This window comes from Chitinophaga sp. OAE865 (genome assembly GCF_040546735.1).
GTDB classification, from domain to species: Bacteria; Bacteroidota; Bacteroidia; order Chitinophagales; family Chitinophagaceae; genus Chitinophaga; species Chitinophaga polysaccharea_A.
The window spans coordinates 1,341,442-1,399,112 of sequence record NZ_JBEPOF010000001.1; the positions used below are offsets into that span (position 1 = coordinate 1,341,442).

The 57,671-nt window shown below is 47.1% G+C and carries 37 protein-coding genes (2 of these 37 only partly in view); 18 read left to right on the forward strand and 19 right to left on the reverse strand.

Annotated elements, in window-relative coordinates; all coding sequences use genetic code 11:
- A protein-coding gene (locus tag ABIE50_RS05690; protein ID WP_142684057.1) for a beta-helix domain-containing protein crosses the window boundary here: on the forward strand, positions 1-248 show its 3' portion. The gene continues 1,177 nt to the left of window position 1, outside the view; only the last 248 of its 1,425 coding nucleotides appear in the window; its start codon lies beyond the left edge, outside the window; the stop codon is at positions 246-248.
- A gap of 66 nt (positions 249-314) precedes the next feature.
- Here ABIE50_RS05690 and ABIE50_RS05695 read toward each other — a convergent pair whose 3' ends face one another.
- Positions 315-593, reverse strand: coding sequence for a YHS domain-containing protein (locus ABIE50_RS05695; protein ID WP_209867139.1), 279 nt, complete (start codon positions 591-593; stop codon positions 315-317).
- 115 nt (positions 594-708) lie between these two features.
- Positions 709-2,769 (reverse strand): M13 family metallopeptidase, encoded by a 2,061-nt coding sequence (locus tag ABIE50_RS05700; RefSeq protein ID WP_209867137.1) that lies wholly within the window; start codon positions 2,767-2,769, stop codon positions 709-711.
- 158 nt (positions 2,770-2,927) lie between these two features.
- Between ABIE50_RS05700 and ABIE50_RS05705 the strand changes: the two genes are divergently transcribed.
- The 3 genes from ABIE50_RS05705 to ABIE50_RS05715 are packed head-to-tail and all read left to right on the forward strand — an operon-like array spanning position 2,928 to position 5,149.
- Positions 2,928-3,434, forward strand: a complete 507-nt coding sequence (locus ABIE50_RS05705; protein WP_209867136.1) for a hypothetical protein — start codon at positions 2,928-2,930, stop codon at positions 3,432-3,434.
- Positions 3,435-3,445: 11 nt separating this feature from the next.
- Positions 3,446-3,877 (forward strand): group III truncated hemoglobin, encoded by a 432-nt coding sequence (locus ABIE50_RS05710; protein WP_209867134.1) that lies wholly within the window; start codon positions 3,446-3,448, stop codon positions 3,875-3,877.
- Between the two features lie 15 nt (positions 3,878-3,892).
- Entirely contained in the window at positions 3,893-5,149 is a 1,257-nt protein-coding gene (locus ABIE50_RS05715; protein WP_209867132.1) for a replication-associated recombination protein A, read from the forward strand.
- A gap of 11 nt (positions 5,150-5,160) precedes the next feature.
- Here ABIE50_RS05715 and ABIE50_RS05720 read toward each other — a convergent pair whose 3' ends face one another.
- A complete protein-coding gene (locus ABIE50_RS05720) occupies positions 5,161-6,288 on the reverse strand; it encodes a FecR family protein (RefSeq protein WP_209867130.1) in 1,128 nt (375 codons plus the stop codon).
- An 11-nt stretch (positions 6,289-6,299) separates the two neighbouring features.
- On the reverse strand, positions 6,300-6,815 hold the full coding sequence (locus tag ABIE50_RS05725; RefSeq protein ID WP_209867129.1) for an RNA polymerase sigma factor: 516 nt from the start codon (positions 6,813-6,815) through the stop codon (positions 6,300-6,302).
- Between the two features lie 152 nt (positions 6,816-6,967).
- Here ABIE50_RS05725 and ABIE50_RS05730 point away from each other — a divergent pair, with 152 nt between their 5' ends.
- Genes ABIE50_RS05730 through ABIE50_RS05760 form a run of 7 tightly spaced genes read left to right on the forward strand, consistent with a single transcriptional unit; the run spans position 6,968 to position 21,017 of the window.
- The gene (locus tag ABIE50_RS05730; RefSeq protein WP_209867127.1) at positions 6,968-10,441 is read left to right on the forward strand and encodes a TonB-dependent receptor; all 3,474 of its coding nucleotides are present in this window, start codon (positions 6,968-6,970) and stop codon (positions 10,439-10,441) included.
- A gap of 6 nt (positions 10,442-10,447) precedes the next feature.
- Positions 10,448-12,151 (forward strand): RagB/SusD family nutrient uptake outer membrane protein, encoded by a 1,704-nt coding sequence (locus ABIE50_RS05735; protein WP_209867126.1) that lies wholly within the window; start codon positions 10,448-10,450, stop codon positions 12,149-12,151.
- Between the two features lies 1 nt (position 12,152).
- Positions 12,153-13,763 carry an FAD-dependent oxidoreductase gene (locus tag ABIE50_RS05740; protein WP_209867124.1) on the forward strand — a complete coding sequence of 537 codons (1,611 nt, stop codon included), beginning with the start codon at positions 12,153-12,155 and terminating at the stop codon, positions 13,761-13,763.
- 2 nt (positions 13,764-13,765) lie between these two features.
- Positions 13,766-15,457, forward strand: coding sequence for a GxGYxYP domain-containing protein (locus ABIE50_RS05745; protein WP_209867122.1), 1,692 nt, complete (start codon positions 13,766-13,768; stop codon positions 15,455-15,457).
- Between the two features lie 13 nt (positions 15,458-15,470).
- Complete coding sequence (locus ABIE50_RS05750) at positions 15,471-16,694, forward strand: MFS transporter (RefSeq protein WP_209867120.1); 1,224 nt, start codon at positions 15,471-15,473, stop codon at positions 16,692-16,694.
- Between the two features lie 26 nt (positions 16,695-16,720).
- The gene (locus tag ABIE50_RS05755; protein WP_354027886.1) at positions 16,721-18,727 is read left to right on the forward strand and encodes an FAD-dependent oxidoreductase; all 2,007 of its coding nucleotides are present in this window, start codon (positions 16,721-16,723) and stop codon (positions 18,725-18,727) included.
- A gap of 25 nt (positions 18,728-18,752) precedes the next feature.
- On the forward strand, positions 18,753-21,017 hold the full coding sequence (locus ABIE50_RS05760) for a GH92 family glycosyl hydrolase (RefSeq protein WP_209867118.1): 2,265 nt from the start codon (positions 18,753-18,755) through the stop codon (positions 21,015-21,017).
- Here the strand turns inward: ABIE50_RS05760 and pbpC are convergent, their stop codons facing one another.
- Positions 21,018-23,435 carry a penicillin-binding protein 1C gene (gene pbpC / locus ABIE50_RS05765; RefSeq protein WP_354027887.1) on the reverse strand — a complete coding sequence of 806 codons (2,418 nt, stop codon included), beginning with the start codon at positions 23,433-23,435 and terminating at the stop codon, positions 21,018-21,020.
- Positions 23,436-24,034: 599 nt separating this feature from the next.
- On the opposite strand from pbpC, the gene ABIE50_RS05770 reads away from it, so the two are divergent.
- Entirely contained in the window at positions 24,035-24,907 is an 873-nt protein-coding gene (locus tag ABIE50_RS05770) for an alpha/beta fold hydrolase (protein ID WP_209867116.1), read from the forward strand.
- A 112-nt stretch (positions 24,908-25,019) separates the two neighbouring features.
- Here ABIE50_RS05770 and ABIE50_RS05775 read toward each other — a convergent pair whose 3' ends face one another.
- Both ABIE50_RS05775 and ABIE50_RS05780 read right to left on the reverse strand, forming a co-directional pair.
- Positions 25,020-30,605, reverse strand: a complete 5,586-nt coding sequence (locus ABIE50_RS05775) for an alpha-2-macroglobulin family protein (RefSeq protein WP_209867114.1) — start codon at positions 30,603-30,605, stop codon at positions 25,020-25,022.
- A gap of 275 nt (positions 30,606-30,880) precedes the next feature.
- On the reverse strand, positions 30,881-32,371 hold the full coding sequence (locus ABIE50_RS05780; RefSeq protein ID WP_209867112.1) for an ATP-binding cassette domain-containing protein: 1,491 nt from the start codon (positions 32,369-32,371) through the stop codon (positions 30,881-30,883).
- Positions 32,372-32,465: 94 nt separating this feature from the next.
- Between ABIE50_RS05780 and ABIE50_RS05785 the strand changes: the two genes are divergently transcribed.
- Complete coding sequence (locus ABIE50_RS05785) at positions 32,466-32,909, forward strand: GNAT family N-acetyltransferase (protein ID WP_209867110.1); 444 nt, start codon at positions 32,466-32,468, stop codon at positions 32,907-32,909.
- 55 nt (positions 32,910-32,964) lie between these two features.
- Here ABIE50_RS05785 and ABIE50_RS05790 read toward each other — a convergent pair whose 3' ends face one another.
- The 5 genes from ABIE50_RS05790 to ABIE50_RS05810 form a co-directional block, all read right to left on the reverse strand.
- A complete protein-coding gene (locus tag ABIE50_RS05790) occupies positions 32,965-33,786 on the reverse strand; it encodes a DUF6048 family protein (RefSeq protein ID WP_209867109.1) in 822 nt (273 codons plus the stop codon).
- Complete coding sequence (locus ABIE50_RS05795; RefSeq protein ID WP_209867107.1) at positions 33,749-34,225, reverse strand: DUF6452 family protein; 477 nt, start codon at positions 34,223-34,225, stop codon at positions 33,749-33,751. The genes ABIE50_RS05790 and ABIE50_RS05795 overlap by 38 nt, the downstream gene beginning before the upstream one ends.
- 24 nt (positions 34,226-34,249) lie before the next feature.
- Positions 34,250-37,129, reverse strand: coding sequence for an excinuclease ABC subunit UvrA (uvrA, locus tag ABIE50_RS05800; RefSeq protein ID WP_209867105.1), 2,880 nt, complete (start codon positions 37,127-37,129; stop codon positions 34,250-34,252).
- A gap of 452 nt (positions 37,130-37,581) precedes the next feature.
- The gene (gene fabF / locus ABIE50_RS05805; protein WP_209867103.1) at positions 37,582-38,844 is read right to left on the reverse strand and encodes a beta-ketoacyl-ACP synthase II; all 1,263 of its coding nucleotides are present in this window, start codon (positions 38,842-38,844) and stop codon (positions 37,582-37,584) included.
- A 259-nt stretch (positions 38,845-39,103) separates the two neighbouring features.
- Positions 39,104-40,177 (reverse strand): fatty acid desaturase family protein, encoded by a 1,074-nt coding sequence (locus ABIE50_RS05810; RefSeq protein WP_209867101.1) that lies wholly within the window; start codon positions 40,175-40,177, stop codon positions 39,104-39,106.
- 273 nt (positions 40,178-40,450) lie between these two features.
- Here ABIE50_RS05810 and ABIE50_RS05815 point away from each other — a divergent pair, with 273 nt between their 5' ends.
- From ABIE50_RS05815 to ABIE50_RS05830, 4 genes are all read left to right on the forward strand, one after another.
- Positions 40,451-41,467 (forward strand): LacI family DNA-binding transcriptional regulator, encoded by a 1,017-nt coding sequence (locus ABIE50_RS05815; protein ID WP_209867100.1) that lies wholly within the window; start codon positions 40,451-40,453, stop codon positions 41,465-41,467.
- 223 nt (positions 41,468-41,690) lie between these two features.
- Positions 41,691-43,985, forward strand: a complete 2,295-nt coding sequence (locus ABIE50_RS05820; protein WP_209867098.1) for a GH92 family glycosyl hydrolase — start codon at positions 41,691-41,693, stop codon at positions 43,983-43,985.
- Positions 43,986-44,117: 132 nt separating this feature from the next.
- A complete protein-coding gene (locus ABIE50_RS05825) occupies positions 44,118-46,400 on the forward strand; it encodes a GH92 family glycosyl hydrolase (RefSeq protein ID WP_209867096.1) in 2,283 nt (760 codons plus the stop codon).
- A gap of 5 nt (positions 46,401-46,405) precedes the next feature.
- Positions 46,406-47,212: a GNAT family N-acetyltransferase gene (locus tag ABIE50_RS05830; protein WP_209867095.1), complete on the forward strand. Its 807-nt coding sequence runs from the start codon at positions 46,406-46,408 to the stop codon at positions 47,210-47,212.
- A 67-nt stretch (positions 47,213-47,279) separates the two neighbouring features.
- Here ABIE50_RS05830 and ABIE50_RS05835 read toward each other — a convergent pair whose 3' ends face one another.
- The 7 genes from ABIE50_RS05835 to ABIE50_RS05865 form a co-directional block, all read right to left on the reverse strand.
- Positions 47,280-50,690 carry a ThuA domain-containing protein gene (locus tag ABIE50_RS05835; protein WP_209867093.1) on the reverse strand — a complete coding sequence of 1,137 codons (3,411 nt, stop codon included), beginning with the start codon at positions 50,688-50,690 and terminating at the stop codon, positions 47,280-47,282.
- A 9-nt stretch (positions 50,691-50,699) separates the two neighbouring features.
- The gene (locus tag ABIE50_RS05840) at positions 50,700-51,443 is read right to left on the reverse strand and encodes a ThuA domain-containing protein (protein WP_209867091.1); all 744 of its coding nucleotides are present in this window, start codon (positions 51,441-51,443) and stop codon (positions 50,700-50,702) included.
- A 131-nt stretch (positions 51,444-51,574) separates the two neighbouring features.
- Entirely contained in the window at positions 51,575-52,297 is a 723-nt protein-coding gene (locus ABIE50_RS05845) for a 3-keto-disaccharide hydrolase (protein ID WP_142684027.1), read from the reverse strand.
- A gap of 30 nt (positions 52,298-52,327) precedes the next feature.
- Positions 52,328-52,744 (reverse strand): c-type cytochrome, encoded by a 417-nt coding sequence (locus ABIE50_RS05850; protein ID WP_142684026.1) that lies wholly within the window; start codon positions 52,742-52,744, stop codon positions 52,328-52,330.
- A 54-nt stretch (positions 52,745-52,798) separates the two neighbouring features.
- The gene (locus ABIE50_RS05855) at positions 52,799-53,854 is read right to left on the reverse strand and encodes a sugar phosphate isomerase/epimerase family protein (RefSeq protein ID WP_209867089.1); all 1,056 of its coding nucleotides are present in this window, start codon (positions 53,852-53,854) and stop codon (positions 52,799-52,801) included.
- A 22-nt stretch (positions 53,855-53,876) separates the two neighbouring features.
- A complete protein-coding gene (locus ABIE50_RS05860; protein WP_142684024.1) occupies positions 53,877-55,040 on the reverse strand; it encodes a Gfo/Idh/MocA family protein in 1,164 nt (387 codons plus the stop codon).
- A gap of 23 nt (positions 55,041-55,063) precedes the next feature.
- Positions 55,064-56,341 (reverse strand): MFS transporter, encoded by a 1,278-nt coding sequence (locus tag ABIE50_RS05865; protein ID WP_209867087.1) that lies wholly within the window; start codon positions 56,339-56,341, stop codon positions 55,064-55,066.
- A 1,202-nt stretch (positions 56,342-57,543) separates the two neighbouring features.
- On the opposite strand from ABIE50_RS05865, the gene secA reads away from it, so the two are divergent.
- A protein-coding gene (gene secA, locus ABIE50_RS05870) for a preprotein translocase subunit SecA (RefSeq protein WP_209867085.1) crosses the window boundary here: on the forward strand, positions 57,544-57,671 show its 5' portion. 3,196 nt of this gene lie beyond the right edge of the window; only the first 128 of its 3,324 coding nucleotides appear in the window; it begins with the start codon at positions 57,544-57,546; its stop codon lies off the right edge, out of view.

The following is a 57,671-nucleotide window of genomic DNA, read 5'->3' on the forward strand; positions in this document are numbered from 1 at the left end:
CACAGACCTGGTTCAGTACTGCAGCATTTGCCAATCAAACACTGGCTGCTATTGCCGATGTAAAACTGACCAATACAGGTTACACTACTTTTGATCCAACTCCTGCAACTGGTTCTCCGTTGCTGGCCGGTGCGGATTTCAGTAGCGCAAAATTAGGTGGTGGTGCCTTTACTACGACTACCTATGTTGGTGCAGCAGCTGCAGGTGATACCTGGTTTAAAGGCTGGACCAAATTTGTGAACAAGTAGTATTTATTTAAATTTCATAAACTGTAATCTTAGGCCGCCCGGGTTTTTACCCAGGGCGGCTATTTATTATCTTCCAAGTTTAGCCATATATTTTTCCGGCGCTTTCTCAAACACGTTCTTACAGGTAGCGGAGCAGAAATGGAGAGTATCTGTTTTATACACAGCCCATTCTTTATAACTGGTGTCGTAGGGCATTTCACAAACGGGATCCGGGAGCTTATTGCTTACTGCAGCAGTCACAGGCATTTCGGCGGCAGCAGGAGCAGTAGTATTTTCTGCGGGTTGCTGCTTTTGTGCGCAGGCAAACAGGACCAGGGTGCTACAGGCAAAGAATATGTATTTCATATGTAAGTTTTTAACGAAGGTATAGATAAAAAAGAATTACGGATTTGTTGGAAGATGAACAGGTTATTCATCTTTCAGCAAATCCGTAATTCAGTATAAGTTACTGTTAAAATTATTACCAGATCACTACACGCTCAGTTTCCGGCAATACCATTTTACTGCCCGGAGCACAGCCCCATGCCGCCTGGAATTCAGCCAGGTGAGGCAGCGGTCCGTTAATGCGGAATCTTGCAGGTGAGTGTGGGTCTGTCTGGATCTGGTTGCGCAAAGCGGCATCTGTGATGTTGCCATGCCATACCTGTGCCCAGCCCAGGAAGAAACGTTGCTGCCAGGTAAAGCCATCTATAGGTTTGGGCTCACCTTTACCTTCAAATGATTTTACCAGGGCATGATAGGCCAGTGTTAAACCACCGAGGTCGGCTACGTTTTCACCAATGGTTAATGCGCCATTGATTTTGAAACCAGGTAATGCTTCAAGGCCGCTGAAGTAGTCGATATAGCGTTTGGTGAGCTTGTCGAAATTTTTGCGGTCGGCTTCTGTCCACCAGTTTTTCAGGTTACCCTCTGCATCGAACTGGGAACCCTGGTCGTCGAAACCATGTGTAAATTCGTGACCGATAACTGCAATGATGCCGCCATAGTTAATGGCATCATCTGCGTTAGGGTTGTAGAAAGGCGGTTGCAGGATACCGGCAGGGAATACTACTTCGTTATTTAACGGGTTATAGTAGGCGTTCACGGTTTGAGGTGTCATGCCCCATTCGCTTTTATCTACCGGTTTACCTATCTTATCCACATTTTCTTTGTGCACGTATAAGCTGGCAGCTATTACGTTTTCCACCAGTTTTCCTTTTTCTATGTTAATGGAAGAATAGTCTTTCCATTTATCGGGGTAGCCGATTTTGTAGGTAAAGGAGGCGAGTTTTTTGTGTGCCATTTGTTTGGTAGAATCGCCCATCCAGGTGAGTTTGTCGATTCTTTCTCCATAAACTTTGCGCACATTTTCGATCATTTCAGATACTTTCTGTTTGCTGCTTTCCGGGAAGTATTTTTTGGCAAACAGTTTACCCAGCGGCATGCCCATTTTGCCGTCGGTAGAGCGGATAGCCCGTTCCGGCCGGGTTTTCTGGGATTTTTTACCTGTCATTACCGTACCGAAGAAGCGGAAGTCTTCATTATCGAAGCTGGCAGGCAGGTAACCGGCAAACTGGCTGAGCAGTTGCCATTTGGTGTATGTTTTCAGTGTTTCAAGCGGGGTCGCTTTCAGCAGCCCGTTGGCTTTAGTGAGATAAGCTTTGTTCTGGAGTACGAGGGTATCGGTTTTGATATCCTGTTTAGCGGCGAAGTTGTCCCAATCGAAATCAGGAGCCAGTGTTTTCAGTTCGGAAAAAGCAGCCCTGTTATAGGTTTTAACAGGGTCGCGAAGCTCTACATTACTGAGCTGGATTGCGGCGAGCCTGGTTTCAAAGCCGAGGATGGTTTCACCTGCATTGGTTTCAGGGAAACCAGCCAGTTTAAACATTTTGTCGACGTGACCAACAAATTCGCTGCGTACATTTTTAGTAGCGGAATCCTGTCTTTCATAATAGCTTTTTTCACCAAGACTCAGGCCGCCCTGTCCCTGGTAAAGCACATTCATTTTGCTGTTTTTGGCATCTGCATCAGCACCGAAACCGGTAAAGGTGGATACCCCGATCTTCTGGAGCTCACCGGTTACGCTGGCCCAGTCGGCCAGTGTTTTGATGCCTGCAATCTTATCCAGGTAAGGCTGCAGCGGGGTGATACCACGTTGCTCAATGGTAGCGGTATCCAGGAACGAAGTGTAGTAGTCGGCGATCTGTTGTTCTTCTGTGCCTTTTTTCAGGTCTGTTTTGCTGGTAATTTCGGCAATGATCCCTTTAAGACGCACTTCCTTGTTTTCTTTATCGAGTACGTTAAATGCGCCCCAGCGGCTTTCTGTAGAAGGAATAGGGTTGTTCTTTTTCCAGCTTCCGTTTACATAATTGTCAAAATCATCACAGGCTTTGTAGGAAGAGTCGATATCAGCCAGGTTGAAAGCGGGCACCTTCGTGGTGTCGGCCGTTTCCGCCTGCTGCGAGGAACTGTTGGAATTGCAGGCTGCAAATGTAACCATGGCAGCCAGCAACGGTAGTTTTACCGCATTGGATTTGTTCATATTTAAAACAGGTTTAGTAGCCTAAGTTATGGAAAACGGGTCAGGTTGCATGAAAGGAATTTTATGAACGGCAATCCCGGCCATGATGGCAGTTGCCGATCAAATCCCGGAATCTCTGAATAATTAGGTAGGTTTGTATTACGTAAATTAACATATAGATGGATTTCAGGTTTAAATTGTACAGGGTTACTACGGCAGTAGCATTAATGATATCCGGCATTTTCACGTTCATGCTCTTATCCAGCATACTTTTCCTGGGAACGAACTTTGGAAGTATTATTTCCCTGCTTTCGATGGGCGCCTGTTTTATCCATAGCGTTTTATCGTTATATCTTCAGCGGAGCCTGCTGTTGCCGGAAATACCGCTGAAAGAAAGTACGCCGGGTGGCATGAGATTTATGGGCACAATAGGCCTGGTATTTTCTATCCTGATCATTTTATCGGGGTTAACCATTTTACTGGTTTCCCCTGAACAGATGAAAACAGAGATCGGGAATTTACCAGCGGATCAACAGGAAACAATTAAACAAACCATGGTAGGGCCTATCGGCGTTTTCCTGCTGGTGATGGGAAGTTTATTTGTGCTGAATATTGTGCTGTCGTTCCGCTATCTCCGCCAGTGGCTTCAGTTGCATGGCGGCAGACAAAGGGACGATGAAGAATAAAAACAGCGATTATGGAAAAGAGGGATATATCCAACAGGGACGATATTGTAATACTGGTGAACAGCTTTTATGATAAAGTAAAGGAAGATGACCTGATTGGCTTTATTTTTAATGATATAGCGAAGGTCGATTGGACACGTCACCTTCCCACTATGTATAATTTCTGGGAAGGACTGCTGCTGGATGGAGGTAATTACAAGGGCAACGTAATGGACCCTCATTTTAAACTGAACAGGCTGATCCCGTTGGAGCCAGCCTATTTCGACCGGTGGCTGCAGCTGTTCGAAGCTACTGTGACGGAAAATTTTGCAGGTGAAAAGGCATCACTGGCGGTAACCCGGGCCAGGTCCATCAAGGGCATCATGCTGTTTAAAATGGACCAGGTAAATCGCCCCGGTGCCGATAATCAAATTCCGCTCGTTAACCCGGGCAATAAACAATAAACCAATAAGTGTAGTATGCAACCATTAGCGGAGCGGTTAAGGCCGGTAACGTTGGATGAACTGGTGGGGCAGGAACATCTTACCGGCAAAGACAGTATTTTAAGAAAAGCAATAGAGCAGGGAATGATCCCTTCCATGATCCTGTGGGGGCCCCCGGGAGTCGGAAAAACTACGATCGCCAACATCATTGCCCATACCTTACAGGTGCCTTTTTATACGCTCAGCGCCATATCGGCCGGTGTAAAGGAAGTAAGGGAGGTAATAGAGATGGCCCGGCGGCAGCAACACGCGGTATTATTCATCGACGAGATCCACCGGTTTAATAAATCACAGCAGGACGCATTGCTGGGCGCAGTGGAGAAAGGGATTATTACCCTGATAGGCGCTACTACCGAAAACCCTTCCTTTGAAGTAAATGCGGCGGTATTATCCCGCAGCCAGGTGTATGTATTGAAACCGCTTGGCAACGACCAGCTGATGCAGTTACTGCAACAGGCAATGGAGCGGGATGAGTGGTTGCGCAGTAAACATGTGGAAATAAAGGAAACCAGTGCGCTGTTTAATATTTCCGGCGGAGATGCCCGTAAACTGCTTAATCTTTTTGAACTGGTAGTAACCACTCTGCGGGAAGATCCCCTGGTGATCACGGATCAGAAAGTAATGGATATTGCCCAGCAACGGGTAGCCATATATGATAAGGCAGGGGAACAGCATTACGATATTATTTCAGCTTTTATTAAATCCATCCGGGGAAGTGATCCGAATGCAGCATTGTACTACCTCGCCAGAATGATTGATGGCGGGGAAGATGTGAAATTCATTGCACGCCGTTTGGTGATCCTGGCTTCAGAAGATATTGGCAACGCCAATCCCAATGCGTTGTTATTGGCCACCAGCTGCTTCCAGGCGGTAAACCTCATCGGCTTCCCGGAATCAAAGATCATCCTGTCGCAATGCGTTACCTACCTGGCTGCTTCTGCCAAAAGCAATGCAGCAGTGGCAGCTATCAGCGCGGCGCAGGCAGTGGTGGCTAAAACCGGCGACCTCCCGGTGCCGCTGCATATCAGGAACGCCCCTACGAAATTGATGAAGGAAATGAACTACGGCAAAGGGTATGCTTATGCGCACGATTATGAAAATAATTTTGTGTTACAGGAATTTTTGCCGGATGCTATTAAGGGCACAAAGTTCTATGAACCGGGAAATAATGCCCGTGAAAATGAGCTGAGGAATTACCTGAAAAATTTGTGGAAAGAGAAGTATAATTATTAAAGAGCACCTGTTTATTTGAAATGCAATACACTCCCTTTGAAGTAATAACTAACCTCGGCTGTTGAAGCGAGGCTCTCAAGGAAGTCCTGCAGTTTCTTTTGTTTGTTAATAACGCCGGTAAAACATTTTTCTCCTACTGCGGCGTTGTCCATTACTATTTCAACATCATACCAGCGCTGAAGGGTGAGCGCAATTTCATGAACAGGTGTATTGGAGAATATGTATTGGCCTTTCATCCAGGAGAGCACCTGCCGCTGATCGAAGGGAGCAACCTTTACAGGTGAGTTGCCGGACAAGCTGGCCTGGTATCCTGGTTTCAGGCTTATTGTTTGAGCTGAGGTGCGCATGTTTACGTTTCCTTCCACCAGGGCCACCTTTACTATAGCCGGATCATAGGAGTTGATGTTGAAGGAAGTGCCCAATACCTCTATGGCTGCGCCGCCGGGCAAATGCACGATAAATGGTCTTGAAGCGTCTTTGGCCACTTGCAGGTAGGCTTCTCCCCTGATATCTATTTCACGGATCTTACCGCTGAAGTTTACAGGGAAATGTGCGGTGGTAGCCGCGTTCAGCCAAAGAATGGAACTGTCTGACAACTTAACCTGGTAGTCCATCCCAGGGGGAACACTGATGGTGCTCCATTGGTTGCTGGCGCCGCCCTGCAGTGTCAATGTTTTACCATTGTTATGAAGGTGGGCATCTCCGGCCACAATGGCTTCATTGCCACCGGTGCTGAGATCAATTTCTTTTCCGTTATCTATCTTCAGAAGAATAGTTTTGGCAGGGGTAGTAGCCATGGTTTTTCCCGGAGCGGCCGCCTGGGGCAAACGGAGGTACACTACTGCCGCTATTACTGCGGCAGCAATACCGGCGGCAATGCCTGTATACCTGATGATCCTTTTCCTCCCTGCTTTTTTCAGCTCCCTGTTAAGGTTTTCCCATTCTTCGCCGGTATCCAGTTTTTCCATCAATTCCTTTCCTTTACCAACGGAGAAGAGTTGCTGCATTTCCTCCCACATCAGCTGCACATCTTCCTGTTCCGAAATCAGGCGCTGCAACAGCAGCTCGTCTTCCGGATCAATATGATTGTCCAGTTTATCTATCATCAGGCTCTTTATTTCTTCTGCAGTATGGTCCATATATTTTGAGATCAAAGCATTTTCTTTCTTAAAAATTGCAGTGCGCGCGATAATACCGTTTTAACGGTATTAATGCTTACACCTAATTCTGCGGCTACATCGGTGCGGCTCTTTTTTTCTATATAATACAACTGGAAGATCCTGGCAGTTTTAGGTGGCAGTTTCCCGATAGCTTCCAATAAATGATCAGCCCTTTGCTGGTATTGCACAGCCAGGTCTTCATCTCCCTGTACTTTTATTACAGCCGTATCTGCCTGTAAGGCATACCGGTACCCCAGTTCCTTTTGTTCCCGCGATTTCTCTGATTTTTTTAAATTAAGGCAACGGTTACGGACGCTTTGCGTCAGATATGCTTTTATGGAAGTGATACCCTCCAGGGTTTGCTTATGCCACAGGTCTATAAATATTTCCTGTACCACATCTTTGGCCTGCTGTTCATCTCTCAGCAGGTAAAATGCCTCCATTACCATTCTTCTGTAATGAATGGAAAATATTTCACCAAATGCGTTCTGATCTTGTTCTGGCATTTTGTAGCAGCAATCTAACGTGAAACAGGTTGGAATTTATCTTACAAACCTAAACAAAAAAAATATTCAAAACAGCACAAAAAATTTGTCACCCGTTACAGGAAAAAGTTGTCTATAGTTCAAATTTCACGTACTTGAAAAATTGATAACGTATGCCACACTATGTACGAGGTGCTCTTATTTTTCTATTGTCATGTTTTTCTATTATCCCGGCCAGTGGCCAGTTACCGGCAGATAAGATTTCATTGAATGTCAGGAACGTATCATTAAAGGAAATTTTTAATCAGATCACTGCAAAAACGGGGTACGACCTTTTTTACAGTAACCAGCAGATCAACGACCAGCAAAAGGTATCGCTGAACCTGAAAGATGCAGCCCTCCAGGAAGTGCTTAAAGCAGCCCTGGGTAATAGTTTTACCTGGCAGTACCGGGACAGGGTGATTTACATTAAGAAAAAGGACATTCCCGTTCCGGACTCCACCCGCATTGTTGCAGCATCAGCAGATACGGTAACACATATTTCCGGGAAGATAACGGACCAGAAGGGCGAGTTGCTGCCTGGCGCTTCCGTGAAGTTGAAGGGCACCGACAAAGGCGGGGTAACCAACGAAAAGGGGGAGTTTAGTATCCCGGACGTTACGCACGGAACGGGTGTGCTGGTGGTATCCTATGTTGGGTTTCAGAGCCGGGAAGTGGCTGTAAGGAACCGTTCGCAGATCAATGTAAGCCTGATGGGCGAAGGATCTACACTGAACGATGTACTGGTAATAGGGTATGGAACAGTGAAGAAGAAAGATGTGACCGCATCGGTATCTTCCATTTCAAAAGAAGCGATGTCGGAGCGGACATTGTTTTCCCTGGCGGATGCCATGAAAGGCAAAGCGGCAGGGGTACAGATCACGCAGAACGACGGCACACCAGGGTCCGAAAGCACCATCCGCATCCGCGGTGCAAGCTCTATCAGCGGCGGAAGCACGCCACTATATGTGATAGATGGTGTGATGCAGGAAAATGCCAATGATATCAACCCGGGTGATATTGAGTCCATAGAGATCCTGAAAGACGCCTCCGGTACGGCTATTTACGGCGCCAGGGGCGCCAACGGGGTGATTATGATCACCACCAAAACCGGGAGGGCAGGGAAAACAGTAGTGGAGCTGTATACCAATACAGGGTTCCAGACGCCCGGTCACCTTGTGGGGGTAATGGACGCATCTGAGTATGCACACGCCCGCTACCTGGCTACTGCCTACACCTACACGCCGGCAGATGCTGTGGATCCCAATAAACCGGCTACAGAGCTTACCGGCTATACTTATTTCCGGGATGCACCGTTAGGCAGTCCTGCCGGGTTCTGGGGAGTAGCTACTGATCAAACGTATCACGACTGGTACAACTACAACAATCCAGACTCTGTAAATACAGATTGGCAAAAGGCCATGTTCCAGAACAGCGCAGTACAGGAATACCGTATCAGCGCTTCCGGGGGCTCAAAAGACACGAAATTTTCTTTTATGGGAGGTTACCTTAACCAGGGAGGTTTAATCGTTTTTAGCGGCTATGAGCGCTTTAACGGGCGATTTAATTTCCAGCAGAAGTTATCGCCGGCAGTAACCCTCACCAGTAACATTTCCGGCAGCCGTACCACCATCAACGGCTTCATCTCAGGTTCGCAGAATGGCGGCATCACCTCAAACGCGGTTATCACCAGCATGTTCAGCCAGCAGCCGGTAAAGCCATTATCATTTTCCGATATTGAAGATAATGAAGGCGTGGAAGGCTACATCAGCACCAACCCCTATTCGCTGGCAAAGAATGTTACCAACAAAAGATCCAATGCTGAGTGGGTAACCCGTTTGGCACTGGACTGGAATATCAATAAACACTTTACCTTCCGCACCACGGGTAACTACTCTGCGGTAAATACCAATACAGACGCCTATTATCCCAAAAATACCTCTTCCGGCGCGAAGTACGATGGGCGTGCCGTACTGGCAAGAGGTGCTACCGATAAGCTCATGAATGAAAACCTGCTGTATTATAAAGGCAATATAGGCAGGGACCATAGTATTAACGTGATGGGCGGCGCGATCATTGAACAGAACAAAATGAGCCTTGTTACTGCAGAAAACCAACATTACGATATTGAATTACTGGGCCCTTACGGACTGGGAAACGGTACAGTACCTGTAATACCTACCTATAACATCACCAAATGGACCATGGCCTCTTTTCTAGGGCGTGCGGAATATAATTACAGACAGAAATATATGGCCACACTCACCATGAGAGCCGATGGCTCCTCCCGTTTCAGTAAAGACAACAAGTGGGGCTACTTTCCTTCCGCCGCCATAGCCTGGAGAGCCAGTGAGGAAAAATTCCTGAAACAGGTACATGCCATCAGTAACCTGAAGTTCCGCGCCAGCCTGGGGCAAAGCGGCAATACTGCCATCCCGTCTTACCTCACCTTATCTACCATCACCACTTACTTTTCCCCGATGGATGGCTATGTGCCGGATTTCGGAGTGGTGGTGGAAAGACCGGAAAACCCCTCCCTGAAATGGGAAACCACCACGCAGGTAGATGCAGGTATAGACCTTGGGTTATGGAATGATAAGATAAACATTACGGCAGACTGGTACCTGAAACGCACAAAGGATCTGCTGATAGAACAAATAACTCCCGGTTACAGCGGTTACAGGAGCGCATGGAATAATCTCGGGTCTATCCAGAACAGCGGGCTGGAATTCAATATCAGCTCTCCGCTGGTCACCCGCGCGCAATTCGGCTGGAACCTGGATGCCAACATCGGCTTTAACCGCTCAAAGGCCCTGGAAATAGGGCCTGACCTGGGGCTTGATCCCGGCGTGGTTTCAGGGATAGGCACTACCGCTATTATCCGGAACGGGCAGCCTATCGGGCAATGGTTCGGATACCAAACCAATGGTATTTTTCAGTCGCAGGCTGAAATAGATGCCTCCGGGCTTACGGTGATCAATGGCCAGGCCATCAGTAAAATACGGCCAGGCACCAGGAAGTTTATTGATCAGAACGGCGATGGGATCATCAATACATCCGACCGGGTAGTACTTGGAAAAGGCCAACCGTCTTTTACCGGGGGGCTTACCAACTCTATCCGCTATAAGGCGTTTAACCTGAATGTAGTAGTGCAGTACAGTTATGGCAATAAGCTGTATAATGCCAACAGAGTGGCAATGGAAGCCGGAAGGAGCACCAATAATATGTCGAAAGGATCAGTAAATGCGTGGAGGCCTTCGTTATATGATATAACTTCAGGCGCGTTGGTGGAAAAGGGAAACCCCAATAACAGCTACCGTATGCCCGGCAGCCCGGAAGAATTGCTGATGTTGTCGGACTGGATTGAAGACGGCAGCTTTATCCGCCTCAGCGATGTAACATTATCCTATCACTTCAAGGCGCGGCAGATAGCCAATGTAACGCTTTTTGTAAGCGGGAAGAATCTCTGGGTAGGTACAAAATACTCTGGTTATGATCCGGAGGTAAATACCCGCCAGGGCGGATTCGGCGACCTGATGCCATCGTTGGATTATGCTTCCTATCCGCGTTCCAGGGTGTATTCATTTGGTTTAAAAGCTCAATTCTAAATGATTATGAGATCAGCTATTATACTTGCGTGTGCAATTGTATTCTTTTCTTCCTGCAAAAAATTCCTGGAAGAAAAACCGCAGACCCAATATACAACGGATAACTTTTTTGTAGATAAAGCTACATTGGATGCGGGCATTGTAGGAATGTATTCTTCCGCAAAAGACCTGTTCGGTGTATATACCAATACCCCGCTGTTCATGACGGAAATTGGTACCGATGAAGCTATGTTCAAAGGCACTTCAGGCGTGCGTTTCAATTTCGACCGTTACACCTTCTCTGTAAGTGAAGGATCGATCTATGAGTATTGGATCAGGCATTATGAAATTGCGGCAAGGGCCAACATTGTTATAGATGCTGCTGCTAAACTTACCACTATTTCAGATGCCGACCGGAAAGTGATTACAGGAGAAGCCCGCTTTATACGCTCTTTTGTATACTTTAGGCTGGTACAGGCTTTTGGTGATATTCCCATTATAGATAAACCTATCAGCGGTAAGTTTGATTATGGTCTTCCGCGGCGGCCGTTAAAAGAAGCATACGATTTCATTCTCAGTGATCTCACCTTTGCTGCAGAGGAAGGTGTACTTACAACACAAAAAACAAATGATGGCCATGCCAATCAGTGGGCGGCTAAAGCATTACTGGGAAAGGTTTATCTCACAATGGCGTCTGCAAAGGAAACAGCGCTTACCAAGCAAACCGGTAAAGTAGACGGCTACAAAGATATTGAGATGGACGTAAAAGCCCTGTACACAAAGGCATGGGAAACACTAAAAGATGTAAAGGATAATAGTGGCGCTGATCTGCTGCCTGTTTACGGGGATGTGTTTAAAATCGAGAACAAGAATATAAACAGGGAATCGTTGTTTGAGCTGCAGTTCAGCTCAGTAGTTCCTTATGGCACACAATGGACCAAAGAATATGGTATGGCCTATACAGGGGGAATGGTGAACGGGAACCCGCTCTACTATACCAATTCCATGGCCGGTGTGAATAACCTCGTGTATGTGCCGAAGTTTTATACCTACTATAAGAAAAGCCTGAAGGATGTGGATTATGATAAAAGAAGAGTATGGAATCTTTCCGATTCTATGATCAATGTGGCTAATAATGCACCTTCCAAATTAGCGTATATCTGGACTTCCCCTTATACGCCGGATGCCTATAACCAAACAATCCTGGGGCGTTGCGGCGTTACCAAATACCGCTGGGGCGCCAACTGGCAAACCACTTCGCAGTACCTGTATTCCAATTGTCCTAATAATGTGATAGTGCTGCGGTTTGCAGACGTGTTGCTGATGTTCGCAGAAGCGGATTATAAAATGAACGGGACTATTTCCGCAGAAGGACTGGCCGCTATTAATAAAGTACGGCAACGCGCCCGTGGCCTTAATGCCAGCGGCGCTCCCATTACCGCTACCGAAACTCCGGGCTTCAATGATTACACCGCAGCAGATATCACCACAGATGAAATATTGATGGAGCGTGCCCGTGAACTGTGCTTTGAATTTCAGCGCTGGTTCGACCTGGCGCGCACCGGCAGGTTTGAAGTATTTCTGAAAAAGAACCGGGATCCCGCAAATACAAAAATTGTAAATACGGCTACCAGCTTTGATCCGGCAAAACATTACCTGTTCCCTATTCCGCAATCCGAAATAGATCTGTCTACCAACAAAGAAAATTTTAAACAAAACCCGAATTATTAAGATGAAAGTAAGAAGCGTATTAATCAAATGGGTCATTGGAATGATCTTCCCGTGTTTCGTAATGGCCGGCAATAAGGCGCCACAGGCGTACGATGTGGTAGTGTACGGCGGTACGGCATCAGGCGTGATGGCAGCTGTTACCGCTGCCCGCGAAGGGCTTAAAGTAGCTATACTTGAACCTAAAAAACATCTGGGCGGTATGGTATCAGGAGGCCTTTCAGCAACTGATCTCGGACGTAAAGATGTGATCGGCGGATATGCCAAGGAACTGTACCAGCGCTGTGGTAAATATTATGGTCTGACAGATACCGTGGCCTGGTTTCCTGAACCGCATGTGGCAGAAAAAATATTAAATGATATGGTGAAAGAAGCCAATGTCGCTGTATTTATTAATCACCGCCTGAAGGAAAAGAATGGTGTGAAAAAGAAAGAAGGTAAGATAACCGAGATCACCATGGAAAACGGCGCCTCCTTTTCCGCCAAAGTATTTATTGACGCTACCTATGAAGGTGACCTGATGGCGTTTTCCGGTGTATCCTATATTGTTGGCAGGGAAGCGCAGAGTGAGTATGATGAATATTCCGCCGGTATCCGCGAAGGGTCCGGAACCAGGAGCGCGTATGAAAACGGTAAGTTGTTACCAGGTATTCAGCCTGCGCCTCCGGGCCCCATAGGATCAGGTGATAAAAAAACGCAGGCTTATAATTTCAGACTTTCCCTTACCAACAATAAAGAGAACAAAGTGCCATATCCGAAACCGGCGAATTATGATCCGGCCAGGTACATTGAGCTGTACTATTCCACCATTGACGCCATTAATAAACTGGGCGCCGCAGCAGCGGCGGCAAAATTATTTCCCGGCATGGGAAAAATTCCCAACAATAAAGTAGATCTTAATACCGCTGATTATGTGGGCGGTAACTGGGATTATCCCGATGGCTCCTACAAACGCCGTGCAGAGATATGGCAGGACCATATCAATTATGTAGCCGGGTATGTTTATTTCCTGGCAAATGATCCACGCCTGCCTGCTGAATTCAGGGACGTAGTTAACCAGTGGGGATTATCGAAGGATGAATTTGCAGATAACAATAACTGGCCCTATGAATTGTATGTGCGTGAAGCCCGCCGTATGACCGGCGACTGGGTGATGACACAGAAAGATGTAATTTCAGAAATGCAGAAACCCGATCCTGTAGGCCTGGGCTCTTACGGGCTGGATGTGCACCGGGTACAGGGCTATGCCGATAGCAAAGGCCGCCTAAAATATGAAGGAGGACTGCAACGTACCGAGCCGGAGCGCATGAAACATATTCCTTACCAGATACCTTACCGTGTATTGCTGCCCAAGAGGAAAGAAATTTCCAACCTGCTGGTAACTGTATGTATATCTGCCAGCCATGTGGTATATGCTACTATCCGGATGGAGCCGCAGTATATGATAATGGGCCAGGCAGCCGGGGAAGCCGCAGTACTGGCTATTAAGGAGAATAAAGCTGTGCAGGAGGTAGATACAAAAGTATTGGGCAGTAAACTGGCGCAACAAGGCGTTAAGCTGGAATCAAAAATAAAAGAGCTCAGCGACCTGCCTGCGCCGGCATCAATCGACTAAATATGCGATCATTTGCTTTTTTATTATTGTGCTGGCTGCCGGCCCATGCGGGCTGGTGGCCGGAGCAAAAAGCGCCCCGTTCAATTGTAGTTGCCGGCATACAGCATTCTTCCAATATGCCTGAAATGAACCTGGCGCAATCTGTTGCCGGCCTGGCTGCACAGGCACTAAATGATGGTACAGGCGATGAAGGCGTATGGATTGAAACCACTAACGCCATCTACAATACTTACTTTTATTCGCTGGTAAGAAGATTAAAAGCCAGAGTGCCAGGTACCTTCACGCTTTGGCAACTGGTTGACAGGTACAAGGCAAGAGGCATTATCAAAGGCTATATCCTGTATGATTTCAGCAGGAGGGATAATTCCGTGAACCTGGCCACGATGTATGCTGCACTGGAAAAAGGTATTCTGATAGATGTGACACAGGAAGCCACGGCTAGAGGCAAAGGTCTGAAAAAATTATACGATGCCACACGCACGGTTTTAGATGCTGCTGTGCTCAAACAATTGTTGCCTAAGCTGAATCCTCATCTGCTGGTGATAGGTAACCCGGATTATTCCAATAACAGGGACTATGCAATTGCTCAAAAAAGTGTGGTGTATTATGGGATTGATACGCTGTTTCAATCTGTTGTCAAATGGGTAAAGCCATTGTCGCCCGTAATAGGCTGGAATGCAGGGGAAGAGTTTAAACACATAGAGCCATGCACCAGCTGGGGGCTCATTAATACAGCTTCGGATTGGTGTATGAACCTGCCTTTATTATCGATACCACCATGCAATAAGCTACCGCAGGTTCGCACACTCAACCCGCAAGATATTAACTGGCAGGAACATGCTAATTATCACGCCTTTGTAATGAGCGATGGAGATAACATGCAATGGACCTTTGGTAATTTTCCTGACAACAAGGACTACTGGAGCAATCCATACAATGAAAGCATCCCCATGTCGTTCACCAGCTGCGTGCTTAACCTTTCCCAGGCTGGCAGTGATGTATATAATTACCTCGTAAAGACACAACCGGGGCGTACCGCGGTAGTGGAATATGGCGGCGGCTATTATTATCCCGATCTCTTTGCCAGGTTGAGGCCCGACAGGGAAAAGCTGCTCCGTGAATATGCGGGCATGATTAATACACAAATGAAAATAACAGGCACAAAGGTTTTTGGATTTATCTGTAAAGATGTTTCCGGTGAAGAAGCCCTGGAAGCCTACCGGGTATATGCTGAAGAGATAGAAGATCTTACAGGCATGATAGCGGTGCAGTACTCGCCCTATAACGGTGGTGATGGAAAAGTTTTCTGGGTAAAAAATAAAAAAGGGAGAGAGATCCCCGTAGCTACCTGTAAATACCAGCTATGGGCCAATCTCAGCAGAAAAGGCTCAGGAGACCCGGTGCAGGTGGCAGGCTGGATAAACAAAGACAACGCATCCTCTTCCGGTAATCAACAACTGAACTGGACCATTGTACATGCCTGGTCATATTTCAGTGATAGTATTACACATCATTCCATTGTTGCAAAAGATAAAAAAAACACTGCCGCCGAACGCGGCGTAACACCGGTGAAATGGACCAAAGATCTTCTTGATAAAAGAACAAAGGTGGTTTCCATTGAAGAGCTTTTATGGCGGATCAGGATGCGGCATAATTCTGCAGAAACGCTTAAAGCAGCCGGGATTCATCAATAATCAGCGAAACATTATGCAAAAAAATACAAGGGCAGGCCAGCTGCTTTCCATACCGGTGATTGTAGCGGCGTTGGGCTATTTTGTTGATATCTACGACCTGTTGCTGTTCAGCATTGTGCGTGTTCCAAGTTTAAAGGCCCTGCAGGTGGGTGACGGTGAACTGATGGAACAGGGCATCTACCTGATCAATATGCAGATGGCAGGAATGCTGCTGGGCGGAATTTTATGGGGGATTACAGGAGATAAAAAGGGGCGATTGTCTGTATTGTTTGGTTCCATCCTGCTATACTCGGTAGCAAATATTCTCAATGGTTTTGTAACAACGGTAGATCAGTATGCCCTGCTGCGTTTTATAGCAGGAATAGGGCTTGCCGGAGAACTAGGCGCAGGTATTACACTGGTAGCGGAAATACTTCCAAAGGAGATAAGGGGTTATGGAACTGCTATTGTGGCTTCGGTGGGCGTATTGGGGGCGGTGCTGGCCTATTTCATTGCAGACATGTTCAACTGGAAGATCGCTTACTTTATAGGTGGCGGATTAGGACTGGCATTACTGGTGCTCCGGTTTAACGTGTTTGAATCCGGGATTTTTAAAGAAGTGAAGAAGGAAAACAAATCGCGGGGTAATTTCTTCTCTTTATTTTCTTCTCCCAGAATATTTTTTAAATACCTGAGATGTATAATGATAGGGTTGCCTATCTGGTTCGTTATCGGCATCCTGATCACTTTTTCGCCGGAGTTCGGAAAGGCAATAGGACTCACAGTTCCCGTGGAAGCAGGTAAAGCGGTGATGTTCTGTTATATAGGGCTTTCACTGGGCGATATGAGCAGTGGTTTGCTAAGCCAGTATTTGCAGAGCAGGAGAAAGACGGTATTTATTTTTGTGATGCTAACCTGTCTGGCAATAGTTGTTTACCTAAACCAGCGATCACAGAGTGTGGCCGTTTTCTATACTTTATGCGGCTTACTGGGGTATGCCATTGGTTACTGGGCTTTGTTTGTAACTATCGCAGCAGAGCAATTCGGTACTAATATGCGGGCCACAGTAGCCACTACTGTTCCCAATTTTGTGCGTGGGAGCGTAAATATTTTTACACCTGCTTTTTTGCTGTTGAAAAACCTTTATGGAGTTACCGCCGCCGCAGGCTTGGTAGGCATTGTTACGATCCTGCTTGCATTGCTTGCAGTTTGGAAGATGGAAGAAACTTTTTCAAAGGATCTCAACTACACAGAATAAAATTATTATCTCTTCAAAACATATAAATGATGAAGAAAAGAAACTTTCTTTTGGCAGCGCTTATTTTTTCAATGGCTGCAAAAGCGCAGCAAACTTATGATATATGCGTGTATGGTGGTACTTCCGGTGGTGTAATAGCGGCATATGCAGCGAAAAAAATGGGGAAGTCGGTGTTGTTGATCGAACCTGGAAAACATCTTGGCGGCATGTCATCCGGGGGATTGGGATATACTGATATCGGTAATAAATATGCCGTAACCGGTTTGGGAATCGACTTTTACCGCAGGGTGGGTAAGCATTATGGTCAGTTTGAATCCTGGATATTTGAGCCACATGTAGCGGAAGATGTGTTTATGCAGTACATCCGGGAAGTCGGTGTGCCGGTGCTTTACCAGTCGAGGATTGTATCGGCAGTAAAGAAAGATGGTTTTATAAAGGAGATCTCGCTGGAAGATACGCAGGCCCCGTCCAGGCCGCAAAAAGTTATCCGTGCAACCGTTTTTATTGACTGTTCATATGAAGGCGACCTGATGGCAAGGGCCGGCGTGTCTTATATGGTAGGAAGGGAATCTTCCGCTGTTTACAACGAATCGTACAATGGCGTACAGGTGCAGCCGCCTGCCACTCCTCAGCATGGCAACCAGGTGCCTGATGGTGTAGATCCGTATAAGATACCCGGCGATCCATCCAGTGGCTTATTATGGGGCATCAGCAATGCTGTACTGGCGCCTATAGGCAGTGGCGATAACCATGTGCAGGCATATAATTTCCGGATTTGTTTAACAGATGATCCTGCCAACAGGATACCTATTACCCGTCCGGAAGATTATGATTCCAGCCGCTACGAGTTACTGCCCCGATACATTGCAAAGCTTACCGCACCAAATGATATCAGGGAGATACTGAAATTTGACCTGATGCCTAATCATAAAACGGATATCAACAATGGCGGTGGTTTTTCTACAGATATGATAGGCAGGAACTGGGATTACCCGGATGGCGATTATGCCACCAGGGAAAGGATCCGGAAGGAACATGAATTGTATAACAAGGGCCTGCTGTATTTTATAGGGCATGATCCGCGTATCCCGGATAGCGTACGCCGGTTTATGCTGAACTGGGGATATCCGAAAGATGAATATGCAGATAACGGCCACTGGAGCCCGCAAATGTATATCAGGGAAGCCCGCAGGATGCGTGGCGCTTATGTAATGACACAAGCCAACTGCGAGCGGAAGGAAATAGTAACAGATGGTATAGGCATGGCGGCTTACGGTATGGATTCACATAATACACAACGGCTTGTGATAAACGGAATGGTGAAGAATGAAGGCGATGTGGAAAAAGGTGGCGCCGGCCCCTATCCTATTGCCTACCGCTCATTAACACCTAAAGAAAATGAATGTAAGAATTTACTGGTGCCGGTTTGCTTATCTGCCAGTCATATTGGTTACGGGTCCATCAGGATGGAACCAGTGTTTATGGTACTGGGCCAATCAGCTGCGATTGCTGCCGCGTTTGCAGTGGATGGGCGAACTACCGTTCAACAGGTAGATGTAAAAAAGGTACAATCGCTGCTGGCCTCCGATCCCCTGCTGAACGGCAGCACACCGGAAATACTGGTAGATAATGAGGATACCGGCCACGTGGAAATAACCGGTAAATGGGCTCTGAAAAAAGGAGGCACCTATGGCCCCTCAGCTTTTTATTCTGCTGTGAACGACCAGCCCAAGTCTGTGAAATTTATACCCGAAGTGAAGAAGAGCGGAAGCTATGATATTTACACATATGTGCTGCCGGGAATCAACAATATATCTCCCGCTACTAAAGTGACCGTTTTTGATGGCAGGCAGTCTAAAGAAATAACGATTGTAAAAGAGAAGGTGATCGTTAACGGTCAAACCAGCGGAGAATGGGTACATCTGGGGAAATTCAATCTGCCGGAAGGCAAAAAAGCAGGGGTAACCATTTCCAACAGGGAAGCCGGGGGCGTAATTGTAGCGGATGCTGTATTGCTGGTGCCCGCGCACTAATATTCACTTAATGTAAGTACGAAGAATGAAGCAACTATTTTTATGTGTGTGCGGATGGTTGATATGCAGTATCTCAATGGCGCAGGATCCCGTTTCCTTTGTGAATCCACTGGTAGGAACGGCTTCCAGTCATGATTTATCAAACGGTAACACCTATCCTGCCATTGCCGTACCCTGGGGCATGAATTTCTGGACACCTCAAACCGGCAAAATGGGCGACGGATGGACCTATACTTATGACGCTGCTAAAATTGTAGGTTTCAAACAAACCCACCAACCTTCGCCCTGGATGAATGATTACGGGCAATTTTCAATTATGCCTATCACCAGGCGCGCGGTATTTAAGGAGGCCGACAGGGGCAGCTGGTTTTCCCACAAAGCGGAAATTGCAACGCCTTATTATTACAGTGTATACCTGGCCGATTATGATATAAAAACAGAGATTGCACCTACGGAAAGGGCTGCAGCTTTCCGTTTTACCTATCCTGCTACCGACAGTGCATTTGTGGTAGTAGATGCTATGGACATGGGTTCTTACATAAAAATTATTCCGGGAGAAAGAAAGATCATTGGTTATACCACCAGGAATAAAGGTGGTGTGCCCGGTAATTTCAGGGATTATTTTGTACTCCTTTTCGACCGGCCATTTACCGTTTCCTATCTCTGGAAGGATGGTGCGTTAATAAAAGATCTGCTGGAAGCAAGCGCAGGTCATACAGGCGCCGTTATTGGTTTCCCTACAGAGAAAGGCGCGCCGGTAAATGTTAAAGCGGCATCTTCTTTTATCAGCCCGGCGCAGGCAGAATTGAACCTGCAGCGGGAAATAGCAGGAGATAATTTTGAGACGGTAAAGCAACATGCAAAGGACGTCTGGAATAAATACCTGGGCAGAGTGACGATAGAAGGCGGTTCGGATAAGCAAACAGCCACATTTTATTCCTGCCTTTACCGCTGTATGCTTTTCCCGCAGAAGTATTATGAAATTGATGCTGCAGGTGAGATTGTCCATTACAGTCCTTACAACGGAAAAGTAATGCCCGGTAAACTCTATGCCGGTACAGGCTTTTGGGATACTTTCCGTTCCTTGTATCCTTTATTGAACCTGCTGTATCCTGATATCAACAGGGAGATGCAGGAAGGATTGGTGAATGCCTATAGAGAAGGAGGCTGGCTGCCTGAATGGAGCAGTCCCGGTTACCGGAATATTATGGTGGGTAATAACTCCGCTTCTGTAGTGGCAGATGCATATCTGAAAGGAATACGTGGATATGACATTGATACATTATACCAGGCACTTTTAAAAGATGCCAACAACGAAGGCCCGATGACGGCAGTAGGCCGTAAAGGGGTAGCGTTCTATAACAGGCTGGGCTATGTACCTTTTGATGCCGGTATTAATGAAAGTGCCGGCAGAACGTTGGAATACGCCTACGACGATTTTACTATTTACCAGTTAGCAAAGGCATTAAAACGTCCGCAGGAGGAAATTGATCTTTATGCAAAACGTTGTCAGAATTATCGCCACCTGTTTGATACTTCCTCCGGATTAATGCGGGGGAAAAATACAGATGGCAGCTTCCAGGCTCCGTTCAGTCCTGTGAAATGGGGCGGAGCTTTTACAGAAGGAAACAGCTGGCATTATAGCTGGAGCGTATTTCATGACATACAGGGGCTTATAGATTTAATGGGCGGAGAACGGATGTTTAGCAGTATGCTGGATTCCGTTTTTAACATGCCTCCTGTATTCGATGAAAGTTACTATAAGAAGGTTATCCATGAAATAAGGGAAATGCAGGTAATGAACATGGGACAGTATGCGCATGGCAACCAGCCCATTCAACATATGATATACCTGTACAACTATGCCGGCGAACCATGGAAAACACAGTACTGGGTGCGGGAGGTAATGAATAGACTCTATCTTCCCACTCCGGATGGCTATTGCGGCGATGAAGATAATGGGCAAACATCTTCCTGGTATATCTTTTCAGCACTGGGTTTTTATCCTGTTTGTCCTGCTACGGACCAGTATGTACTCGGTGCGCCATTGTTTAAAAAGGCTACGCTTCACCTGCAAAACGGGAAAAAGTTTATCATTAAGACAACGGATAGTGATGTCATGAACCGGTATGTTAGGTCTGTGCAACTAAACGGCAAAGCTTATCACAAAAACTGGATCAGTTACAATGAGTTGCAGAAAGGAGGCAGTATGAAAGTGAAAATGTCTGCCGCGCCTGACAAGAGCCGTGGGACAGATAAATCCGCTTATCCTTATTCATTTAGTAAATAGTTATTCCCTTTCCTTATCCAAAATTTCAAATGTTTGTTCAATCCGCTCCCCGTTTTCATCTACCAGCGTAATGGTATGTTTTCCGGCGGCAGGGTGCAGGGCCATCTGGTGAAACTCCGTGGTGGCTCCAATAAAGTTGTTGTCGAGGTGCCAGAATATTTTCGTGGCATTGTTGCGGTGTGTGGCAGTAAAAATAGTTTGACCGGGTTTTCCGTCGATTTCAACGGGAACGAATATACGTGCACCGGGCCTTGGATAAATCAGTTCCATGGGTGCCTTGTCCAGCCCCAGTGAAGCCAGGCAATCGGGTTTATAGGGCGGTAATTGCTGGTAATAATTTTTACTGCGGTAGTAATATTCCTGTGAGGGAGGCAATACAAACCACGATTTGTGCTGCATGAGCGATGGAGATTCGCAGGCTTCTGTTACACGCCACTGGCCGGTTCTGTCGAGATGAACCAGCTGATGATAGGGGCATACACCTGCCCTGATACCTGCTGCAGGCACATAAATGGAATCTTTTTCCTCGCATAGCTCACCGGCACGGTAGCCGCTTTTGCGGCATACCTCAATTTTTTTCATCTGCTGGTAAGGTGGATCAAACCAGCCGCTGGTATGCAGTAAGCGGAATACATCGAACAGGATAGGCGCAGCAGTAGATACGCCTATGAGGCCGGGGCGCCCCTCCCCATCGGCATTTCCCACCCATACGCCTACTACATACTGAGGCGTTACACCGATGGCCCATCCATCGCGGAAACCAAAGCTGGTACCTGTTTTCCAGGCAATGCGTTGTGAAGAAGAGAACTGTTGCCACAGCAGTTCTTCGCCAGGCCGCATTACTTCAGTCATGGCCTGGAAGGCATACCAGATAGAACCTGCATCCAACAGGCCATCTTTGCTTAATCCGTATTTCGAAGGATAACGGGTATTAAGCCGGTAGTTGGGTGGATGAATATCGTCCATATCATATTTACCCTTATACTGATCCATGTGCAGCAGCGTGCGGGCCAGGCTGGCATACATGCCGCACATTTCCCATAAGGTAGTTTCCCCGCCTCCAAGGATGAGTGACAGCCCATAATGATCGGCTGGTTTATTCAGTGTAGTGATCCCCATTTTCTGTAACAGGGAATGAAACCGCTCGTAGCGGTACTGTTGCAACATGCGCACAGCCGGGATATTGAGCGACCGGGCCAGTGCACGGGAGGCGGGAACGGCGCCATCATATCCCAGGTCGAAGTTCTGAGGGGTATAGCCGGCTATTTGCGTGGGAATATCAGGGATCAGCGTATTGGGCAATATAAGCCCGTCGTTGAGCATAGCGGCGTATAATACAGGCTTGAGCGTACTGCCGGGGCTTCTCCTTGCCTGTATAATGTCTACATGGCTTTCCAGCTCCGGATCTGAAGGATGATAAATATTTCCTACATAGGCAAGGGTATTGCCGGTTTCCACATCCAGCACCAGTACGGCTGCGTTGTTGATGCCATTGGCTTTATAGCTATTATGATACCGTTCGGCGATGGCTGTGGCATTGTGCTGCAGATCTGCCAGTAGTGTGGTTTTGATGCGTGTAGGCTCGCTTGTTTGCTGTTGTTGGTAGTCGCGGCGGAACAGGTCCAGCAAATGCGGGGCTTCCTGAGGCAGGGGTAATGGCTGATCAGGCAAGGGCTCCATTTTGGCCAGCTGGCAGGTAATGCTGTCGATGGTATGCTGGTGGTATAGTTTATTCAGGAGCTGATTTCGTTTATTCAGTAACGTTACCCTGTTGCGGCCCGGGTGTACCAGTGCGGGGCTGTTAGGCAATACTGCCAGCGCTGCCATTTCACCCCACGACAACAGATCGGCTTTACGGCCATAATACCTCCAGGCAGCAGCTTCCAGCCCAACAACGTTGCCGCCGAAAGGAGCGTTGGCTGCATATAAGGCAATAATTTTCTTTTTAGAAGCTGCAAATTCCAACCGGGTAGCCAGTACCGCTTCCGTTATTTTCTGCCAGATATTACGTGGCTGGTTGCGCGACAGCCGTATTACCTGCATGGTGAGCGTGCTGCCACCGCTTACCACTTTTCTGCCCCTTGCGTTTTGGTTAATAGCCCTGCCTATAGCAATTGGATCTATCCCCCAGTGGTAATAAAAGCGTTTATCTTCATAAGCTACAATACATTTTTCGAATTTATCCGGTACATCCGCATTATAAGGAAAGCGCCATTGACCATCCGGCGCTATGCTTGCGTTCAGCAGATCGCCGTTACTGTCTTCCAGCACATAGGAAGTTGGACTGGTAAAGAGTTGTTTGGGTAAACAAAAGTAATAGGCAATGAGTATAACAGCGGCGCCGGTAAGCCACCACTTTTTTTTGATGCACCATTGTTTAAGGTTATCGTACTTCATTACTTTTTTATGCGCGTTCAAAGATAGGTTAATTGATTGTTTTGAACTGATGTGCGGTTGGTTGTTATTCCCCGAAAGATAGAATTTTGTGAAGATATATGGCTTACGGATTGAACAGTTGCTGTAATGGAGTGACCGGGTAGGAAGAGCCAATCTGTTTAAGCAATCCGCAAGGGGTCAGGCATTATCTGCAATGAATAGAGCTTATGCTATTCATCCGTTGATCCACCCGGAGGAAGGTTTCCAGTGTTTTAATGCAGGTCGCGTCGCAGAGATCATTAGCATCGGAGGCAATACCATTGAGAGCTGCAAATGCATACGCAGGTAATTCACGGTTACCACTACCGGCGCTGCATAACAATATCAGAAGAACATACCGCCGGAAGCAGCAAAGGTACTGCAAGTGGTGCTGAGTATTCGCATTACAGGAGGCTATGTTATAAGTTCCCGGCTCTTAATTGTACCTGTAGGTTATCCATCTGCATAAAATAAAAAATATATTTTGTACCAATTGGTAAAATATATACCTTTATGCCAGCAAATTACTTTTACAATAACCGGCTGATAGCACGGTTTTTTTTAAATCAATAATGTACTAAATGGTACAAAATAATATTTATATGGAAACACTCACTACCACTTCTGTTCTGCACAAAACAATTACCATTAATAATCTTAATATTTTTTATCGGGAGGCCGGCCCGGCAGATGCACCTGTAGTACTGCTGCTGCACGGGTTCCCGTCTACTTCACATATGTACCGCGACCTGATCCGGGATCTGGCAGACAAGTATCATGTAATTGCCCCGGATTATCCCGGATTTGGCCAAAGCAGCATCCCGGCGTTAACCGGATTTGAATATACGTTCGACAACCTGGCGTTGGTAATGGAACAGTTTATTGATCAGCTGGGATTAACAAAATTCAGCTGGTACCTGCAGGATTACGGCGGCCCTATCGGCTTCAGGATCATTAGTAAAAGACCGGAACTGGTAGAAGCATTGATCATACAAAACGCCAATGTATATAACGAAGGACTTGGCCCGGTGGTCCAGGAAATCGGAGCACTACAGCAGGCAGAAGATGAAAAAGCATTGGAGGCTGCTATTGTACGTAAACTAAGCTTTGAAAAAATTAAAGAAGAACATCTGCTGGGCGCTTCTGCCCCGGAAAAAGTGAGCCCTGACAGCTATGAGCTGGCATATGCCTATATGTCAAGACCCGGTGTGGAAACGATACAGGTGGCCCTTTTCCGGAACTATAGTACCAATTTTCCAAAGTACCCTGAATGGCAGCAATACCTGCGTACACATCAGCCACGGGTGCTGGTAGTATGGGGTAAGAATGACCTCATTTTTACATGGCCCGGCGCAGAGGCTTATAAAAGAGATGTGCCTGATGCAGAAGTACACCTGTTGGATGGCAGCCACTTTGTATTGGAAGAATATCATGAGGAAGTAGCGGCGTTGATAGACGATTTCTTAAAAAGATAATCTACTCAGTACACAAAATTACGACCAGCAGATTTGCCGGCCTCCATCATGTGACCGGATAAAGAAATGGTGTATCATACCTGATACACCATTTCTTTTATTACATGTTTTTTTACTTCACTACTTCTACCCACCTGCCTGGTGAAAAAGCATGTATGGTATTATCATACATGGCTTCGCAGGATGTGGCCGGCAAATAATACCTGCCCAGGTAAGCCGCATTCAGCAATACATTGTAAGTGCGTTTTTTGTTTTCTTCTATGTTGAAATAAGTATATACCCTGTCGTCACGTATATCCATATACGTAGCCGGTGAGGAGTGGAAGGCGCTGTCGTTTTCCATCAGGCGGGTATTCAGTATTTCCCATCCTGAAGGGAAGATCTGTGACAAGGCCATCTGTTCGTAATAACCTCTTTTCCCTGGATTGGTAAGAGTTACGGTGGCCATAAAGTCGCTTCCCTGCCGCAGTGTAGCCGGATCAAGCGGTTTGCCATCGCGGGTGCTGTAGCTTACCTGCATGCCCAATATATCCGGGTTATTGGTAGCAACCGGTTCCTGGCCGGCATCGGGTTGCCCCTGGAGAATCAACCGGACATATAATACATTCTGCCCGTTATTCCGGAGACTGATATTTCCTGCAGTCCCATTGAAGGTTACGGGGATCTGCGTAACAAAGGACTGCCCGTTCACACTGCCTTTGGCGCCGTTCAGGGTGTACGTAAAATTCATCTTACTGCCTCCCTTGTTATTGCCGCAATACTTTGCAACTGCTATCAGGGAATAAGCGGTTGTTTGCGTGCTATACCACTGATCATTTTGCGATAACTGTGCTGCGATCTGCTTCACCAGTTCATTGGCGCGGTTACGCTGCCCCATGATGGTGAGCGTTTCAAGGATCATGGCCCTGTCGCGCAGGTCAGAGCCAAAGGTGCCGCCCAGCTGCGTATATGCTTTCACGTCGGTAGTGAGGCCCTGTACAAGAGAGTTGGCCACTTCCGGCTGACCGGCAAGTTTATAGGCCGCCGCCAGCCGCCATTTGGCCGGGGCCGACAGATATTTGAATTCCTTTAACCGGTTCATGGCGCCCAGTTCCGGAGATTTGGCCAGTGCCAGGAGATAGAGGCGGTACGACTGTGTAAGATCTCCACCATAAAAGTTAAGGGTACTGGGCGCCCAGGTACCGGCTTTATTCCGTTGGTATTTCTTCCATTGATCCAGTAGTCCAGCCGGCAGGGTATAGCCCTGTGCCTGTGCTTCTATGAGGAAGTGGCCTCCATAGTTGGTGCCCCACTCGTCGGAGTTACCTTCACCAGGCCAGTAGCTGAAACCTCCATCGGAAGTCTGGAAGCTTTTCAACCTGTTGATACCCGCTTTAACGTTACGGTCTACCTGTGCACGCTCACTTTCTTTCAGGTCCATGAGCTGATTCAATACCAGTTGCGGGAACACGCCGGAAGTGGTTTGTTCTATACAGCCATGCGGATATTCTATCAGGAACCGCAGGCGCTTGCCCAGGTTGAGGGATGGAATGGTGGATACTTCCAGCACGCCGGAATTGGTGCCGGCCATGCCTACCGGGCTAAAGGCCGATTGCCAGCTGTTGTTGCCTTCCAGTGTGTTTTCAATAATATTTGTGATCACCGGGTTAGGGTTCCTCACATTCAGTTCTATATTTTCTTCTGCCTTTTCCACCCCGCTGCTGGCTGTTACTTTTATTTTAGCGATACCTGTTTGCGGGCGTACTTTTACATCGAAATAAACAATCTGTTCGCCGGGTTGAGAGAAGGTGATCGCTTTGGTTTGTTCGCCTACTATTTCCAGCAGGGGGCTGGTGCTTAAGCTAACATTCACATTGCGGATATTGGGTTCCAGGCCAAACACCGTTACCGGTACCTGGATGGTTTCCGACGGTCCCAGTACGCGCGGAGCGGTAGTAAGCAGCATTAGTGGTTTCTTTACTGCCACTACTTTTTCAGCTGTGCCGTAAGCGCCATCCTGGCCGGCTACTACCATTGCTTTTACCGAACCAATGTAAGGCGGCAGCTTGAATTTATGTGTTTGCTTTTGTCCTGTTTTCAGGTAGAAAGGGCCCATATATTTTACTACCGGCTTGAAGCGGTTTGCCTTGGCGCCACCTGCATTTTTATCCAGTCCTTCATCACCGCCAATACTCAGTATACGGTCCATATCCGCTCCCCATGCACCTATCACGTAGTCGAACAGGTCCCAGGTTTTTACACCAAGGGCTTCCCTCGCATAAAATGCATTGTGAGGGTCCGGTGTTTTAAAACGGGTAAGATCCAGCAATCCTTCATCCACAATGGCGATGGTGTAGGTCATTGGTTTGCCGCTGCCCTCGCTCACTGTGATACTGGCTTCCGTTTCCGGTTTCAGTTTATCGGCCATGCTGATCACCGGTTTCAGGATAGTGCCCGGATCTTCAATGGAAATGGGAATGGTGCCATACATACGGATCGGGAGATCGTTGAGAGTTTGTGCATGTGGTTGCAGCAAACTAACGTTTACGTATATATTAGGCGTCATGTCCTTTTCCGCCTTGAACTTAAAGGTGGTTTGACCCTGTTTGGTGGTGATCCAGTATGTTTTCAGCACTTTACTGCCGGACTCAATGCTGATCAGCCCGCGGCCGCCTTCACTGCTTGGAATAGTGAGGTTAATGTCATCGCCGGTTTTATAGGTTTGTTTGTCAGACGTAAACACCAGCATAGATGCTTCCGCGGGGTTGTCTTTCTGCATCCTTTCCGCCCATCCGGGCCAGTCGATATACACGGCTTTACCTGCTGTATGCCCGCTCTGAAGGTCTTTCACCCTGATCAGGTACCTGCCCCAATCGGGCGAGTTAACACGCAGGTCCCATTTGCCTTTACCATTTTGCAGGGTAACGGTTTCTTTGCTCAGCAGCTGATTATAGCTGTCTTGCGTAAAATTGGAGTAGTCATCCTGCTCGCCTTCATCCCACCACCATCTCCATTTGATCTTGTAGAGCTCTACCTGTACTTCACGGCTGCCGGCAGTAAGATTGCCGTTACCGTCTACATCCACCAGGTCGATGGTATGCGCACGATCGGTGAGCAACATACCCGTGGTACGGTCGCCCGCCGGGATACGCAAACCTGCATAGGAAGTGAAAGGGTTATAAGGCATGGAGAAGTGATCGATACTGAAATCCCCTCCGGGTTCAAATACTTTTACTTCGAAGTTTGCCTTCAGTTGCCCGGGCGCTACTTTACCGAGTTGTATGTCTGCATTCACGGGGGCGCTGCCGCTTTCGCTCAGCGGGCCTTCAAAGATGGTTTTATTTTCCGCATCGAAATGAGTGACGGGATCATCGAAGGAGTAATCGCTGAATTTGGGGAAGCTGGTGCTTTGCTGTACCAGCGACACATCTACCTTGGCTTTCAGGTGTTGCGCAGTAGCGCCAAACAGCCACATGGCCGATAGGTTGCCGGTGGCGCTGCCTTTCGACAGGGATGTAGTGCTGCCAAAGTCCATTTTTATTTTAAGCCGGTTTGGCTTCACGGTTTCAATACGCACATTTTTCTGGAAGGTGGCGCCGCCTACTTTTACTTTTGCCACCCAATTGCCTGTAGGATCGTCCGGGGCAGTAGCGGTAGCAAAGCTGTAAAAGCCGTTCAGGCCTTCATGCTGATTGATGCGTTTATACAGTTGACCTTTGGGATTGTATAATTCCAGTGAAACAGGATGGTCTGCCGGTAATTTTTCTCCTTTATCTTCCAGAATAAAAGTAAGATAAACGGAATCGCCGGGGCGCCATACGCCACGTTCGCCATACAGGAAGCCTTTGATACCGTTTTGCACTTCTTCTCCTTTTACATCAAACCGGCTTAAGGGGAGAGAACTTCCGTCGTCCAGTTTAAGGTAACCTCTTTCATTTTCTTTTTTGGCGATGAGCAGGTAAGGCTTGCGTTTCAGATCAAAGGATGCAAGGCCCTCCCCGTCACTTTTTGTTTTAAATATCACCTGGTTCTGGTAGTCGAGCAGTTCCAGCTCTACGCCTATAAGGGGCTTGGTATCGCGTATATCCGTTACTGCTACCAGCATGCTGTTGTCGTTTCCTCTTTTGGCAATGAGGCCTATATTGGAAGAAATGATATTGCGGGAAGCCCATTTATCTTTACTGTAGTAAGAGTTGGAACAGGCATCATTACGGCGGTCCCAGTTGTAGCCGTATGGATAGTAGCTGTCGTAACGCTGCCAGAAGGAATCATCATCATCGATCTTTTCTCCCCCATAATAATATTCTTCTTCTCCTTCTTCATCGGCAGAAGCATTGTCGCTGTCCTGAGTGGTATCGGCGGAGCAGGCGGTCATAGCGTACGACTTCCGGAAGCCAATAGTGATGCGGTAAATAGCGCCGGGTTCCGTACGCAGCATCTTATCCAGGTCGAGGAAGAAGCGGTTTTTCTTGTGCAGGTTTACTGATTTGTCTCCATCCAGGCGGATTGTTTTCTCTACTACGGGCTTGGCTACACGCCGTAGTTCCTGGTTGCCATCAAGGTCGTTCCGCTGCAGGTATTGTGGTACATTGTTTTCATAGATCTTTATGATGGAAACATCTACAGCGTTGAGGTTCACCGCTTCAAACGGCATTACCAGTTTATTGCTTTCCGGCAGGATCACACCTTTGCCGGGGATGCTTACACCGGGCAAAGTATTTTCAAAGTTAACGTTGGCGCTGAAAGTTTTTCCTAATCGTTTATCCGTGATGTTGATAACGCCTTCGTTTACTATTACGTTGTAATTTCCTTCCAGTCGTACCGGTGCATACACGCTTACCTCGCTGCCATCAATGGTGTAGCGTAGGTCGCTTTGCCCGCTGATGCCTATAAGGCCTTCCAGGGTCTGGGCCATGCTTACGGGGTCGGAGAATTGTACCAGCAGGTGTTGTTCCGGGTCGGAGAGCGCTTTTACATCCATTACTTTAAAGTCGCCGATAGCGGGTACCTCGATGGTGTTTTTTCCGGTATTATCCACTTTCAGGGAGCTGCCGTTCCAACTCAGTTCCAGGTTACGGGCAATATTGGCGCGGGCAATATTGGCGATGGTAAACCGGGAAGTGCGTTCTGCGGCATTGTGCTGCCAGGTAACAGGCAGGCCTTTACCGGCATATTGTGCGCTGAGTAATTTTTCGATCGCCTGGGGATCTTCCACATCGGCAGTATAGATGGCGCCGGTGAGGGTCATGCGGTCAAGGGTATTATTGGTACTGGCTTTCAGACCGAAATTTTCTATGGAGAAGGATGGCTTGATGATCTTAAATTCAAAATCGAATGATTTGAGTTCCTTTGGCACATCCAGTATTTTCCCGAGTTTAAAGTTGGCTTCATACTTTTTACCGGGCTGCAGGTTTTCATCCGGTCTGAACTCGATGGTGGTGGCATCAATCCAGTAGGCCTTCCCTTTGATGGACGGAGAAAAGTCGAATACTTCCTTCTCCAGCGGCTCATTCTGGGTATGTGTTACATTCGTCTGTGAGGTGAGGTGAACACGGATAGCGCTTTGTTTGGAAATGATACCTGCCGTATATGCCTCAATATATTTGGCAAATTCGGGGTTCATTTCTTTTTTCGCCGTACGGCAACCACTGATCACAAACAGGGTGGCGAGGAATAAAAACAATGCCGCTACAGCAGTAAGCCTTTTTGTTGGGTGCATCGGGAAAGCAGATTAGGTGATTAACTAGCTGCGAATGTCGGGAATTTTCTCCAAACGTGGGGGATCGCCTTCGGCGATGCGGATTTTGTCTGACTCAGGATTAAACTGATTACGCTGATTACGCTGATTTGATTACTTTGGATTTAAAATGATTTGGGGAGATTTAAGCGAATATCCGCTTAAATCTCCCCAAATCTTTAAAATCATTACAAAATCAAATCAGCGTAATCAGCGTAATCAGTTTAATCCTGAGTCAGACAAAACCCGCGTCAATCCTACACCATTTCGCCTTTGTTCAGGCGGAGGAACTTATCAACACAGGAGGGCAGCTCATCTTCGTAGTGGGTTACAAAGATGAGGGTTACCGGCATATGTTCACAAAGTTGTTCTATTACTTTTTTGAAATGTATTTTTTGACGGGCGTCAAGTCCCTGGCAGGGTTCATCAAAAATCAGCAGCGGCGGGTTTTTAACGAGAGCACGGGCCAGCAGGGTTAGGCGCTGTGCGCTTTCGGGCACCTGTTTGAAGGGTGTTTTTTCATGTTCTGTGATATTCAGAACGGTCATCCAGTCGCGGGCCACCTGTTGTTGCCCGGAGGTAGCCGGCCGCGTGCTGCCAATTACATCAGAGAAGCCGGAACAAACCACCTGGAGGCAGTTATCACGGGAGGTAAAGTATTGGTGCAGTTCCGGTGATACGAAGCCTATTTTTTTCTTGATATCCCAGATGCTTTCGCCGCTTCCGCGTTTCCGGTCGAACAGCCAGAGCTTATTGGCATAGGCCTGGGGATTGTCGCCGTTCACAAGGCTTAGCAGTGTTGATTTTCCCGCGCCGTTTGGGCCCAGCAATGCCCATTTGTCGTTGGGCTTTACTGTCCAGTTGATGCCGTTCAGGATAGTATTTTCACCGTATTTAATGTGAATGTCTTCCATGCGCACAATCGTCTCGAACTGGTTGTGAGGACTGTTTTGTACCAGTGCGGCAATTTTTTCGGCTTCCATTTCCGGTAATGGTATTTCCGTTACAGCGGGTAACGGCAATTTTACAAATTCGCTGCGGGTATACTTACCGGTTATTGCTCCGTTTTCCAGTGTGAGTACGTGGGTGATATGTTCCGGTATTTCCTGGGGAGCGGTAGCCAGTATTACCGTTGTGCCACCGGCAATGATTTCGTTGATCATGGCGCTGAAATCTTTCCTGGCCTGTACATCCAGCCCGATATAAGGGTTGTCCAGCATAAGTAGTTGCGGTTGCTGGATGAGGGCACGGGCGATCATCACCCGGCGGGTTTCGCCATTTGACAATTTAATGAGCCGTTTTTCCATCAGCGGGGCAATACGCAGGGGCTGAAGTAATGCCGGTACTTCGGTCAGCTCCAGGTATTCCATTACGGTAGGTGAATTATCTGCATCCATGCTGTTGAAGCGCTGCTGATAATAGAAATCCGTAGTGGTGTTAGAGAGGTTGCGGAAGGTATGATGATGGCCTACCAGGGCTACCAGGTTACGGTAATTGAACCAGGGATCTGTGATGGTATGTTGCCGGCACCATTCATCATAGAAGTGGTGATGGATACTTCCGTTGATAATGTTAAACTTACCGAGAATGGTATTCAGCAGGGCTGTTTTACCAGAGCCACTGGGGCCTGTTACAGCCCATTGCTCTCCTTTGTTGATCTGCCATGTGAGGGCATTGAATAATGTTTTGTCGAGATACCTCACGGTGATATGTTCCAGCGAAAGAAACGGTGTTTGCTGCTCTGTCATAATTTGAACGATTGGGCTCAGTATTCATCTGTCGGATATAAAATTAATCCGATTATTGAAAGCTTCCAGTAAATTTATGGCAAAGTTTGAGGGTATGATCTGGATTACGAAATCATTTGACGGGTTAACAACTACTGAGCTCTATGCTATCCTGCATTTGCGATGTGAAGTATTTGTGGTGGAGCAGCAATGTCCTTACCAGGATCTGGACTATGCGGATCAGAAGGCGTTACATCTGATGGGAACGGATGAGGAAGGCCGGCTGTTGGCATACACCCGTATTTTTGCTCCCGGAATCAAGTTTGAAGAAGCATCTATAGGCAGGGTGGTTACTTCTCCGCAGGCCCGTGGCAAGGGTGCCGGCCGGCAGTTAATGGAACGCTCCATTGAAGTGCTTCAGGCCAACTATGGAGTAATTCCCATCAGAATAGGTGCCCAGCAATACCTTCAGCAGTTTTATACTTCGCTGGGATTTGAGCAAACCAGTGATACTTATATAGAAGATGGGATTCCTCATATCGAGATGCTGAGGCCATGATATAATGTTTAGGGAGATAAAGGCAGAACAGTTGCTTTTCATCTCCCTAAAAAAATTACCGCTTGGGTATTTTTTTCTTTTTCACCTCTTTAACAGGCGCGTGTTCTTTTATCCGGTAAAAAGGGATGGCGTAGGAAATAGTGTACTGCACATCAAAAACAGATCTCTTGGAACCTGAGCCAAAACCGGGAATGATCAGCGGGGTCATTTCATCTGTTTTTACATTGTTAACCAGTATACGTTCCCGGATATTCCAGCCCATGAAAAGGTTTTTCAGCACTTCTACCTTTAGTCCTACCAATAACTCCACCCAATGGGCATTTACCGCAGTTTGGGGAATGCTGCCTTTGAGGTTATCGCCCCAGTAAGTATTTTTGATGGAATAGGTGGGAACGGAATAGTTAAAATGTGAGAACCCGTAACGGAAACCTGCATAGAATATATTCTTCTCGGTAACATATTGTCTTTTCAGAAAATTATAATCAACGCCCAGGGTTACAAACATACCATTGCCTTTATAGGTATAATTGGTATCGCTGTAGGGGGTATTGGCATATCCGCCTTCAAAGGCGACATAAAGGTTGCTGTTGATGCGGGCATCTGCTACTACAGTTACTTCTTTCCGGTAAGGATAATACATGGCAGATGGTATCCGGCTAAGATCCACTCCTATCCGTACAAAGCCGGGGATATACCAGGAGCTGTCTTTAAGCAGCGCTATCTTTGCCGTATCGGTCAGCGGTTTGCGGCTGGTATCTGCCTTAGCCACTTTGTGCAGGGTGTCTGCTTTTGCGGCCGCCGGCTTGTTTTGTGCCGTAGAAGCAACGCTGAGCAGGATACTAGTTAAAAAAGAAATACAAAGTAAGATGCGTGTCATTGCTGCTAGTTACGGACTTATTATTAATTACAACAGAGTCGATGGTATGCATGGTGGTGATAACGGTATCGATGTTAAAATAGGTACCAAAACCACATCCGGGCGATATAAAATGCTGTTGCCGTGTATACCTGATCTTTAAGGTATCAGCGATGAAGCTGGAATCCACTTTCAGGTAAAAGAGGCTGCTATCTGCAATAGGCGACAGTTGGAAGAACAGGTCGCCCAGTGGCTGGCTTTTGTAAATCGTGTCCCGGCCAAAGGCGTATGCGGTTACTTTGGGCATAATAGTATCCGATAATTTGCCGGTGAGTTTACGCATAAGGTGGGTATGGTAATCATTCCGCAGTGTTTGATCGCATACCTTTGTTTCATTTTCGCAGGCGATGATGCCCGCGAAAATGAAACAGGTCAATAATATCTGGTAGATGCTTTTCATGGCTTATTTACAGTTGGCAAGATATTAAATTCCCAGCTCCTTTTTGAGGAATCTGGCGGTATGACTGTCCTTGCAGGTACTTACCTGCTCCGGGGTGCCGGTGCAGAGGATGGTACCGCCGCCCCCGCCGCCTTCAGGGCCCAGGTCTGCAATGTAGTCGGCCATTTTAATAACGTCCAGGTTATGCTCTATCACCAGTACGGTGTTGCCCCTGTCTACCAGTTTATACAGTACTTGCAGCAGCAGCTGTATGTCCTGGAAATGAAGCCCTGTTGTGGGCTCATCGAGAATATAAATGGTTTTGCCGGTGTCTTTCTTGGAAAGTTCGGTAGCCAGTTTTACCCGCTGTGCTTCCCCACCGGAGAGGGTTACGGCAGACTGGCCAAGGGTAATATATCCAAGTCCCACATCCTGCAGCGTTTTTATTTTACGGTAGATCCATGGTACCGGCTGAAAGAATTCCACGGCTTCATCCACCGTCATATCCAGTACATCTGAAATGGATTTGCCTTTATAGCGTATTTCCAGCGTTTCGCGGTTATAACGGCGACCGTTACATTTTTCGCAGTGCACATACACATCCGGCAGGAAGTTCATTTCAATAACGCGCATACCACCGCCTTCACAAACATCGCAGCGGCCCGTTTTTACATTAAAGGAAAAGCGGCCGGCATTATAACCCCTGATCTTTGCTTCCGGTACTGATGCAAAAAGGGTCCTGATATCGGTGAAAAATCCGCAATAGGTAGCCGGGTTGCTGCGTGGGGTACGGCCTATGGGCGATTGGTCAATTTCAATCACCTTATCTATAAACTCCAGTCCCTTGATGCTTTTGTAGGGCATGGGAACCATTTTGGAGTCGTACGCATGTTTGGAAAGAATGGGATACAGGGTTTCGTTGATCAGGGTAGATTTACCACTGCCCGAAACGCCGGTGATACAGATGAAAGTGCCCAGGGGCAGTTTCAGGTTCACATTCTTCAGGTTGTTGCCGGAAGCTCCTTTTAGCTCCAGGAAATTGCCGTTGCCTTTCCTGCGTTGGGCGGGTATTTCCGGGGAGGTATTGCCATTCAGGTACCCGGCGGTGGGTGTATTGAGCTTCAGGATCTGTTTGGGCGTGCCCTGCGCGATGATCTGGCCTCCGTGTACGCCTGCACCCGGACCAATATCCACCAGGTGATCGGCATGCAGCATAATGTCTTTATCGTGCTCCACTACGATAACCGTGTTACCCATGTCTTTCAGGTTGCGGAGAGCGTCTATGAGCTGCATATTGTCGCGCTGGTGCAAACCAATGCTGGGCTCATCCAGGATATAGGTGATGCCCATGAGCTGCGATCCTATCTGGGTAGCGAGGCGGATACGCTGTGATTCGCCGCCACTGAGGGTTCTGGTGGCCCGGTTCAGGGTGAGGTAGTTTAACCCTACATTCAGCAGGAATCCCAGTCGCTCGCGGATTTCCTTCAGGATATCCTTGGCGATAGCGTTTTGTTTTTTCTCAAGGCGGTTTTCGATATTTCCAAACCAGGCCAGGAGCTTATCCAGGTCCATGTTACCAAGTTCGGAGATATTTTTTTCATCGATCTTAAAGAACAGGCTTTCCTTTTTGAGGCGGGCGCCGTTACATTCGGGACAGGTGCTTAGTTTCATGAAGCCTTCAGCCCAGCTGCGCACGTGATCGGAAGAGGTATCGTTGAAATAGCGGCGAACCATATTCACTACGCCTTCGTATTCTGTGGCGTATTCCGTGCCGCCGTTGCTTTCCCCGAATTCCATGTCTACTTCCAGTTTGCCGTTTTCGTCGCCAAACAACAAAACGTTGAGGGCTTTTTGCGGAATGCTGGAAATAGGGGCTGTTAAGGAAAATTTATACTTTTTTGCGAGTTGCTGTACCTGTTTAAAGGTAAAGGTATCGCGGGCTTCGCCTAATGGTTTTAGTCCACCGTCGGTGATGGATATGTTGTAATCGGGAATTACTTCGTCCATATCTATCTGGTAAATAGTACCGAGTCCTTTACAGCGTGGGCAGGCGCCATAGGGCGAGTTAAAGGAGAAGGTGTTCGGGCTGGGCTCTTCATAGGAAAGACCGGTGTCTTCACACATCAGTTGTTTACTGTACTGGCTCACTTTATTGGTATCGTGATCCATGATAAACAGCAGTCCTTTCCCCATGGTAAGCGCTTTTTGCACGCTCTGGCTGATCCGGGTACGGGCGTCTTCCTGTACCTGGATACGGTCAATCACCAGCTCTATGTCGTGGATCTTGTAGCGGTCCACCTGCATCCTTTCTTTCAGGTCTTCTATTTCCCCGTCGATCCGTACTTTGAGGTATCCTTGTTTGCGTACCTGTTCAAACAGTTCCCGGTAATGGCCTTTGCGTCCGCGTACAAGCGGCGCAAGTATAACCAGTTTTTTATTTTTATAGTGTTTGAAAAGATGCGCCAGTATTTCCTCTTCCGAGAAGCGGGTCATTGGTTTGTTGGTATTGTAGGAATAGGCGGTTCCGGCGCGTGCATAGAGCAGGCGGAGGAAATCGTATATTTCCGTGATGGTACCAACGGTAGACCGGGGATTTTTATTCGTTGTTTTCTGTTCTATAGAAATAACGGGAGAGAGCCCGGTGATCTTATCAACATCAGGCCTTTCCATATCGCCGATAAATTGGCGGGCATAAGCGGAAAAGCTTTCCATGTAACGGCGTTGTCCTTCAGCATAGATGGTATCAAATGCCAGTGATGATTTACCACTGCCGCTGATGCCGGTGATTACTACCAGTTTGTTTTTGGGCAACTGCAGATCCAGGTTTTTCAGGTTATGCTCCCGGGCGCCAAAGATGGCTATTTGTTCATCTGCCGGGGCTTGCGCAACGGAAGTCTCGGGTACATTCTCTTTTTTCTTTGCCATAACATTAAACTACGAAGCTACGGCATAATTGCGAATTATGCGATTTGTTTTGCTAAAATTTTTAGCGAAGTGAGGAGGAGGGGCGCCTTCGGTACTCTGGTAAATTGTCTTGGAACACTGATTACGCTGATTATAATGATAGCCTGATTTTTGTTTTTTGGGTGTTAGTATTGGGAGATGTGGGTGGGGAAATAAGTTGTTTTCCGGTGCTTGTAGGAATAGATGGATGGGAATAGCGTGATATTATTGATATTTAAGGTAGATGTGCAGTGATATTATCGGATATTACTTTTTTATTAAAAATAGTAAAGGGAAATATAAGCGCAACAAATATATCCGCTTACATCTCCCTTCATCTTTATTTAAATCTTAAAAAACAAAATCAAACTAATCATTATAATCAGCGTAATCAGTGTTCCAAGACAATTTACCGGAGCGCCGAAGGCGCCCGCTTACGCTTTATACTTCTTGAATACTACTATCGCGTTATGGCCGCCAAAACCAAAGGTATTGCTCATTGCTACGTTTACAGTACGTTGCTGGGCCTTACCAAGAGTGAGGTTCAGGTTGGTAGGAATCCCTTCACCAAGTACGGTAGTGTTGATGGTGGGAGGAATAATATCTTCCTGGGTGGCTTTGATACATGCAATGGCTTCAATGGCGCCGGCAGCTCCAAGCAGGTGACCTGTCATGGATTTGGTGGCACTGATATTGAGTTTTTCCACATGGTCGCCAAAAGCGGTTACAATAGCCTTTAATTCACTGAGATCTCCTACCGGGGTAGAGGTGGTGTGAGAGTTGATATAGTCCACATCGGTAGTGGCAATACCTGCGTCTTCCAGTGCCTGCTCCATACCTAAGCGTGCGCCCATACCTTCAGGATGGGTGGCAGTAAGATGGTAGGCATCGCAGGTCATAGCACCGCCTATCATTTCACCATAAATGGTGGCGCCCCTGGCAATAGCGTGTTCATATTCTTCCAGGATGATAGCGCCTGCACCTTCACCCATCACAAAGCCGTCGCGCTCTATATCGAAGGGGCGGGAAGCATGTGCTGCATCCTCATTACGGGTGGATAATGCTTTAAGGGCATTGAACCCTGCAATACCGGCGCGGGTTACAGGGGCTTCAGAGCCACCTGCTACAATAGCATTGGCTTTACCCAGGCGGATGTAATTGAAAGCATCTACAAGGGCGCTGGTAGAAGATGCGCATGCAGACACTGTACAGAAATTGATACCCATGAAACCATATTTCATAGCTATCTGGCCTGCGGCAATGTCACAGATTAATTTCGGAATAAAGAAAGGGTTGAATTTAGGAATGAAATTACCCTGTGTAAATTCAACGATCTGTTCTTCGAACGTAAGCATTCCACCGTTGCCGGATGCCCAGATCACACCGATTTTTGTTTTATCGATGGCAGCATTATCAAGACCGGCATCCTGAACTGCTTCCTGTGCAGCCGCCATAGCGTACTGTGTGAAGCAATCCATTTTGCGGGCTTCCTTCTTTTCCATATATTTTTCCACATCAAATCCTTTGACTTCACAGGCGAATTTTGTTTTAAACTCTGTGGTGTCAAATTTAGTGATGGGGCCGGCGCCGCTAACGCCTGCCTTCATATTGTTCCAAAAAGTATTTACATCATTCCCGATAGGTGTTAATGCTCCCAATCCGGTAACCACAACCCTTTTCAGTGTAACAGTACGCATATTTTTTACTTTAATAAAAAAAGTTAGAGCGCAAATTTAGTTACTTATTGTTATGAATAAGCATATTCATTAAGATAATATAATATAACTTTTTGTGATTTACGATGAAATCGCCTGTAGGAGCGCATTTGCGTGCAGGAAGAAGCAGGATCTGACATCTCCTTTACTTTTCTCCCGATATTTTTATTTAAAAAAACAGGAAAATGCAAGGGAATTGTAACCCGTGAAGATGTAAGTGTTATGCGAGATGGGTAAGATATCAGGCTGCTGCCACTACTTCAGGTACCGGCACAGTACTGATTTTACGGGTACGCTGCTTCAGGAAGTCAATGATCTCGGCGTCTGTCTGGTAGCGGTCGCCGATATTTACAAAGTGTTTTGCCAGCAGGTCGTAGCGTTTGCCCATCAGGTAGGCCCACACATGCAGGAAATGGATCCCGTCGAATACAATGGCGTCGTTGCTGATATATTCCCCCAGGGTTTTGGTGAAGTATACCGGATGCTCTGTCCAGTGCATGCTGGGTTTTACATGGTGACTGATATGATAGCCATCGTTCCAGCATTTGTGGTTGTATTTTGTATTGATGCAGGTAATGCTGTTCTTATAACAGTTATCCGGCTCTTCAGTATCAATAAAGGCATGTTGCGCCCAGTTGCCCACCATCATAATGACGCGGGAAATAATGAACGGCAGTATGAACACCACGAAGGTGGCAGGAAAATTAATAAATGACAAGCCAACGCAGGCGGCAATGAAAAGCACTTCGCCCCTCACCAGTTTTACCATTAATTTATTTCTTTTTTTCCGGAGATGATAGCGGGCAGTGTCATATACCCCGAAAGTAACGAAGTGGAACAGGTATAAGAGAAATCCACGGAAGGAATCGCGCTGGTATATCATGGTGCAGCTGTCGTCGTCCGGCATATTGTTTTCCGGGTGATGCATGCCGATATGGTGGGAATAGTATGACTCCGGTGTTTGTCCGAATAAAGGACCAATTGCCCATGGCAGGTAATTGTTCCAGAACTGGTATTTCTTTTCAAAAAACACCCGGTGGCTGGTGCAGTGTAGCATCAGGCCAAAAGGACCTTTAAAGGTGATATTGTTCAGGAACTGGTAGGCAATAGCTGCGGCCCACCATACCCAGTTATTTATTCCCGGGATATACATGAGGATGGCCAGCGGCCACAGGGTGAAGGTGATTTTTAATGTAAGGTATACAAAGGGAAGGTCTCGCTCATCTCTGATCCAGCTTTTAAAAAGGCGGTCAAGTGCAGTTTCATGTTCAGGCTTAATGTAAATTGGATCAGTAAGTTGAGAAAGATGCTTCATAAGCTCAGTGTATTTTACTACAGTTGTAATAATGTTGGCCAGGAGCCGGTAAATTACTATAACGCTCCCTGAGAAGATATATTATACCGTATAGGGATGACTGAAAGATAACCATTTTTTTCTTCTCTGGTAGTTATTACAGGTATTTTTGTAATTTCCGTTCTAATGTGTATCTGTCAGAGAGTAACATAGCCCTGTAATATGTAATAACTGAACGAATGTGGGAATGTTCAGGGAGCTCATTTTCATATATGCCAAAACCAATCACTATACATGAAGCGATTAACCCTTAAGGACGTTGCTAAAATGGCCGGAGTGGCCCCTTCCACGGTTTCGTTCGTTTTGAACGGAAAAGGGAAACAAATGCGTATCCGCGACGAGGTAGCTACCAGGATTATGCAGGTGGCTGAAAAGTGTGGATATGAGCCCCACCGTATGGCCGTGAACCTCCGGACAGGGCAATCCAAAACCCTGGGACTGATCGTAGAAAGTATTTCAGGAAGTTTTTTTGCCAGTCTTGCCAAAACCATAGAAACCGAAGCGGAGCGCAGAGGCTATAACGTGGTATATTGCAGTACTGAAAATAATGCCCAGAAAGGCGGGGAGCTGATCCGCATGCTTGGCCGGCAAATGGTGGATGGCTACCTGATCACCCCGGCCCCGGGGATGGAAAAGGAAATCCAGCACCTGGTACAGCAGCATAAGCCGATAGTACTGATGGACAGCTATTTCCCATCCATCAAAACTCCCTATGTGCTGATCAACAATTTTGACGGCGTACAGCAGGGAATGAAACACCTGATAGGGAAAGGGCTTACCAAAATCGGGTTTGTGATGGTAGATGTGAAACTGATACAGATAGAAGAGCGCCTGCGGGGCTATACCACTGCATTGAAAGAACATAAGATACCGGTAAAGAAGAAACATATCCTGCAGCTGCAGTATCACCGGCAGCGGGAAGATTCCCTCAATGAGCTGCAGGCCTTTATAGAGGGCAATCCCGAACTGGATGCCATCTTTTTTTCCACTAACTACCTTGGCATCCTGGGACTGGAAGTGATAGCCAGGATGGGGCTGAAGATGCCCGACGACATCGCGGTATTGTGTTTCGATGACCATGATATCTTCCGTTTATACCCGCCGGGTATTTCAGTGATAGAACAGCCCATAGAGGGTATTGCCAAAACGGCCATAGACCTGCTGATGCACCAGCTGGATAAAAACAGCGGCCCGATGAAGAAAACGGCAGTGGAGTTGCCTGGAAAATTTATCCTGCGGGGATCGGCCTGAGTCTCGGGCGCCGCTTATAAAAAAACCGTTGAATACTTGTATTTGCTGGAAAAATAGTTTTATTTTTAGAACCAGCTTTTAGAGCTTAACGGAAAAAGGATTCGCTGAATCTTTTTTTTCTGTACCTGTGCTAAATCGATTTTGTTAAAATTTCACGGTATCTTCACACCGCGAGTGTGATGTTGGCTAAAAGGATCATTTTTGTTGTATATAATATCTAATCATGAAAAAAGTTGGACTGTTAGCAGCCGCTTTATTCTGCCTGCATGGTGCATACAGCCAAACGGTAAATAAAGTTGCTGAACCGGTAGAATGGGTGAATACCCTGATGGGCACTGATTCTAAAGTAAGCTTATCAAACGGGAACACCTATCCTGCTATCGCCCTGCCATGGGGCATGAACTTCTGGATGCCGCAAACCAATACAATGGGAAATGGCTGGGCCTATCAATATACCGCTGACAAGATCAGGGGATTTAAACAAACGCACCAGCCTTCTCCCTGGATCAACGACTATGGCCAGTTTGCCATTATGCCCGTTACCGGTACCGTAAAGTTCGACCAGAACAAACGCGCCAGCTGGTTCTCCCATAAATCGGAAGTGGCAAAGCCATATTATTACAGCGTATACCTCGCTGATCCGGATGTTACCACGGAAATTACGCCCACAGAAAGAGCCGCACAGCTGCGCTTCACCTTCCCGGCCACCGACAGTGCCTTCATCGTGGTAGATGCCTTCGATAAAGGTTCCTATATTAAAATATTACCGGAAGAAAAGAAGATCATTGGTTATACTACCAAAAACAGCGGTGGCGTGCCTTCCAATTTCAAAAATTACTTTATCATCAAATTTGATAAGCCATTTACAGTTGCCGATATCTGGCACGATTCCGTACTGGTGAAAGGCCAGCTGGAACTGCAGGCAGATCATACCGGTGCTGTGGTAGGCTTTAAAACAAAGAAAGGTGAGAAAGTAGGCATCCAAACCGCCTCCTCTTTTATCAGCTTTGAACAGGCCGAACTAAACCTGCAACGTGAAATCGGCCAGGATAACTTCGACGCCACCTGTAAGAAAGCAAAAGACATCTGGAATAAAGAACTTGGCAGGCTGGCCATAGAAGGCGGTTCCAGCGAACAGGTAAGCACCTTCTACTCTTCCCTGTACCGCACTATGCTCTTCCCGCGCAAGTTCTATGAGATCAATGCAAAGAACGAAATAGTACACTACAGCCCCTTCAATGGCCAGGTATTACCCGGCTATATGTTCACCGACAACGGGTTCTGGGATACCTTCCGCGCTGTACATCCTTTCTTCACCCTGATGTACCCTACACTCAGTTCGCATATCATGGAAGGATTGTCTAACGCTTATAATGAAAGCGGCTGGTTACCAGAGTGGGCAAGCCCCGGTCACCGCGACTGTATGGTGGGTTCCAACTCTGCTTCACTGATTGCTGATGCTTACCTGAAAGGTATCCGCGGATATGATATCAATAACCTGTATAAGGCTATTCTGAAGAATACTGAAAACGAAGGCCCGCTAAGCTCCGTAGGCCGCCTGGGTGTTAAATACTATAACTCACTTGGCTATGTGCCTTACGACGTTGAAGTAAATGAAAACGCCGCGCGTACCCTGGAATATGCTTACGACGACTTCACCATTTACCAGCTGGCAAAAGCACTGAACCGCCCGAAAAAAGAAATCGATCTTTTTGAAAAGCGCTCCCAGAACTACCGTAATCTTTTTGACCCGGAAACAAAACTGATGCGCGGAAAGAACAAGGATGGTAAATTCCAGACACCGTTCAATCCGTTCAAATGGGGAGATGCCTTTACAGAAGGCAACAGCTGGCACTATACCTGGTCTGTATTCCACGATGTTCAAGGCCTGGCCAAACTGATGGGCGGCCGTGAAATGTTCGCCAAAATGCTGGACTCTGTTTTCAATATGCCACCGGTATTTGATGAAAGTTACTATGGCACCGTTATCCACGAAATACGCGAAATGCAGATCATGAACATGGGACAGTATGCACACGGCAACCAACCCATCCAGCACATGATCTATCTATATAACTACGCAGGCCAGCCCTGGAAAACACAATACTGGATCCGCCAGGTAATGAGCCGGCTGTATAAAGCCACTCCTGATGGTTACTGCGGTGATGAAGACAACGGCCAAACCAGCGCCTGGTACGTGTTCTCTGCAATGGGCTTCTATCCTGTATGCCCGGGTACCCAGCAATATGTGCTTGGTACACCGCTCTTTGCCAAACTCACCATGACTTTCGAAGATGGTAAGCAGATGGTGATCAATGCGCCAGGCAACAGCGATACCAACCTGTACGTGCAAAAGGCTTCTCTGAACGGACAGCCATATACAAAGAACTGGATCAGCCACCAGGACCTGCAGAAAGGCGGTACCCTGGAATTCCAAATGGGCGCTGCTCCTGAGAAATCAAGAGGAACAGACCCCGCTGCTTTTCCATATTCTTTTTCAGCAACAGCGGGTAAGTAATATACTAACATACATGTATAAACGATTTTCATTGTTCACTGAAATATTTCATCCCGACTCTTCGGGATGTACTTAATTTCCTTACGCGGATTTTGTCTTGTTCCAGGACAAAACCCGTTAAAATCAACCGCCATGAGAAAACTACTTTTACCTTTATTCCTCCTTTTGTACCTGGGCACATCTGCACAGGAAAACGTTATACAATATGTAAAGCCCATTACGGGCACTCAACGGATGGGACACACCTATCCCGGTGCTACTGTACCTTTTGGTATGGTGCAGCTCAGCCCGGAAACGGATACCATTCCCTATGAGATGAACGGGAAATATAATCCCGATGTTTATAAATATTGCGCCGGCTATCAGTATGAAGATAAAACCATTGTGGGCTTCAGTCATACCCACTTCAGCGGTACAGGCCACTCAGACCTGGGCGATTTCCTGATCATGCCCACAACTGGCACACTGCAGTTAAACCCCGGTACGGCAGATCATCCCGAAAACTGTTACAGGTCCGCATTTTCACATAGCACCGAAGTGGCAGAACCAGCTTACTATAAAGTGAAACTGGAAGATGATAATATCATCGCTGAGCTTACTGCCAGCAACCGTGTTGGGTTTCACCAGTATACCTTCCCCGGCACAAACCAGGCGCATATCATACTGGATATGATGTCGGGCATCTACAACTACGAAAACAAAAACGTATGGACCTTTATCAGGGTAGAGAATGATACCCTGATCACCGGATTTCGTCAAACTAACGGTTGGGCACGTACGAGAATAGAATATTTTGCGATGACCTTCTCCAAACCCTTTGTACAATACGGGCACCAGAACTATGCTAAGGATGTATATAAAGGCTTCTGGAGAAAGTTTGACCAATCGAAGAACTTCCCCGAAATGGCGGGAAAACAGATCCGCGCTTATTTCGACTTTAAGACAGCGCCCGGTGAAAAGATCAAAATAAAATTTGCATTATCGCCGGTGAGTACAGAAGGAGCGCTGAAAAACCTGCGCGCAGAAATCCCCGGATGGGACTTTGACCAGGTGAAGCGAGACGGACAGGCACTATGGACAAAAGAGCTGAATAAAATTCACATCGAATCAAAGAGCCGTGAAGAGAAGGAAAACTTCTATACCGCCATGTACCATGCGTTCATCAATCCAACTACCTATATGGATGTGGATGGCGCCTACCGCGGCCTGGATATGAACATACATACCGCTAACGGTTATACAAACTATACTACCTTCTCACTTTGGGATACCTACCGTGCACTACACCCTTTGTTTAACGTGATCCAACCGAAAAGAAATGCGGATATGATCCAGTCGATGCTCAATCACTATGAGCAAAGCGCGCAACATATGCTGCCCATCTGGTCGCACTACGCTAACGAGAACTGGTGTATGATCGGCTACCACAGCGTATCGGTAATTGCTGATGCTATTATGAAAGGCAATGCGCCTTTTGATGTGAATAAAGCGCTGGATGCCTGCGTAACTACGGCGCGCCACCGCAGCTACGACGGACTGGAGTATTATATCGACAGAGGCTATATACCTGAAGACAAAAATGGCTCTTCTGTTTCAAAAACGCTGGAGTATGCATACGACGACTGGTGTATTGCGCAGGTAGCAAAGAAACTGGGGCGGACAGATATTTATGAAGAGTTTATTAAGCGTTCCCTGAACTACAAGAATGTATATGATTCCAATACAGGATTCATGCGCCCCAGGTTGAATGACGGTACTTTCAAAGTGAATTTTGATGCGCTGCAAACGCACGACCAGGGCTTTATTGAAGGAAATGCGTGGAACTACAGTTTATATGTGCCTCACTACCCGGATGAAATGATTGCCATGATGGGAGGTAAAAAGCAATTTACCACCCACCTCGATTCGCTGTTTACAATGGAGCTTCCCGACAAATTTTTTGCTGAAACGGAAGATATCACCCGCGATGGTATTATCGGTAACTACGTACATGGTAACGAGCCTTCACATCATGTAGCCTACCTGTATAACTGGACCGGCTACCCGTGGAAAACGCAGGAACGTGTGCGGATGATCCTGAAAAAGATGTACCATCCTGGTCCTGATGGCCTTGGCGGTAACGATGATTGCGGGCAAATGAGCGCCTGGTACATTTTCACTACACTGGGCTTTTACCCGGTATGCCCGGGCTCCGACCAGTATTCATTGGGTAGCCCAGCCATTGATAAGGCTACCCTGCAACTGGAAAATGGCAAAACCTTTGTGGTGGATGTAAAAAATCAAAGCGATAAGAATGTGTATGTGCAAAAGGTGTTACTGAACGGCGCGCCCTTAAACCGTTTGTATATTACGCATGCAGATATTATGAATGGCGGTACCATTACTTTTTATATGAGCGCCAAACGGAAGAAATAACAAGAGTGCCCAGATCAGACAACTGGCTGTTTCCATTGATGGAAGCAGCCTTTTTTGTGCAGGTATATTACTATATTGCCTGTATAAGTAATAAGATGAACGATATTATTAAGGCAAATAAAGATAACCTTATTTCAGTGTGGCGTACTGCAGGAACGCCTTTTAATGCCTGTGTGGAAGACCCGTCTTTTGGCTGGTGCAGCATTCCCGGCATGGAATGGCCTAATAAGCTATGGTTTAACAGCGAAATAACGGAAGAAACAATCACTTCCGCTCTGGAGAGTGCGCCTTCCGGCAGGATGGTAATCCCTTATTGGAATACCACCGGGGAAGAATTGATCATAGCGCATGGAGGTGTACAAGCTTCTGAACAGGCGGGAATGTCGCTGAAACTGGAGCAGCCGTTTCACAAGGAAAACAGGTTGCTGTTCTGCGCGGTGACTACGCCGGCAGATGCAGCACTGTGGGCCGGTATTTACCCCCAGGCGTTTGGTTACAGCATTGATCAGAAGATCCTGGAAGTTACGTATAGTGATTTACGTTATTACCTTGCACTGCTGGATGGGCAGCCGGTGGGTACTGCTATATTGCATCTTCAGGATGGTATTGCAGGCATACACGGTGTAGGCGTAATCCCCGAAGCCAGGAGAAAGGGGGTTGCCAATGAAATTATGGCGTATGTATTAAATGAAGCTATAGCGCTTAATGCCGCCTATGCCACATTGCAGGCATCGAAGATGGGAAAGGGCATCTATCTTGAAATGGGTTTTGAAGAGCAATTTACTATCAGGAATTACGCAGTGCATAAGTAAGTTTATTAAGAAAAAGAAAGGGGCGATGCAAACATCGCCCCTTTCTTTTTTATAAAATCAGTTATTGTCAATGCAAAGTAAATGATACAATACCCAACTGTACTTTCTGTGCAGCATCCAGTGCTTTATACCGGAAATACAGGTTGTGCTTTTTGCCATCAGTTACCGGCGCAAAGCTGAAGTTTACGTTGTTGGCTATTTTAGGCTGAGCGCCAGGGCCTATGGTTACTTCTCCCAAACGGGTACCATTAGCATCATCCAGGAATGCTTCCACCGTGAAACCGGATTGTGGCGTTTCCTGTACCATGTATGCGAGCTCTATGCCGCTTACACCGGTCAGGTCCAGCTTATTGTAAGTAGCCCATCCTTCTGTATTGGAAGGGATAAGGAACTTTATGCCATTCGCTGCAAATACAGCAACGCCGTCTGCTTTGCTGAAGTCGGCAGCGGCCAGTGTAGGGCTCACCAATTCCACTGATGCGGTGCCGGTGATAGGCTTAATGCCGGGGCCGCCCTTATCAGTATAGCTGGCCAGCAGGTACAGCACACCGTTCTCTTTTGGCTCACCGCCCAATGTAGGACTGATGCTGCCGCTAACAGGCAGGGATGGCACCTTAGGCGCATTGCCGCCAATAGAATAGATATATTCCACCAGTTGTTTTGCTTCTCCAACAGAAATACCAGGGTGGGCCGACATGGCTGTTTCGCCCCATACGCCGCCACCACCATTAATGATCTTTTTAGCAAGCATTTCAGGTGCGGCAGGATCGTTCTTATACTTCTCTGCTATTTGTTTGAAAGATGGCCCGATGGATTTTTCATCCGGTTTGTGACAGGTTTTACAATCGGATACTTCCATAATATTTTTACCTGCAATAGCGCCGGTAATGATCTGGTGACCCTGCGGCTGCGCTGCCTTATCACGTCCCTGGGTATAGTCTGCCTTTACAAAGATATTGTTGACATCCAGCTTACCATCTGCGGAGTTACCATCTTCCTTATCAGAGATATTAACCGCGTACTGTACAGGTTTGCCAGGGAAATAAAACATCTGGTTACCGGTGATATTGATCTTCACCTCAGGCGTTTCGTTACCAGCGTATAACTCTATGGATTTACTCTTTGTTTTAGCGCCTTTATCATCTGCCACTTCTACAAATACTGCATATTCACCGGCAGTGCTGTAGGTAAATTCTACCGTAGGCTCAGTAGTTTCTTTCTTACTGCCATTGCCGAAATTCCAGAGATAAGTGAGCTTATCACCATCAGGATCTTTTGACCCTTCGGCAGATAAGGTTACTTTAAATGGCAGGCCTCCTGTGGTACGCGTAGCCTGTATATTGGCTACAGGCGCGCGGTTGCCTCCATTGAAATCAATGCGGGAAAGACCGGCGTCTGCATTTTTGCTAAACCATCCGTTACCATATTCAAGTATATACAAACGGCCATCGGGGCCCATTTCCATATCGATAGGGGCGTTCAGTTTAGTATTGGGCATAAACTTTTCCATTTTGGAAAAGTTGCCGTTCTTGTCCATTGTTACGGCCATCACCCATCCACGGATCCAGTCGTAAATGAATAATTTATCGTTGTAGTAATCCGGGAAACGTGTTTCTTTTGGATAAAACTCGCTGTGATAAACGGGACCGGCTTCGGCATTACGGCCACCACTGCCTACAATCGGGAACTCTTCTGATTTTGCATATGGGTACCAGATGAAAGCTGGCGTAGCCGGTGGCAGTTCTCTCAGACCTGTGTTGTTGCGGGAATCATTAATTGGTTTCAGCGGATCATAAAAAGCGCCGCTTTCACCTGTTTCATAATTGTATTGGCGGTATGGTTTGTTGTTGGCGATAAACAGGGGATAACCGAAGAAGCCCGGTTTTTTAGCCTGGTTTATTTCATCGTATCCCCTGGGTCCCCGCAACGAATCGTCGTTGTTGGCATCCGGGCCTACTTCTCCCCAGTATACATAGCCTGTTTTCTGATCCACCGACATACGGTAAGGATTGCGCGTACCCATGGCATAAATTTCCGGGCGTGTACCTTTTGTGCCTTTAGGGAACAGGTTGCCATCCGGGATAGTGTAAGAACCATCTGCCTCAACTTTTATGCGGATGATCTTTCCGCGCAGATCGTTGGTGTTGGCCGAACCACGGCGGTCATCGTACTGCAGGTGACCAGGGCGGTCATCGGTAGGACCGTATCCTTTGCTCACATATTTCTGCCCGGGCTCATCGAACGGAGTGGTATTATCACCTGTAGATAAGTACAGTAGCCCGCCTGGTCCAAAGGCAATAGAGCCGCCGGTATGACAGCATATATCGCGCTGGGAATAGAATTGCAGGATCACTTTTTCAGAAGACATATCCAGTTTGTTGTTTTCAAATTTGAAACGCGACAAACGGTTTACAGAGGTGTCTGCAGGAGAATACATCGCGTAGATGTAATGATTGTTTTTATAGTCGGGATCTGCGGCCAGGCCAAGGAATCCTTCTTCTGCATTCACGTTTGGGACATCGGTATGATGATATACTTTCAGAAAGCCTACCTGAGAAAGCCTTTTTTCTGCTGCATTATAAAGCATCAGTTCCCCGCGGCGCTGCGCCACCAGGATATCCAGGTTGGGGAGTATAGCCATTTCCGTTGGTTCAAAGAACTCACCGGATACAAGCACATTTTTAGTGAAGCGGTCCTCTTCCGGTACGCGCAGGGTTTTTGCCGCGCTATAATCGAGCACCAGGTTTTTCCCGATGGCATATTTAATACCGCCGGCAAGGTGTTTCAGGAAGAGGCTATCGGTATAGGATTCTTCCGTGTGACCCAGACCGGTATAAAAAGCGCGGCCGCCATCGTAATCATGATACCAGCTGATAGGGTGATTGCCGCCCATTGTACCACCCTGGTACGACTTTTCGTCCAGTTTCAGCAGTACGGTAGTGGTGGTATCCACATTTTTATAATTGTACCATTCATCGGTATGTTCCCACTTTTCAGGAAGGCCTTCCGTAGCGGGAAAAGATTTTTCTATTACATCAACTATAGCTTTATGAACGCCGGGAGGATGGTTCTGGAACCATGCGCCCGCGAGGTGGTTATACCAGCCCCATTCGTATTCTGTATCAGCAGCGGCATGTACACCCACATAACCACCGCCTGCCTGGATATATCTTTCGAAATCGGCTTCCTGGTAGTTATTAAGTACATCACCGGTGGTATTAAGGAAGATGACCGCAGCGTATTGTGCCAGTATATCTTCAGTGAATTTATCGGCGTTTTCAGTAGTATCTACATCAAACCCGTTTTCCTGTCCAAGTTTCTGAATGGCTTTAATACCAACGGGGATGGAGCTGTGGCGGAAACCGCTGGTTTTGGTAAATACCAGCACCTTCGGCTTGCCCGGCCGGGATTTTTTACAGGCTGCCAGGGCCACTACCACCAGTGCCAGCAGCAAAAATATTCTGAGAGTACGTTTCATTATAAATGATTAGTTTTTGGGTTTCCAGTTGCCGATGGCGTATTCAATGCCACCCAGTAAGTGTTTCAGGTATACGGGATCCTGGTATGCTTCTTTCACATGTCCCATTTCCGTATAAAAGGCGCGGCCTCCTTCAAAATTGTGATACCAGCACATGGGATGGTTATCGCCGTTTTTCCCGCCGGTATAGCTGGTTTCATCAATTTTGATGAGCACGTGTACATCGGGGTTAAGATTTTTGAAGTTGTACCACTCGTCTTTGCGGACCCACTCATCCGGTAGATCTTTTGTAGCAGGATGGTTATGATCCACTACTTTAAGGGTGGCTGTTTGCTGGCTGGGATGGCTCAGGAACCAGGCGCCAGCCAGTTTGTTGTACCATGGCCAGTCGTACTCTGTATCTGTAGCCGCATGGATGCCCATCCATGCACCTCCTTTGTGGATATAGTTTTGAAAGGCTACCTGTTGGGCGCTGTCGAGTACATCGCCGGTGGTGCAGCTGAAAATTACGGCTGCATATTTTTTCAGGTTGGTGGGAGTAAAGGCACTGGCATCTTCAGTAGTATCTACTTCAAAGCCATTCTCCTTTCCAAGTTGCATGATGGCTATTTTGGCAGCAGGGATGCAATCGTGGCGGAAGCCTTTTGTTTTTGAGAACACAAGTACCCTTTTGGCTTTGTGTTTGTGCTTTGCCTGCACTGAAATAGTGCCGGCAAGGAGCAAGAGTGCAATAAACGCGGTTAATGCTTTCATGTTATTTTACGTGGGAATTGAAATGAAAAATTCGGAAAAGTAAAAAACAAAAAGCTACTGAAGTATTGAGATAAGTGAGCGCCCATCTCCGCTTCAGTAGCTTTTTGTTTAATGCTTTTAGCTATCGGAAATTAAAGAACTCTTATTTTGATATTACGGTACCAAACATCGTCGCCATGATCCTGCAGGGCGATGTGGCCTTTTGGATGTTTGCCAAACTCTTTCCAGTCGTGGAACTTGCTTTTTGCTACCAGTGCATCCCATTCAGGAGTGCCCATGGTTGTTTCTGCAGTTTTCACACCATTGAGCCAGAGGGTCAGGTGACCATCTTTCTTTGTTAATTTGGCGGAGTTCCATTCACCAACAGGTTTAGCCGGCCTGGTGGGGCATTTGATGAGATCGTACAATTCACCCGCATTGTGTTTTGGGTTTTTGCCGTCGGGATGGCCCGCATCATCAATTACCTGCATTTCAGGACCGGAGAGATAAGTCTGGCTTAAAGACGGATCTTCGTGAACGCTGAAGATAAGGCCGCTGTTGCCACCCGGGGAAATTTTCCATTCGTAGCTCAGCTCATAGTTTTCATATTCTGCGTCTGTAACGAGATCTCCACCCGGCGCGCCATTCTTTTTGGCTTCCTGGTTCAACCCGATAGCGCCGTCGGTCACGCTCCATGCGGGGCTGGCCGTCGACTTCAGGTATGTATGCCAGCCTTTGGTAGAAGTACCGTCAAACAACAGTACCCATCCCTGTTTTTTCTCTTTGGCCGACAGGGTATTTAATTTCTGGGCTTTTACCGCGGTAGTGCCGAGAACGGCAGCTATCATCAGCGCGCCCATGATTAATTTTTTCATTCCGGATGATTGAGTTAATGATGGAATCAATTATTTGCCAATAGATAAGATATAGCTTACCATTTCTTTTGCATCATCTTTTGAAATCTGTGGATGAGGTAACATTGCTACTTCACCCCAGTTACCGGAACCGCCTTTGATTACTTTATCGGCCAGTTTGTCCACATTTTCCGGTGTGTTAGGATATTTGCCTGCAATATCTTTCAGGGCTGGTCCTACCACTTTCATTTCTTCTTTATGACATGTTTTGCAATCGCTTTGAGCCATCAGGGTTTCGCCTTTGCTTACAGGTTTGCTGGCACTTGGCGATACCATTGAATTATCTGCTGCGGGGCTTTCTTCATGAGTGCTAACGCTGTCAGCATTTTCTGTTTTTTTCTCACCACCTCCGCAAGCTGCAAAGAATAATACACTTAATACGAGCGGCGCCAGATATCTCTTTCTCATTTGTTGTTTTTTTTTATTTGGTTATTGTTTACTACGATCGGTGGATTAGTTGGCCTACAAGCCTAATATTCTTTTGTTAAAGGCTTCATCTGTGCCGCCTCCTGCAAAGTCATCAAATGCCTTTTCAGTAACACGGATAATATGATCCTTAATGAAAGGGGCGCCTTCCCTGGCACCATCTTCCGGGTGTTTGATACAACATTCCCACTCCATAACGGCCCAGCCGGCAAAATCGTATTGCGCCATTTTGCTGAAGATGGATTTAAAATCTACCTGGCCATCTCCGAGAGAGCGGAAGCGGCCTGGGCGGTCGATCCATGCCTGGTATCCGCCATAAACGCCGGAGCGTCCGGTGGCATTGAATTCGGCATCTTTTACGTGAAAGGCTTTAATCCTTTCGTGGTAAATATCGATATATTCCAGGTAATCGAGGCATTGAAGCAACAGGTGGCTCGGATCATAAAGTAGGTTAGCGCGGCTATGATTGCCGGTAGCTTCCAGGAAACGCTCAAAAGTGATACCGTCGTGCAGGTCTTCCCCAGGGTGAATTTCATAACAAACGTCTACGCCGTTGGCATCAAATTCATTGAGGATCGGCAGCCAGCGTTTTGCCAGTTCGGCAAACCCGGTTTCCACCAGGCCGGCCGGACGCTGTGGCCACGGATACATGGCCGGCGCCCACAACAGTGCGCCACTGAAAGTAGCATGGGCAGTGAGGCCCAGGTTACGGCTGGCTTTCGCAGCGTATTTCAGCTGGTTTACCGCCCATTCTGTACGTGCCTGGATATTATTGTGATATTGTGCGGGAGCAAAGCCGTCGAACATCTCGGAGAAAGCAGGATTTACTGCTACCAGTTGCCCCTGCAGGTGCGTGCTCAGTTCTGTGATTTCCAGTCCGGCTGCATTCACGATGCCTTTGATCTCATCTGCATAGGTTTTGCTTTCAGCAGCCTTTTGCAGGTCGATCAGGCGTGTTTCCCAGGTGGGGATCTGTACTCCTTTAAAGCCAATGGAGGCCGCCCACTCACAAATGGATTTCAGATTATTGAAAGGCGCTTCGTCTCCCATGAACTGCGCCAGAAAAATACCAGGTCCTTTAATCGTTTTCATATACTCAAGCTGGTGATGAATATTATATCTCGAAGTTAGTCCATTTAGCATCGCTTTGTGAAGAGCGTACTACATTATCGATGAACGCCATACCACGTACGCCTTCCTCTGTGCCCGGGAAATCCAGTGATTCCGGAGAGGGTTGTACCCCATCAATTTTAGCAGATAAGGTTTGTGCGAAGTTGCGGTACAGGTTACCGAATGCTTCCAGGTATCCTTCGGGATGGCCGCCTGGTGTGCGGGTATTATGTGTCATGTAGGATGACTGGAAGGTATATCCACCACCTGCGCGATAAATTTCGGTAGGTTTATCCAGCCATTTTACCAGCAGGGTATTCGGCTCATGTTGCGCCCATTCCAGGCCGCCTTTTTCGCCATAAACGCGGATCTTCAGTGCATTTTCTTCTCCTGCCGCCACCTGCGATGCCATTAAAACGCCGGCAGCGCCATTATCAAAGCGGAGCAGCACAGCGCCGTCGTCGTCCAATGCGCGGCCGGGTACCAGGATATTCAGATCAGCACATAATTTTTCAATTTTAGCGCCGCTGATGTATTCGGCCAGGTTAGCCGCGTGGGTACCGATGTCGCCCATACAGCCGCTTTTACCTGATTTTTTAGGATCGGTTCTCCAGGCTGCCTGTGCATTACCTTCTCTTTCACTCAGTTTGCTGAGCCATCCCTGCGGGTATTCCACCCATACTTTGCGGATTTTGCCCAGTGCGCCGTCTTTCACCATCTGTCTGGCTTGTTTTACCATAGGATAGCCGGTGTAAGTATGTGTAAGCAGCAATGTTAAGCCGGTGGCTTCCACTTTTGCCTTTAATTGTTTGGCTTCGTCGAGGGAGAATGTGATCGGTTTCTCGATAACAACGTTGAAACCCAGATCCAGTGCCATCATGGCCGGTTCAAAATGGGCGAAGTTTGGTGTAACGATGGTCACGAAGTCCAGCCTTTTCTCTGCAGGCATTTTTGCTTCGTTTTCCAGCATGGTTTTGAAATCGAGATAAGTACGTTCAGGGTCCAGGAACAGCATTTTACCTGATTCCACCGCGATGTCGTTATTGATACTGAGCGCGCCCGCTACCAGCTCAATCAGTCCGTCCATATTGGCTGCAATACGGTGAATTGCACCAATGAAGGCGTCTTTCCCGCCTCCTATCATTCCCATTCTAAGTTTCCGTGTCATATTTACAATTATCGTTTTAAAATTTATACTATTTGAACCTGTGCTACTTTTTTACGGCTGCGCATATAAAAGAAAAGTCCTGCAAACGCTACGATGAGGATAACCGGTATCACCAGGGTGGCGTTGATGATTTCCGGCCCGGCTACAGCGGTGGCCTGGCTGAAAGCTGCTGCTTCGGCAGAACCGGGTGCTGCTGAGCGGTAAGCATCCAGGGATGCGCCGGCAGGTAATTGTTTTACGATGATACTATCGTAGAAACCTCCCATAAAATACATGTATACAGATACGGCAAACATACCGGCGCCGCCCATCAGGTTCATGCCGAGTGCTCCCGACTGTGGGATGTTTTCAGATACAAAACCCAGCATGGTTGGCCAGAAGTAAGTAACGCCCATACCAAAGATAAAGGCGGCCACAAACACCATGTTACCCGATACATGGGAAAGTAAATATAAGCCCAAAGCGGATAAAATCGCAGAAATAAGTAAAACGCCGGTAGGAGATATTTTATGTACCACAGGGCCGGCAATACCTCTTCCCAGTACCTGTACACCGGCTGTTAACGCCAGTATGAGAATAGAGTTTTCAGTTACGTTCTTCAGCAGCACTTCTATCCACTGACCAGTGAAAAGCTCTGTGATGGCAGTTCCGAACATAAGGATAAACATCACGATGAACAGGGGGCTTAATACAGATTTATACATCTGTGCAGAAGAAACACCGGCTGCCACCCTTTCTGTAACGGGGAAGTCGAGTTTCATAAAAAGATAACCATAGATAAGGGTGGGGATCACCATAGTGGCTACTTGCAACTGCCAGCTGAGGCCGATTTTTGAAAGTAAGAATACCAGCAGGGTGCCTACCACGATACCACCGGGGAACCACAGGTGGAAGTGATTCAGCTTGGTAGTTTTATTGTCGGGGAAAATAGTGGCCACCAGCGGGTTACACGCTGCTTCCACGGTACCATTGGCCATACCGATAAACAGGGTGGAGATGAACAGCGACCAGAAACCGCCTGCAAATACCGTCAGCACAATACCCAGCAGGTGCAGGATAAAAGCTGCGAGCAGCAATCGTTTCATGCCTATGGCATCTACAATGAACCCTCCTATAACCACTGCCAGCGGAAATCCCCAGAACGCAGTTCCGGCAATGATGCTCAATTGTTTGGTATCCAGGTGGAACTCAACGCCCAGGCGGCTTAAGATTCCGGCACGGATGCCAAAGGATAATGATGTTACCAGTAGCGCCATACAGCTTGCTACGAACAGTTTTTGCGGCTGAATTGCATTTGCCATAAACGTGGATGTTTGTGTAAAAAAGTTAAAACGGCTATTAAACCTTTAAATTTATAAAAAGTATTTTCATATTTCCATCTTTTTATATGGGCGACGGGCAATTTTTTTGAAAATTTTCATTTCCAGCGGTAATATGGGCTAACTGGCCATAAATACCCGGTTTGGATGGCCATATTTTATGATAAGCGGTTCGCTCTGTGCAGGGCTTCCGCCTACTTATAAAAGTAACGTCCGCTCCCTGCTTTGTCCGGATGATATAAATAAATGATAATTTCTTCTATTGATTGAAAACTAAAAATCTCTCTCTGGCATTGAATACCCCGGTTATTCCTTATTTTTACTAGCTGGTCAAAGTCAGCGCTCTACAACCCGGTACTACAGCTAATTGCCGGCAAGTGGTCTGAGGCTCTAAGGGGCAGCTGATGAAGATGACGAATTGAATGTCGTTTACCCTATCCCGTTAGTAACTGATAATCGTTCGGCTGTGATGTGCGGGAATGAATATGTGATCTGCTACCTGAATAGCCGGCAATAACGCCCGGACATAAAACCTGATTTTAAGGAAGATGCCCACCCGGTGCCGGTTTTCCGGCACTTTTTAATATCCTGTGATCCGGTACTGGTATTTTGGCAGGGAAAGAGCTGAGTCCTTATAGCAGCCGGGCTGACAAATTGGGCGCGGTAAAAAAGCGGGCACTCCTGTACAACAGGAAGCCTGCCTGCTCAGGGCTGCAACAACAAATCTCATGTACTCAATTTGCCTGCTGCCATTTGTCAACAAATTTCCGGGAAGCCGCCTTGGCATCGCTCTCATAATGATCCGTAGAAAGGATATTTTTTCGGGAAAGCTTTCCTTGTTTACCACGCCGGGCCGGCTATGCCGCTAACTTTAGCTATCTGTATAAAGGATATGTTAATTGATAGCGGCAAAATGGAAAATCCATTCAAAATCCGCCTTGAATCACCAAATTTATTCCTACTTTTACAGGCCTTGCCGGGGAGGGCTGCAAAACTGACACGTTGACAGTTCCCCTTTACAAGCACAATATTTGAGTAATCTGGATGCCGTCTATCCAACTGACGAAGCCCGCAGCCTTTGTGCCACAGGCTGATGACGCAGAAATTTATCAACTGATATACGCTGCCTGGATGGGATCAGGTTACAATAAATAGAAATCGTAATTCGTAATTAAACATTTAACATGTTAGGTTTTTTATCAAAGCTATTTGGAGGGAATAAATCAGAAAGGGATATTAAATCCATCTCTCCGGTGGTGCAGCAGATTAACGAGGAGTACGAAAAACTGCAATCCCTTCCTATTGATGATCT

Bases quoted from the DNA above. Each gene is read 5' to 3' on its own strand.
- ABIE50_RS05695 (WP_209867139.1), bottom strand. From the start codon at position 593: ATGAAATACATATTCTTTGCCTGTAGCACCCTGGTCCTGTTTGCCTGC.
- ABIE50_RS05700 (WP_209867137.1), bottom strand. From the start codon at position 2,769: ATGAACAAATCCAATGCGGTAAAACTACCGTTGCTGGCTGCCATGGTT.
- ABIE50_RS05705 (WP_209867136.1), top strand. From the start codon at position 2,928: ATGGATTTCAGGTTTAAATTGTACAGGGTTACTACGGCAGTAGCATTA.
- ABIE50_RS05710 (WP_209867134.1), top strand. From the start codon at position 3,446: ATGGAAAAGAGGGATATATCCAACAGGGACGATATTGTAATACTGGTG.
- ABIE50_RS05715 (WP_209867132.1), top strand. From the start codon at position 3,893: ATGCAACCATTAGCGGAGCGGTTAAGGCCGGTAACGTTGGATGAACTG.
- ABIE50_RS05720 (WP_209867130.1), bottom strand. From the start codon at position 6,288: ATGGACCATACTGCAGAAGAAATAAAGAGCCTGATGATAGATAAACTG.
- ABIE50_RS05725 (WP_209867129.1), bottom strand. From the start codon at position 6,815: ATGCCAGAACAAGATCAGAACGCATTTGGTGAAATATTTTCCATTCAT.
- ABIE50_RS05730 (WP_209867127.1), top strand. From the start codon at position 6,968: ATGCCACACTATGTACGAGGTGCTCTTATTTTTCTATTGTCATGTTTT.
- ABIE50_RS05735 (WP_209867126.1), top strand. From the start codon at position 10,448: ATGAGATCAGCTATTATACTTGCGTGTGCAATTGTATTCTTTTCTTCC.
- ABIE50_RS05740 (WP_209867124.1), top strand. From the start codon at position 12,153: ATGAAAGTAAGAAGCGTATTAATCAAATGGGTCATTGGAATGATCTTC.
- ABIE50_RS05745 (WP_209867122.1), top strand. From the start codon at position 13,766: ATGCGATCATTTGCTTTTTTATTATTGTGCTGGCTGCCGGCCCATGCG.
- ABIE50_RS05750 (WP_209867120.1), top strand. From the start codon at position 15,471: ATGCAAAAAAATACAAGGGCAGGCCAGCTGCTTTCCATACCGGTGATT.
- ABIE50_RS05755 (WP_354027886.1), top strand. From the start codon at position 16,721: ATGATGAAGAAAAGAAACTTTCTTTTGGCAGCGCTTATTTTTTCAATG.
- ABIE50_RS05760 (WP_209867118.1), top strand. From the start codon at position 18,753: ATGAAGCAACTATTTTTATGTGTGTGCGGATGGTTGATATGCAGTATC.
- ABIE50_RS05770 (WP_209867116.1), top strand. From the start codon at position 24,035: ATGGAAACACTCACTACCACTTCTGTTCTGCACAAAACAATTACCATT.
- ABIE50_RS05775 (WP_209867114.1), bottom strand. From the start codon at position 30,605: ATGCACCCAACAAAAAGGCTTACTGCTGTAGCGGCATTGTTTTTATTC.
- ABIE50_RS05780 (WP_209867112.1), bottom strand. From the start codon at position 32,371: ATGACAGAGCAGCAAACACCGTTTCTTTCGCTGGAACATATCACCGTG.
- ABIE50_RS05785 (WP_209867110.1), top strand. From the start codon at position 32,466: ATGATCTGGATTACGAAATCATTTGACGGGTTAACAACTACTGAGCTC.
- ABIE50_RS05790 (WP_209867109.1), bottom strand. From the start codon at position 33,786: ATGACACGCATCTTACTTTGTATTTCTTTTTTAACTAGTATCCTGCTC.
- ABIE50_RS05795 (WP_209867107.1), bottom strand. From the start codon at position 34,225: ATGAAAAGCATCTACCAGATATTATTGACCTGTTTCATTTTCGCGGGC.
- uvrA (WP_209867105.1), bottom strand. From the start codon at position 37,129: ATGGCAAAGAAAAAAGAGAATGTACCCGAGACTTCCGTTGCGCAAGCC.
- fabF (WP_209867103.1), bottom strand. From the start codon at position 38,844: ATGCGTACTGTTACACTGAAAAGGGTTGTGGTTACCGGATTGGGAGCA.
- ABIE50_RS05810 (WP_209867101.1), bottom strand. From the start codon at position 40,177: ATGAAGCATCTTTCTCAACTTACTGATCCAATTTACATTAAGCCTGAA.
- ABIE50_RS05815 (WP_209867100.1), top strand. From the start codon at position 40,451: ATGAAGCGATTAACCCTTAAGGACGTTGCTAAAATGGCCGGAGTGGCC.
- ABIE50_RS05820 (WP_209867098.1), top strand. From the start codon at position 41,691: ATGAAAAAAGTTGGACTGTTAGCAGCCGCTTTATTCTGCCTGCATGGT.
- ABIE50_RS05825 (WP_209867096.1), top strand. From the start codon at position 44,118: ATGAGAAAACTACTTTTACCTTTATTCCTCCTTTTGTACCTGGGCACA.
- ABIE50_RS05835 (WP_209867093.1), bottom strand. From the start codon at position 50,690: ATGAAACGTACTCTCAGAATATTTTTGCTGCTGGCACTGGTGGTAGTG.
- ABIE50_RS05840 (WP_209867091.1), bottom strand. From the start codon at position 51,443: ATGAAAGCATTAACCGCGTTTATTGCACTCTTGCTCCTTGCCGGCACT.
- ABIE50_RS05845 (WP_142684027.1), bottom strand. From the start codon at position 52,297: ATGAAAAAATTAATCATGGGCGCGCTGATGATAGCTGCCGTTCTCGGC.
- ABIE50_RS05850 (WP_142684026.1), bottom strand. From the start codon at position 52,744: ATGAGAAAGAGATATCTGGCGCCGCTCGTATTAAGTGTATTATTCTTT.
- ABIE50_RS05855 (WP_209867089.1), bottom strand. From the start codon at position 53,854: ATGAAAACGATTAAAGGACCTGGTATTTTTCTGGCGCAGTTCATGGGA.
- ABIE50_RS05860 (WP_142684024.1), bottom strand. From the start codon at position 55,040: ATGACACGGAAACTTAGAATGGGAATGATAGGAGGCGGGAAAGACGCC.
- ABIE50_RS05865 (WP_209867087.1), bottom strand. From the start codon at position 56,341: ATGGCAAATGCAATTCAGCCGCAAAAACTGTTCGTAGCAAGCTGTATG.